The 57,350-nt window shown below is 63.9% G+C and carries 51 protein-coding genes, 3 tRNA genes and 2 rRNA genes (1 of these 56 running past the window's edge); 32 read left to right on the top strand and 24 right to left on the bottom strand.

Features of this window, described 5'->3' with window-relative positions; all coding sequences use genetic code 11:
- Positions 1-1,267, bottom strand: partial view of a M18 family aminopeptidase gene (locus tag H146_RS0110570; protein ID WP_019951844.1) — the 5' portion only. 38 nt of this gene lie to the left of the window's left edge; 1,267 of the gene's 1,305 nt are visible here — the first part of the coding sequence; it begins with the start codon at positions 1,265-1,267; its stop codon lies beyond the left edge, outside the window.
- Positions 1,268-1,404: 137 nt separating this feature from the next.
- Between H146_RS0110570 and H146_RS0110565 the strand changes: the two genes are divergently transcribed.
- On the top strand, positions 1,405-3,603 hold the full coding sequence (locus H146_RS0110565) for a carboxy terminal-processing peptidase (protein WP_033195646.1): 2,199 nt from the start codon (positions 1,405-1,407) through the stop codon (positions 3,601-3,603).
- Between the two features lie 82 nt (positions 3,604-3,685).
- Here H146_RS0110565 and H146_RS0110560 read toward each other — a convergent pair whose 3' ends face one another.
- From H146_RS0110560 to H146_RS0110545, 4 genes are all read right to left on the bottom strand, one after another.
- A complete protein-coding gene (locus H146_RS0110560; RefSeq protein ID WP_019951842.1) occupies positions 3,686-3,880 on the bottom strand; it encodes a hypothetical protein in 195 nt (64 codons plus the stop codon).
- Positions 3,881-4,299: 419 nt separating this feature from the next.
- Positions 4,300-4,375, bottom strand: a tRNA-Asn gene (locus tag H146_RS0110555).
- A gap of 32 nt (positions 4,376-4,407) precedes the next feature.
- Positions 4,408-4,483 (bottom strand) — tRNA-Asn (locus H146_RS0110550).
- Positions 4,484-4,563: 80 nt separating this feature from the next.
- Positions 4,564-4,640 (bottom strand) — tRNA-Met (locus H146_RS0110545).
- Between the two features lie 214 nt (positions 4,641-4,854).
- Between H146_RS0110545 and betI the strand changes: the two genes are divergently transcribed.
- The 7 genes from betI to H146_RS0110510 all read left to right on the top strand — a co-directional run bounded on the left by betI (position 4,855) and on the right by H146_RS0110510 (position 17,866).
- Positions 4,855-5,466 (top strand): transcriptional regulator BetI, encoded by a 612-nt coding sequence (gene betI / locus H146_RS0110540; protein ID WP_019951841.1) that lies wholly within the window; start codon positions 4,855-4,857, stop codon positions 5,464-5,466.
- Between the two features lie 26 nt (positions 5,467-5,492).
- Positions 5,493-6,962, top strand: a complete 1,470-nt coding sequence (gene betB / locus H146_RS0110535; protein ID WP_019951840.1) for a betaine-aldehyde dehydrogenase — start codon at positions 5,493-5,495, stop codon at positions 6,960-6,962.
- Positions 6,963-7,073: 111 nt separating this feature from the next.
- Positions 7,074-8,777, top strand: coding sequence for a choline dehydrogenase (gene betA / locus H146_RS0110530; protein WP_019951839.1), 1,704 nt, complete (start codon positions 7,074-7,076; stop codon positions 8,775-8,777).
- Positions 8,778-8,992: 215 nt separating this feature from the next.
- Positions 8,993-10,198, top strand: a complete 1,206-nt coding sequence (locus H146_RS19090) for an efflux RND transporter periplasmic adaptor subunit (protein ID WP_019951838.1) — start codon at positions 8,993-8,995, stop codon at positions 10,196-10,198.
- Positions 10,195-13,296 carry an efflux RND transporter permease subunit gene (locus H146_RS0110520; protein WP_019951837.1) on the top strand — a complete coding sequence of 1,034 codons (3,102 nt, stop codon included), beginning with the start codon at positions 10,195-10,197 and terminating at the stop codon, positions 13,294-13,296. The genes H146_RS19090 and H146_RS0110520 overlap by 4 nt, the downstream gene beginning before the upstream one ends.
- Positions 13,293-16,376, top strand: coding sequence for an efflux RND transporter permease subunit (locus tag H146_RS0110515; protein ID WP_019951836.1), 3,084 nt, complete (start codon positions 13,293-13,295; stop codon positions 16,374-16,376). Before H146_RS0110520 ends, H146_RS0110515 begins: the two co-directional genes overlap by 4 nt.
- Positions 16,377-16,561: 185 nt before the next feature.
- The gene (locus H146_RS0110510; RefSeq protein ID WP_019951835.1) at positions 16,562-17,866 is read left to right on the top strand and encodes a porin family protein; all 1,305 of its coding nucleotides are present in this window, start codon (positions 16,562-16,564) and stop codon (positions 17,864-17,866) included.
- Between the two features lie 136 nt (positions 17,867-18,002).
- Here the strand turns inward: H146_RS0110510 and H146_RS0110505 are convergent, their stop codons facing one another.
- Positions 18,003-18,575, bottom strand: a complete 573-nt coding sequence (locus tag H146_RS0110505) for a hypothetical protein (RefSeq protein WP_019951834.1) — start codon at positions 18,573-18,575, stop codon at positions 18,003-18,005.
- A 169-nt stretch (positions 18,576-18,744) separates the two neighbouring features.
- On the opposite strand from H146_RS0110505, the gene ugpB reads away from it, so the two are divergent.
- From ugpB to H146_RS0110480, 5 genes are all read left to right on the top strand, one after another.
- A complete protein-coding gene (gene ugpB, locus H146_RS0110500; RefSeq protein WP_019951833.1) occupies positions 18,745-20,076 on the top strand; it encodes a sn-glycerol-3-phosphate ABC transporter substrate-binding protein UgpB in 1,332 nt (443 codons plus the stop codon).
- Between the two features lie 76 nt (positions 20,077-20,152).
- Entirely contained in the window at positions 20,153-21,031 is an 879-nt protein-coding gene (gene ugpA / locus H146_RS0110495; protein WP_019951832.1) for a sn-glycerol-3-phosphate ABC transporter permease UgpA, read from the top strand.
- A gap of 19 nt (positions 21,032-21,050) precedes the next feature.
- The gene (gene ugpE / locus H146_RS0110490) at positions 21,051-21,896 is read left to right on the top strand and encodes a sn-glycerol-3-phosphate ABC transporter permease UgpE (RefSeq protein ID WP_019951831.1); all 846 of its coding nucleotides are present in this window, start codon (positions 21,051-21,053) and stop codon (positions 21,894-21,896) included.
- A gap of 2 nt (positions 21,897-21,898) precedes the next feature.
- A complete protein-coding gene (ugpC, locus tag H146_RS0110485) occupies positions 21,899-22,933 on the top strand; it encodes a sn-glycerol-3-phosphate ABC transporter ATP-binding protein UgpC (protein ID WP_019951830.1) in 1,035 nt (344 codons plus the stop codon).
- 39 nt (positions 22,934-22,972) lie between these two features.
- The gene (locus tag H146_RS0110480) at positions 22,973-23,695 is read left to right on the top strand and encodes a glycerophosphodiester phosphodiesterase family protein (protein WP_019951829.1); all 723 of its coding nucleotides are present in this window, start codon (positions 22,973-22,975) and stop codon (positions 23,693-23,695) included.
- Between the two features lie 7 nt (positions 23,696-23,702).
- On the opposite strand, the gene trpC is transcribed toward H146_RS0110480, so the two are convergent.
- From trpC to rpe, 7 genes are all read right to left on the bottom strand, one after another.
- On the bottom strand, positions 23,703-24,500 hold the full coding sequence (trpC, locus tag H146_RS0110475) for an indole-3-glycerol phosphate synthase TrpC (protein WP_019951828.1): 798 nt from the start codon (positions 24,498-24,500) through the stop codon (positions 23,703-23,705).
- Positions 24,501-24,705: 205 nt separating this feature from the next.
- Complete coding sequence (gene trpD, locus H146_RS0110470; RefSeq protein ID WP_019951827.1) at positions 24,706-25,734, bottom strand: anthranilate phosphoribosyltransferase; 1,029 nt, start codon at positions 25,732-25,734, stop codon at positions 24,706-24,708.
- Between the two features lie 71 nt (positions 25,735-25,805).
- On the bottom strand, positions 25,806-26,426 hold the full coding sequence (locus H146_RS19085; protein WP_019951826.1) for an anthranilate synthase component II: 621 nt from the start codon (positions 26,424-26,426) through the stop codon (positions 25,806-25,808).
- A gap of 94 nt (positions 26,427-26,520) precedes the next feature.
- Complete coding sequence (trpE, locus tag H146_RS0110460; RefSeq protein WP_026351913.1) at positions 26,521-28,008, bottom strand: anthranilate synthase component I; 1,488 nt, start codon at positions 28,006-28,008, stop codon at positions 26,521-26,523.
- 191 nt (positions 28,009-28,199) lie between these two features.
- On the bottom strand, positions 28,200-28,871 hold the full coding sequence (locus H146_RS0110455) for a phosphoglycolate phosphatase (RefSeq protein WP_019951824.1): 672 nt from the start codon (positions 28,869-28,871) through the stop codon (positions 28,200-28,202).
- A gap of 223 nt (positions 28,872-29,094) precedes the next feature.
- Positions 29,095-29,409 (bottom strand): GIY-YIG nuclease family protein, encoded by a 315-nt coding sequence (locus H146_RS19080; protein ID WP_019951822.1) that lies wholly within the window; start codon positions 29,407-29,409, stop codon positions 29,095-29,097.
- Entirely contained in the window at positions 29,406-30,101 is a 696-nt protein-coding gene (gene rpe / locus H146_RS0110440; protein ID WP_026351912.1) for a ribulose-phosphate 3-epimerase, read from the bottom strand. The genes H146_RS19080 and rpe overlap by 4 nt, the downstream gene beginning before the upstream one ends.
- Positions 30,102-30,264: 163 nt before the next feature.
- On the opposite strand from rpe, the gene H146_RS0110435 reads away from it, so the two are divergent.
- From H146_RS0110435 to H146_RS0110415, 5 genes are all read left to right on the top strand, one after another.
- Positions 30,265-30,495: a hypothetical protein gene (locus H146_RS0110435; protein ID WP_019951820.1), complete on the top strand. Its 231-nt coding sequence runs from the start codon at positions 30,265-30,267 to the stop codon at positions 30,493-30,495.
- A 104-nt stretch (positions 30,496-30,599) separates the two neighbouring features.
- Positions 30,600-31,616, top strand: a complete 1,017-nt coding sequence (gene cysP, locus H146_RS0110430) for a thiosulfate ABC transporter substrate-binding protein CysP (RefSeq protein WP_019951819.1) — start codon at positions 30,600-30,602, stop codon at positions 31,614-31,616.
- A 5-nt stretch (positions 31,617-31,621) separates the two neighbouring features.
- Positions 31,622-32,455 (top strand): sulfate ABC transporter permease subunit CysT, encoded by an 834-nt coding sequence (gene cysT, locus H146_RS0110425; protein ID WP_019951818.1) that lies wholly within the window; start codon positions 31,622-31,624, stop codon positions 32,453-32,455.
- Positions 32,452-33,282 carry a sulfate ABC transporter permease subunit CysW gene (gene cysW, locus H146_RS0110420; protein ID WP_019951817.1) on the top strand — a complete coding sequence of 277 codons (831 nt, stop codon included), beginning with the start codon at positions 32,452-32,454 and terminating at the stop codon, positions 33,280-33,282. Before cysT ends, cysW begins: the two co-directional genes overlap by 4 nt.
- Complete coding sequence (locus H146_RS0110415; protein WP_019951816.1) at positions 33,279-34,331, top strand: sulfate/molybdate ABC transporter ATP-binding protein; 1,053 nt, start codon at positions 33,279-33,281, stop codon at positions 34,329-34,331. Before cysW ends, H146_RS0110415 begins: the two co-directional genes overlap by 4 nt.
- Positions 34,332-34,333: 2 nt before the next feature.
- On the opposite strand, the gene H146_RS0110410 is transcribed toward H146_RS0110415, so the two are convergent.
- The 4 genes from H146_RS0110410 to H146_RS19075 form a co-directional block, all read right to left on the bottom strand.
- Positions 34,334-34,963: a thiopurine S-methyltransferase gene (locus H146_RS0110410; RefSeq protein ID WP_019951815.1), complete on the bottom strand. Its 630-nt coding sequence runs from the start codon at positions 34,961-34,963 to the stop codon at positions 34,334-34,336.
- Between the two features lie 33 nt (positions 34,964-34,996).
- Positions 34,997-35,608, bottom strand: a complete 612-nt coding sequence (locus H146_RS0110405) for a TIGR04211 family SH3 domain-containing protein (RefSeq protein ID WP_019951814.1) — start codon at positions 35,606-35,608, stop codon at positions 34,997-34,999.
- A gap of 11 nt (positions 35,609-35,619) precedes the next feature.
- Entirely contained in the window at positions 35,620-35,790 is a 171-nt protein-coding gene (locus tag H146_RS21370) for a hypothetical protein (protein WP_156826779.1), read from the bottom strand.
- 221 nt (positions 35,791-36,011) lie between these two features.
- Complete coding sequence (locus tag H146_RS19075) at positions 36,012-36,341, bottom strand: DUF1820 family protein (RefSeq protein WP_019951813.1); 330 nt, start codon at positions 36,339-36,341, stop codon at positions 36,012-36,014.
- 500 nt (positions 36,342-36,841) lie between these two features.
- Here H146_RS19075 and miaB point away from each other — a divergent pair, with 500 nt between their 5' ends.
- The 5 genes from miaB (at position 36,842) to lnt (ending at position 42,346) form a co-directional block, all read left to right on the top strand.
- Positions 36,842-38,188: a tRNA (N6-isopentenyl adenosine(37)-C2)-methylthiotransferase MiaB gene (miaB, locus tag H146_RS0110395; protein WP_026351909.1), complete on the top strand. Its 1,347-nt coding sequence runs from the start codon at positions 36,842-36,844 to the stop codon at positions 38,186-38,188.
- 101 nt (positions 38,189-38,289) lie between these two features.
- Positions 38,290-39,291, top strand: coding sequence for a PhoH family protein (locus H146_RS19070; RefSeq protein WP_019951810.1), 1,002 nt, complete (start codon positions 38,290-38,292; stop codon positions 39,289-39,291).
- Positions 39,288-39,824 (top strand): rRNA maturation RNase YbeY, encoded by a 537-nt coding sequence (gene ybeY / locus H146_RS0110385; protein WP_019951809.1) that lies wholly within the window; start codon positions 39,288-39,290, stop codon positions 39,822-39,824. Before H146_RS19070 ends, ybeY begins: the two co-directional genes overlap by 4 nt.
- Entirely contained in the window at positions 39,821-40,726 is a 906-nt protein-coding gene (locus H146_RS0110380; RefSeq protein ID WP_019951808.1) for a CorC family transporter, read from the top strand. Before ybeY ends, H146_RS0110380 begins: the two co-directional genes overlap by 4 nt.
- 81 nt (positions 40,727-40,807) lie before the next feature.
- Positions 40,808-42,346, top strand: coding sequence for an apolipoprotein N-acyltransferase (lnt, locus tag H146_RS0110375; protein ID WP_019951807.1), 1,539 nt, complete (start codon positions 40,808-40,810; stop codon positions 42,344-42,346).
- Here the strand turns inward: lnt and H146_RS0110370 are convergent.
- Positions 42,341-42,925, bottom strand: coding sequence for a zinc ribbon-containing protein (locus tag H146_RS0110370; protein ID WP_019951806.1), 585 nt, complete (start codon positions 42,923-42,925; stop codon positions 42,341-42,343). The genes lnt and H146_RS0110370 overlap by 6 nt on opposite strands.
- Before the next feature lie 257 nt (positions 42,926-43,182).
- Between H146_RS0110370 and leuS the strand changes: the two genes are divergently transcribed.
- From leuS to H146_RS0110340, 6 genes are all read left to right on the top strand, one after another.
- On the top strand, positions 43,183-45,774 hold the full coding sequence (gene leuS / locus H146_RS0110365) for a leucine--tRNA ligase (protein WP_019951805.1): 2,592 nt from the start codon (positions 43,183-43,185) through the stop codon (positions 45,772-45,774).
- A 49-nt stretch (positions 45,775-45,823) separates the two neighbouring features.
- Complete coding sequence (locus tag H146_RS0110360) at positions 45,824-46,336, top strand: LPS-assembly lipoprotein LptE (protein ID WP_019951804.1); 513 nt, start codon at positions 45,824-45,826, stop codon at positions 46,334-46,336.
- Positions 46,337-46,346: 10 nt separating this feature from the next.
- Complete coding sequence (holA, locus tag H146_RS0110355) at positions 46,347-47,417, top strand: DNA polymerase III subunit delta (RefSeq protein ID WP_019951803.1); 1,071 nt, start codon at positions 46,347-46,349, stop codon at positions 47,415-47,417.
- A 5-nt stretch (positions 47,418-47,422) separates the two neighbouring features.
- The gene (locus H146_RS0110350) at positions 47,423-48,538 is read left to right on the top strand and encodes a DUF5924 family protein (RefSeq protein ID WP_019951802.1); all 1,116 of its coding nucleotides are present in this window, start codon (positions 47,423-47,425) and stop codon (positions 48,536-48,538) included.
- 76 nt (positions 48,539-48,614) lie between these two features.
- Positions 48,615-49,052 carry a transcriptional regulator SlyA gene (gene slyA / locus H146_RS0110345; RefSeq protein ID WP_019951801.1) on the top strand — a complete coding sequence of 146 codons (438 nt, stop codon included), beginning with the start codon at positions 48,615-48,617 and terminating at the stop codon, positions 49,050-49,052.
- 131 nt (positions 49,053-49,183) lie between these two features.
- On the top strand, positions 49,184-49,645 hold the full coding sequence (locus H146_RS0110340) for a universal stress protein (protein ID WP_019951800.1): 462 nt from the start codon (positions 49,184-49,186) through the stop codon (positions 49,643-49,645).
- Positions 49,646-49,696: 51 nt separating this feature from the next.
- On the opposite strand, the gene H146_RS0110335 is transcribed toward H146_RS0110340, so the two are convergent.
- Positions 49,697-51,625: an ATP-binding cassette domain-containing protein gene (locus H146_RS0110335; protein ID WP_019951799.1), complete on the bottom strand. Its 1,929-nt coding sequence runs from the start codon at positions 51,623-51,625 to the stop codon at positions 49,697-49,699.
- A gap of 130 nt (positions 51,626-51,755) precedes the next feature.
- Here H146_RS0110335 and H146_RS0110330 point away from each other — a divergent pair, with 130 nt between their 5' ends.
- Positions 51,756-52,601, top strand: coding sequence for a TatD family hydrolase (locus tag H146_RS0110330; protein ID WP_019951798.1), 846 nt, complete (start codon positions 51,756-51,758; stop codon positions 52,599-52,601).
- A complete protein-coding gene (locus H146_RS0110325) occupies positions 52,594-53,088 on the top strand; it encodes a hypothetical protein (protein WP_019951797.1) in 495 nt (164 codons plus the stop codon). Before H146_RS0110330 ends, H146_RS0110325 begins: the two co-directional genes overlap by 8 nt.
- A 5-nt stretch (positions 53,089-53,093) precedes the next feature.
- Here the strand turns inward: H146_RS0110325 and H146_RS0110320 are convergent, their stop codons facing one another.
- The gene (locus H146_RS0110320; RefSeq protein WP_019951796.1) at positions 53,094-53,684 is read right to left on the bottom strand and encodes an elongation factor P hydroxylase; all 591 of its coding nucleotides are present in this window, start codon (positions 53,682-53,684) and stop codon (positions 53,094-53,096) included.
- A gap of 106 nt (positions 53,685-53,790) precedes the next feature.
- Between H146_RS0110320 and H146_RS0110315 the strand changes: the two genes are divergently transcribed.
- The gene (locus tag H146_RS0110315; protein ID WP_019951795.1) at positions 53,791-55,200 is read left to right on the top strand and encodes an MATE family efflux transporter; all 1,410 of its coding nucleotides are present in this window, start codon (positions 53,791-53,793) and stop codon (positions 55,198-55,200) included.
- Here H146_RS0110315 and tusA read toward each other — a convergent pair.
- The 4 genes from tusA to H146_RS0110295 form a co-directional block, all read right to left on the bottom strand.
- A complete protein-coding gene (gene tusA / locus H146_RS0110310) occupies positions 55,181-55,426 on the bottom strand; it encodes a sulfurtransferase TusA (protein ID WP_019951794.1) in 246 nt (81 codons plus the stop codon). The genes H146_RS0110315 and tusA overlap by 20 nt on opposite strands.
- A gap of 27 nt (positions 55,427-55,453) precedes the next feature.
- Positions 55,454-56,530, bottom strand: a complete 1,077-nt coding sequence (gene rlmM, locus H146_RS0110305; protein ID WP_019951793.1) for a 23S rRNA (cytidine(2498)-2'-O)-methyltransferase RlmM — start codon at positions 56,528-56,530, stop codon at positions 55,454-55,456.
- 368 nt (positions 56,531-56,898) lie between these two features.
- Positions 56,899-57,014: ribosomal RNA gene (gene rrf / locus H146_RS0110300) — 5S ribosomal RNA — on the bottom strand.
- Positions 57,015-57,129: 115 nt separating this feature from the next.
- Positions 57,130-57,350: ribosomal RNA gene (locus H146_RS0110295) — 23S ribosomal RNA — on the bottom strand; the annotation flags it as partial.

Raw genomic sequence — 57,350 nt, 5'->3', positions numbered from 1 at the left:
CACGCTTCAGGTAGTCGGGATCATGAGCGCCGGCAGTTTCGCGGATCGAGTGCATGGCCCACTGAGCGATACCGATATCCAGCGTCGGCACGCCGCTGCGCGTCGCGCTGAGCGGGCCGATGGTTGAGCCGCAGGGCATGTCGGCGCGACTGACGAAAGTCTGCACCGGCACGTCGGCGTGGCGGCAGATATCGCGAAACAGCGCGCCGGTGGCAGCACTGGTGGCGTAACGCTGGCTGGCATTGACCTTGATCACCGGCCCGCCGTTGAGACGTGGTCGGTGCTGAGCGTCGTGCTTGTCCGGCCAGCCAGGGTGAACGGCGTGGGCGTTGTCGCAGGAGACCAGTCGCGAACTCTGCAATAGTCGAATACGCCCCTCGGCAGCGCCGCCCTCGCCCCTCGACTCCGCCAGCCGCGCCACAACATCATTGAGCAGCGTGCCCTGAGCGCCGCCGGCAGTGCCGCTGCCGATCTCCTCGTGGTCGTTGGCGATCAACAGCGCACCCTGCTCGCCGTCGGCGGCAATCAGCGCCTCCATGCCACACCAGCAGGAGAGCAGGTTGTCGAGCCGCGCACTGCTGATCAACTCGCCGTCCAGGCCCGATCGCGTCGGCGGCTGGACATCGCAGAGGTTCAGCTCGAAATCGACGACGTCAGCCTCTTCGAGGCCGTGCTGCTCGGCGAGCCAGCGCTGTATCAGCGACTCGATCGACGGGGCATCGCCGTCGCCGAGCGCAAACACCGGCGCCATCTGCGTCTGAGCGTTGTAGCTGCGACTTGAGTTGGCCTCGCGATCGAGATGAATGGCAAGGCTCGGAATGACCGCCAGCGGCCGGTCGATATGCAGCAGCCGGCGCTCCAGCCGGCCGCCTTCAGTGCGCACATAGACGCGCCCGGCTATGCCGAGGTCGCGATCGAACCAGGGCGCCAGCAAAGCACCGCCGTATACTTCGACGCCCAATTGATGGCCGCCATGGCCGCCCTGCACGGGCTGCGGCTTGAGACGCAGGGCCGGGCTGTCGGTGTGAGCGCCAATCATGCGCAGCGACGTCAACTGGCCAGCCGGCAATCTGAAAGCCGCCAGCGCGCCATCATCGCGCACGCAGTAGTAACGCCCACCGGCTTCAAGCGACCACGCCCTTGACTCTTCAAGCCGTGTAAAGCCCGCTGCATCGAGACGCGCCGCCATGGCATCGACGCCATGCCAGGCGGTCGGCGAAGCGCTCAAGAAATCGAACAATTCCACCTGTGAGGAGGAAGAAAACATCGAAGACCCCTCGATTGTTATCGGTGACAATGGTTTGGCCTGCTACAATAAATAGCCTGCCTGTACCAGAGCATTGAATCCTGCTACTGCCTATTTTGTCACCATTGAAGTGTACACGACCCTGGAGCGCTTACCTGATGAGCCCCTCTTCACCAGCACGCCAATTGATGGCGTTCGCCCTGTGCCTTTTGACCGCCCTGCCGGCGCTTGCCGCCGAACAGAACGCGCTCGAACCCACGGACGAGGGACGCCAGGCCTCGCGTGAAACCGTTCAGTCGCTTCAGTATGGTCATTACGAACCCGTATCGATCGACGACGCCTGGTCCAACGAGGTCTTCGAAAGACTGCTGACGATGCTCGATTCGCAGCACGCCTATCTGACGCGACAGGACGTGGCGCGTTTCTCCGATCTGCGCAGCAGCCTCGACGAGATGCTGGCCGATGGCGATCTCGATCGACCCTACGAATTCTATAACTTCTACCAACAGCGCTTCGAAAGCCGCCTCGAGTGGCTGATCAGCTATCTCGAAAGCAAACCCGGCTTCGATTTCACCGGCAACGACCGGCTACCGACCAATCTCGATGACGCCGACTGGGCCGAAACCAGCGCCGAGCTGGATGAGCTTTGGCGCAAGCGACTCAAGAATGCGGCCCTGACACTCTCCCTGACCTCCGGCGAGAGTGATCCGCAACCGCAGCTGGACAGCGGCATCCTCTCGGAAATCGCCTCCATTCCCGCCACGCCCGACGTCACCGAAAAGCCGGCGCAGGGTGACAGCCTGAGCGACGACGAGATCAGTGAGCAGCTCATCGAGCGCTACCGCAACCAGCTCAACCGGGTGCGCCAGAGCAACCCCGAGGACGTGCTGAGCCTCATTCTCAACGCCGCTACCAGCGCAGTCGACCCGCACACCGAATATCTCTCCCCCAGCCGCGGAGAGTCCTTCGATATCCAGATGAGACTGTCTCTGGAAGGGATCGGCGCCCTGCTGCAACAGGATGGTGAATACGTGCGCGTGTCGAGCCTGGTCTCAGGCGGCCCGGCGGAGCGCAGCGGCCAGCTGCGGCCCGCCGACCGCATTGTGGCGGTGGGTAACGGCGAAAGCGGCGAGATGACCAGCGTCATCGGTATGCGCCTCGATGAGGTCGTCGAACGTATTCGCGGCCCCAAGGGCTCGAAGGTGCGCCTCGAGATCATTCCGGCCAATGCCGTGGATGTCACCCAGACCCGTACCATCGAGATCACCCGTGACACCGTCAGCCTCGAGGATCAGGCCGCCAGCAGCGAAGTGATCGAGCTACAGCGCGATGGCGAAACACAGCGCATCGGCGTAATTCGAGTGCCCGCCTTCTATGTCGACTTCGACGCCTGGCAGGCCGGCGAGGAGGACTATCGCAGCTCGACTCGCGACGTGCACCAGTTGATCGATAAACTCAAACAGCAGGACGTTGAGGGTATCGTGCTGGATATGCGCGGTAACGGCGGTGGCGCGCTGCAGGAAGCCAACTCGATGGTGGGGCTTTTCATCGACCGCGGCCCCACTGTACAGGTGCGTGACGCTCGCGGCCGCATCAATCTTTACGGTGACACCGACCGTGGCGTGGCCTGGGATGGCCCGATGGCCGTGCTGGTCGACCGGCTGTCGGCATCGGCTTCCGAGATTTTTGCCGGCGCTATTCAGGACTACGGCCGTGGCCTGATACTGGGCAATCAGACTTTCGGCAAGGGTACCGTGCAGACGCTCAGCGATCTCAGCCACGGTGAAATCAAGCTGACCCGCGCCAAGTTCTACCGTATCTCCGGCGAGAGTACCCAGTTACGCGGCGTCGAGCCCGATATCAGCTATCCGAGCCTGATCGACGACGAACAGATCGGCGAAAGCGCCCTGGTCAACGCCCTGCCCTGGGACACGGTACGCTCGGTCAACTACCGACAGTACGGTCATCCGCAGCGTTTCCTGGATCAGCTCAGAACGCAGCATAATCAGCGCGCCGAGCAAAATCCCAACTTCATCTACCTGACCCGCGAAGCGGAACTGGCCCAGCAGCTGCAGGCACAAAGTAATAGCGTCAGTCTCAACCTCGAACAGCGCAAGCGTGAAATGCAGGCGCGTGAGGCCGAGCAACTGGCACTGGAGAATCAGCGTCGCAGCGCCCTCGGCCTGCCGGAGATCAAAAGCTGGACTCAGGCTCGCGAAGAGGAAATGGAAGCGGGTCCGGGTGCCGACGAGGACTCTCCCATTCAGCAGGCTGCGCTCAATGAAAGCGCCGCCATTCTGCTGGATTACGCCCGTCTACAGTCACCTTCACAGCCGGATGCCGGCGACGGCAACTGATTCACTCCGTTGACACGTTATAGCCGTCAAACACGTCCGCGCCTATCGGCGCGGGCGAGCGTGGGATAGTGCCCATGGCGCTTCAGGAGAGTGTGTCGATCCACTGCACGATCTGCAGCGTGTCCTGACGGCTCATGCCGTAATCCTGCATCAGCTTCGTCAGCTGCTCGGCAAAATCAGGCGCCCTGTTTTTTTGATCCAACCCCCTGAGCATTTCACCCAGTTGACTGTCGAGCGACCACTTGTCCTTGATGGAAAGATTATCCTGACGGGGCATTCTGTTTTCCTGAAACGGGAATATCGGAATCGTTGCCATGGACGGTACGTATCATCACATGAGCAGTCGACAACCTTGAGCGCCTGCATTGATAGAGACACTTGACCGATTTGATAAAAAAACATTTTAGATCGGCAAATGACGCCTGCTCAGGCACTGATTTACGCAATCGAATGTAATACACAATCTATTGTGGCAGGCAGATCACGGTACGCACAAAACTGTATAGCACTGCTTTATATTGGGGTCAAAGCGCAGGATATCAATGCTGACAGAACATTACGCCGACGACCAGAAGTGGACAAAAGCGGACCTGCCGGAATGCAGAGAGACTCTGATACAGCAGTGGTGTCATGACACAGTAGTGACGGCCCAGAGAAGGCTGGAGCAGAACAAACAGGTGCAACCCGAGATAAATATGGCTCCCCGAACAGGACTCGAACCTGTGACCCAATGATTAACAGTCATTTGCTCTACCAACTGAGCTATCGGGGAATAACCGGATTGTGAGGTTCAGGCGAAAGAAATGGCTCCCCGAGCAGGACTCGAACCTGCGACCCAATGATTAACAGTCATTTGCTCTACCAACTGAGCTATCGGGGAACATGCCTGAACACGCGGCGTAGTATACGGACTTCAGCTTATGGGTCAAGGCCCCGTCGGAACATCCGTGCCGCGCTGACTGGTGGCTACGCCCTGATTCGAACAGGGGACCCCATCATTATGAGTGATGTGCTCTAACCAGCTGAGCTACGTAGCCGTCAGCGAGGGCGCAGTATACACAAGCCGGCGCTGCGACACCATATCCGCTTGTAGGCACCGGGGCGCAGAGACAACAATTAAGCCGTTTCACTGCCACCACGCAATCCACCGCGGCCGGACACGCTGCCACCGGTCTTTTTTGTTGAAGAGTCGTTCAAAAAAGGCCAGGCTTACTGGAGTGCCCGGCGCCGACCACGACAGGAGAATGCACTGTGCCCAAGATCGGCATGGAACCCATCCGGCGCAAACAGCTTATCGAAGCCACCATGGCATCGATCAACGAAGTGGGTCTGGCGGACAGCACCATCATCCAGATCTCGCGTCGGGCAGGCGTCTCGGCAGGCATTATCAGTCACTACTTCGGCGGCAAGGACGGACTACTGGAGGCCACCATGCGCCACATCCTCGAGGATCTTGGCATGTCGGTAGCGAATCGGCGCAGTGCCCTCAAAAAGCACGACGCCCGCTCGCATCTGTATGCCATCGTCGAGGGTAACTTCGATCGCAGCCAGGTCAGCGCCGAAGTCATGAAAACCTGGCTGGCCTTCTGGACCTCCAGCATGCATCGCGACGATCTGCACCGCCTGCAGCGGGTCAATGATCGACGTCTGTACTCCAACCTGTGCTTTCAGTTTCGCAAGCAACTACCGGTGGAGCGGGCACGCGACGCCGCCCGTGGACTGGCGGCATTGATCGACGGCCTGTGGCTGAGAGGCGCGTTGATGCCGCAAAGCTTTGATATTACACGCGCTGTGGCTCTCGCCCGGCGCTACGTGGACGAACAGCTCGACGGTCATGCCGGTCCGTCGACGTCAACCGGCTAGAACCGAGCCAATTCAAAGGAGCACCCATGGCCATTTTCGACACCCAGCAGCTCTTCATTGACGGCAAGCGCGTCGATGCCACCTCGGGCGAGACCTTTCAGTCCATCAATCCCTTCGATGGCAGCGTTCTGGCCGAGGTACAGCAGGCCTCCCGCGAGGACGTCGATCGCGCCGTCGCCTCTGCCCGTCGCGGCCAGAAGGTGTGGGCGGCGATGACCGGCGTCGAGCGCGGACGCATTCTCAACCGCGCCGTGGCACTGCTGCGCGAGCGTAACGATGAGATCGCCCGCATCGAGTCGATGGATACCGGCAAGCCGCTGAGCGAAACCACTGCCGTGGATGTCGTCACCGGCGCCGACCAGCTGGAGTACTACGCCGGCCTGGCCGCCGCCGTGGAGGGCGAGCAGATTCCGATTCGCGCCGACTCATTCGCCTATACCCGTCGCGAGCCGCTGGGCGTATGCGCCGGTATCGGCGCCTGGAACTACCCCATCCAGATCGCCTGCTGGAAGTCGGCGCCGGCGCTGGCCACCGGTAACGCCGTGGTTCTCAAACCCAGCGAAGTCACGCCGCTGACCACCCTGCTGCTGGCCGAGATTCTCACCGAAGCGGGCCTGCCGGACGGCGTTTTCAACGTCGTTCAGGGCGATGGCAGCGTCGGCGTGATGCTCACCGAACACCCCGATATCGACAAGCTCTCCTTCACCGGCGAGGTCGGTACCGGCAAAAAGGTCATGGCGTCTTCCGCCTCCTCGTCACTCAAGGAGGTGACCATGGAACTGGGCGGCAAGTCGCCGCTGATCGTCTTCGCCGACGCCGATCTCGACCGCGCCGCGGACGGCGCCATGATGGCCAACTTCTACTCCAGCGGCCAGGTCTGCACCAACGGCACCCGGGTATTCGTCGAGCGCAGCGTCAAGGCGGCTTTCGAGGCCAGACTGCTGGAACGCGTCGAGCGCATAAAAGCCGGCGACCCACTCGATCCGACGACCAACTTCGGCCCGCTGGTCAGCTTCGAACATATGGACAAGGTCACCGAGTACCTCGAAGCCGGCAAGCGGGATGGCGCCCGCCTGCTGGTGGGTGGTTCACGCATGAGTGAGGGCGCTCTGGCCGGCGGCGCCTTCGTTGCCCCCACTATCTTCACCGACTGCCGCGACGACATGCGCATCGTCCGTGAAGAGATCTTCGGCCCGGTGATGTCGTTGCTCGACTTTGACAGCGAAGAGGAGGTGATTCGCCGCGCCAACGACACCGATTACGGTCTTGCAGCAGGTGTTTTCACCGAAGGACTCAATCGCGCCCACCGGGTGATCCATCAGCTGGAAGCGGGCATCTGCTGGGTCAACACCTGGGGCGACAGCCCGGCACAAATGCCGGTGGGTGGCTACAAGCAGTCCGGCGTGGGGCGTGAAAACGGCCTGCTGACGCTGGCCCACTATACCCGCGTCAAGTCGGTGCAGATCGAGATGGGGCCCTTCGAGTCCGCCTTCTGATCGATGCGGGGCACCCGGGCGACGCGCCGGCTCGGCATGCGGCGCGCCGCCACAACGCCCCCCCTGCTCTGCTCATTTTTCCTCTTTCCCGTTGATCGCCAGGAGCCACGGATGTCACAGACAAGCGAATACGACTACATCATCATCGGCGCCGGCTCGGCCGGCAATGTGCTGGCCGCACGTCTGACCGAGGACGACGATGTGAGGGTACTGCTGCTGGAAGCCGGCGGTCCCGACTACCGTCTTGACTTCCGTACCCAGATGCCGGCAGCGCTGGCTTATCCGCTGCAGGGCAAGCGCTATAACTGGGCTTTCGAAACCGAGCCCGAACCGCATATGAACAACCGCCGCATGGAGTGCGGGCGCGGCAAGGGGCTGGGCGGCTCGTCACTGATCAACGGTATGGCCTACATCCGTGGCAATGCGCTGGATCTCGAGGGCTGGGCCGAGCATCCGGGTCTCGAGGACTGGGGCTATGCCAACTGCCTTCCCTACTACAAAAAGGCCGAAACACGCGATATCGGCGGTAACGACTACCACGGCGACCATGGCCCGGTGCAGGTTGCCACCCCGAAGCCGGGCAACAATCCGCTCTATCGCGCCTTTATAGCGGCGGGCCAGCAGGCCGGCTTCGATGAGACCGACGATCTCAACGGCTACAAACAGGAAGGTTTCGGCCCCATGGACCGTACTACCACGCCCAGGGGTCGACGCGCCTCGACGGCGCGCGGCTATCTCGACAGCGTCCGCCACCGCGACAACCTGACCATCGAAACTCATGCGATGACCGATCGCATTCTGTTCGAGGGCAAGCGCGCGGTGGGCGTGGCCTACGCCCGCAAGGGCGAGGCGAAAGAAGTGCGCGCGCGCCGCGAAGTGCTGCTGTGCGCCGGCGCCATCGCCTCCCCGGCGATTTTGCAGCGCTCCGGCGTCGGCGATCCCGAATGGCTCGCCGAGGTGGGTGTCGAGACGGTCCATGCGCTGCCCGGCGTGGGCAAAAACCTGCAGGACCACCTCGAGATGTACATCCAGTACGAGTGCAAGCAGCCGATCACCCTCTATTCGGCACTCAAGTGGTACAACCAGCCGAAGATCGGCGCCGAGTGGATGTTTCTCGGCAAGGGCATTGGCGCCAGCAACCAGTTCGAAGCGGGCGGTTTCATTCGCACCGGAGAAGGCGAGAGCTGGCCCAACCTGCAGTACCACTTCCTGCCCTGCGCGATCAGCTACAACGGCAAGAGCGCAGTCGAGGCCCACGGCTTTCAGGCCCACGTCGGCTCGATGCGCTCGAAAAGCCGCGGCCATGTGAAGATCAAATCCTCCGACCCCGAGCAGGCGCCCGCCATCCTGTTCAACTACATGAGCGAGGCGCGCGACTGGGAGGAGTTTCGCGACGCCATCCGCATCACCCGGCGAATCATCGAGCAGCCGGCCATGGACCCCTTCCGCGGCCGCGAGATTGCCCCCGGTGCCGACTGCCAGAGCGACGAACAGCTCGACGCCTTCGTGCGCGACGAGGCGGAAACCGCCTACCATCCCTGTGGTACCTGCCGCATGGGCGAAGGCGATGACGCCGTGGTCGACGGTCAGGGGCGCGTGCACGGCATGCAAGGACTGCGGGTGATCGACGCCTCACTGATGCCGGTCATCATTACCGGCAACCTCAACGCCACGACCATCATGATGGCCGAGAAGCTGGCCGACCGGGTGCGCGACCGCGAACCGTTGCGCCCGCTCACCGAAGTGGCCTTCCATACCGCCCACGGGGAAAACCAGAACGCCCGCGAAGCCGACACCGCCGCCACCCGCGAATAACTCGCCGGGTAGCACCACACAGGGCGCCGAGATTGCGGCGTCCTGCCCTTCCTGCCCCAACCCCGCCCGGGCACGCCTCTCAGAACCATCGACACCCTTCAGGATGGCACAGGCTGACGGTGGCGCTTATCATGCCTGCTGGATTTTCAAGTCGATGCCCTTAGGGATGCCGACAGCCGCGCGACGCAATCCATGACCTGACGACGGATGGAACCATGCCCGACTCGCAATCCGGCCGGCGCTCGAGCGCCGGCCGCGTACTGCTGGCGCTTGCTCTGCTGCTGACCGCCGGCGCTGCCGTGTGGTGGTTTGTACTGCGCGACAGCCCGGCTGCGCCCGCCGGGCCCGCAGCGCCACCCGGCAGCAGTGCCCGGGCAGTATCGGCCATCACGGTCGAGCGCGGCAGTTTCCCGGTTACGGTCACGGCGCTGGGCACCCTGCGCTCACTGGGCAGCGTCGAGATTCGCCCACAGATTCAGGGACGCCTGACCGCCATCAACTTCGAGGAGGGCCAGCGCGTCAGCGCCGGTGACGTGCTGGCCCGCCTCGATGACAATACGCAACAGGCGCAGCTGGCTCAGGCCAATGCCCAGCTGACCCAGAGCCAGGCACAGCTGACCAACGCCCGCTCGGACCTGCAGCGTTATGAAGATCTTGTGCGGGCCAGCAACATCTCGCGCCAGCAGCTGGAGAATCAGCGTCAGCTGGTGAGTCAGTACCAGGGTGCGGTGGAAGCCGCTCGCGCCGGCGTCGAAGAGGCTCGCGCGCGACTTGCCTATACCGTGCTGCGCGCGCCCACCGACGGCATCATCGGTCTGCGCAACGTCGACCCCGGCAATATCGTCTCCAGCGGCGACGACGCGCCCATCACCACTCTTGACGCGCTCGATCCCATCTCGGTGGTATTCGCCCTGCCCCAGCGCCATATCCGCGAACTGCGGCGGCTGATGCCGGATTCCCCGCCAACTGTCAGGGTGATCTCCGGCGACGGCGATGAGATGCTCGCCAGCGGCCGCCTTTCGGCACTCGACAGCGCCCTGGATACCGACACCGGGACGCTTTCGATGCGTGCCCGGCTGCCCAACGCCGCGGGCGCGCTCTATCCCAACACCTTCGTCAACGTCGAGGTGGTGCTGCGCACCCTCGACAACGTGGTGCTGGCGCCGCTGCCGGCCATCGTCCACGGTGACGAGGGCAACCACGTTTATGTGGTCAACGACGACGGCATCGTCAGCCGCCGCAGCGTCGAACTCGGACCCCGGGATGATCGCCGCGCAGTGGTCGACAGCGGGCTGGAGTCCGGCGAGCGGGTGGTAGTCGACGGCGTCGACCGGCTGCGCGACGGCACCGAGGTGCGGGTGGTGCGCAGCGCGCTACCGGGCGAGGCCGAGCAGCGAGTCGCCAACGACGGCGCATCATGAATCCTTCGCGGCCCTTTATTCTGCGCCCGGTCGCCACCTCGCTGGTGATGCTGGCCATCCTGCTGGCCGGCCTGCTGGCGCTGAGACTGCTGCCGGTCGCCTCACTGCCCGAAGTGGAGTACCCCACCATCCGGGTTACCACGCTCTATCCCGGCGCCGGCCCGGAGGTGATGCTCTCCCACGTCACCGCGCCGCTGGAGGAGCAGTTGGGCGAGATAGCCGGACTCGAGGAGATGCGCTCGACCAGCAGCGGTGGCGCTTCCCTGATCACCCTGCGCTTCGGTCTCGACAGCGATGCAGGCGTAGCCGAGCAGGAGGTGCAGGCGGCGCTTGACCAGGCGGCCAGCCTGCTGCCCGCCGAACTCCCCATGCCGCCACGCTATGATCGCGTCAACCCTGCCGATGCGCCGGTGCTGACGCTGGGCATCCGCTCCGCTTCGCTGCCTCTGACGCGCGTCTACGACCTGGTCGATACCCGCCTCGCCCAGAGCCTTTCACAGGTCAGCGGGGTGGGCCTGGTATCGATCTCCGGCGGCCACCAGCCGGCGGTGCGCATCGAACCCGACGCGCGCCGACTGGCCGCCCACGGCCTCGACCTCGAAGCGCTGCGCGGCGTCATCGACGCCGCCAACGTCAATATGCCCAGGGGAAGCCTGTCGGGGCCCTACCGGGCACTCTCCATCGACGCCAACGACCAGCTCACCTCGGCGGATCAGTACCGCGACCTGATCGTCGCCTACAGCAACGGCACACCGCTGCGGCTGGACGATGTGGCGCACGTCAGCGAAGGGGCGGAGAACGCCTGGCGCGGCGCCTGGGCCAACGGCGAGCCGGCGCTGATTGTCAATGTACAGCGCCAGCCCGGCGCCAACGTCACCCGGGTGGTCGACGCCATCCGCGCACGGCTACCGGCGCTGCGTGACAGCCTGCCGGAAAATATCGACATCGAGGTGCTGGGCGATCGTACCCGCACCATTCGCGCGGCGCTCGACCACACCCGCTTCGAGCTGATACTGGCGATGGCGCTGGTGGTGATGGTCACCTTCCTGTTCCTGCGTAACCTGCCCGCTACGCTCATTCCCGCTCTGGCGATCCCCATGTCGCTGATAGGCACCTTCGGCGTGATGTATCTGGCCGGCTTCAGCCTCAACAACCTGACGCTGATGGCACTGACCATCGCCACCGGCTTCGTGATCGACGATGCCATCGTGGTGCTGGAGAACATCATGCGCCATCGGGAGGCCGGCGAATCGCGCTTGCAGGCGGCACTGAGCGGCGCACGGGAGATCTTTTTCACCATCCTGTCGCTGACCGTATCGCTGATCGCGGTGCTGATTCCGCTGCTGTTCATGCAGGATGTGATCGGCCGGCTGTTTCGCGAATTCGCCATCACCCTGGCCATCGCCATCGCCATCTCGGCGTTCGTGTCGCTGACGCTGACGCCCATGCTGTGCGCGAAAATGCTGAAAGATCGCGACACAGCGCATGACGCGGCAACCGATCGCCACCGCGGCAGACTTTTCACGCACCTGGCAAGGGGCTATGAGCGCGCTCTCGACGTCGTGCTGCGCCATCAACGGCTGACGCTGACGGCGGCGGTGGCCACCTTTGGCATTACCGTGGTGCTCTATCTGCTGGTGCCGCAGGGGCTATTCCCGCAGCAGGACAGCGGCGCCATTCGCGGCATCAGCGAGGCCGATCAGTCCGTTTCGTATCAGGCCATGGCGCGCCATCAGCAGGCGCTGGCCGAGGCACTACGGGCCGACCCGGCGGTGGAGAGTCTCGCCGCCAGCGCCGGCGTAGGGGAGGACAACCCCACCCTCAACACGGGCCGCTTCGATATCCAGCTCAGGCCCCGTAGTGAGCGCGGCCCTATCGACAGCGTGATCGAACGCCTCGAGGCGCGCGCCGCCGAGGTGCCGGGCATAAAACTCTATCTGCAGCCGGTACAGGAGCTGACGCTGGATGACGAGGTGAGCCGCTACCCCTGGCTCGTGACGCTCACCAACCCCGACCGCGAGACGCTTGACGACGATGTCGAAGCGCTGCTGACACGGCTGCGCGAAGCGCCCGCGATCGCCGACGCCGCCAGCGACCTGAGCCGCGACGGCCTGGCACTGGCGCTGACCATCGATCGGCAGCGTGCCGGACGGCTGGGTATCAGCGTCAGCGACATCGACACCGCCCTCTACAACGCCTTCGGCCAGCGCCAGATCTCGACCATTTTCACCCAGTCCAACCAGTACCGGGTGGTGATGAACCTGGCCACAGCGGACCAGAGCGGCCCGTCGGCGCTGTCGCAACTCTATCTGCAAAGCGACAGCGGCGAGATGGTGCCGCTCGATGCGCTGGTCAGCGTCGCGGAGCGCCGCGCCGCGCTATCGCTGTCACGCCGCGATCGCCTGCCAGCAGCAGGCATCTCGCTGGCCGTGGCCGACGGCCATTCGCTCGAGCAGGCTTTCGCTGCCCTCGAGCAGGCCCGCCACGACACCAATCTCGACGCCGCGACCGAGCTTGACCGGCAGGGCGCGGCACAGTACTTCGCCGCTTCGAGCGCCAGCACCCTGTGGCTGATTCTCGCCTCGGTGGTGGTGATGTACATCGTACTGGGCATACTCTACGAGAGCGTCATTCATCCGCTGACGATTCTCTCCACCCTGCCCTCGGCCGCCATCGGCGCACTGCTGGCACTACTGCTGAGCGGCCAGAGCCTGGGCATGGTGGCCGTGATCGGCATTATTCTGCTGATCGGTATCGTCAAGAAAAACGCCATCATGATGATCGACTTTGCCCTGGCCGGGCAGCGCCAGCAGGGGCTTGCGCCCTTCGACGCGATTCGCCGCGCGGCGCTGTTGCGCTTTCGCCCCATCATGATGACCACCCTGGCGGCACTTTTCGGCGCCCTGCCACTGATGTTCGCCAACGGTTACGGCGCCGAGCTGCGCCAGCCGCTGGGGCTGGTGATGGTCGGTGGACTGCTGGTCAGCCAGCTGCTGACGCTTTTCACCACGCCGGTCATCTATCTCTTCTTCGAACGGCTGGCCACCCGCCGGGATAGCCATCGTGAGCACGGCGCGGCCACCGAGCGCGCGCCATGAATATCGCCGCGCCCTTTATCCATCGACCGATCGCCACCTCGCTGCTGACTCTGGCGGTGCTGCTGGGGGGCGTGCTGGCCTGGGCGCGGCTGCCGGTGGCACCGCTACCGGCGGTCTCCTTCCCGACGCTGATGGTCACCGCCAGCCTGCCCGGCGCCAACCCGGAAACCATGGCCTCGACGGTCGCCACGCCGCTGGAGCGCTCACTGGGGCAGATCGCCGGTATCAGCCAGCTCACCTCCTCCAGCAGCGAGGGCTCGACCCGTATCACCGTTCAGTTCGACCCCGGCAAGGACATCAACGAAGCGGCACGCCAGGTACAGGCGGCGATCAATCGCGCCGAGGCGCTGCTACCCAGCGCCATGACCGACTCGCCCACGCTGCGCCGGCTCAACCCTGCCGAGGCGCCGATCATGATATTGACGCTGACCAGCGCCGAGCTCGACAAGGGCAGTCTCTATCGCCTTGCCGACGAGCAGGTCGCGCCGCTGATCGCCCGCGCCCAGGGGGTATCGCGGGTCAGCGTGGGCGGCAGCGCCTCGCCGGCGGTGCGGGTATCGCTCAACCCGCGCCGGCTTGAGAGCGCCGGCATCGGTCTCGATCAGGTTCGCCGGGCGATCGTCGCGACCAACAGCAACACCCCCACCGGCTTTACCCAAAACGAGCACTACCGCTGGCGCATCGACAGCGCTTCGCAGCTTTTTGACGCCGCAGCTTACCGCCAGCTGGTGATCGCCCGCAGCGGCGAGCACGTGGTGCATCTAGGCGATGTCGCCGAAGTCGACGAAAGCGTCGAGGACCAGCACAACATCGGCTTTTACAATCGTCAGCCGGCGGTCGTGGTGGTCATCAGCCCCACCGTCGATGCCAACGTGATCGACACCATCGCGAGCATCCGCGAGCGCCTGCCGCAGATCCGCGACGCCCTGCCGGCCAGCGCCGAGCTGCGGGTGATGCTCGACCGCTCACCGGGCATTCGCGCCTCGCTGGCGGAGACCCAACTGACATTGCTGTTGGCGGTAGCGCTGGTGATCCTCGTCATTCTCGCCTTTCTGCGCAGCCCGCGTGCCACCCTGATCCCCGCCGCGGTGATCCCGGTATCACTGCTGGGCACCTTCATGGTGATGTTCGCGCTGGGCTTTTCCCTTAACACTCTGTCGCTGATGGCGCTGATCATCGCCATCGGCTTCGTGGTCGACGACGCCATCGTGGTGGTGGAGAACATCTCGCGCCATATCGAAGCGGGAATGAGCGTGCGCGAGGCCGCGCTGAGCGGCGCCCGCGAGGTAGGCTTCACGGTGCTGTCGATGAGCCTGTCGCTGGTGGCGGTGTTCATTCCCATGCTGCTGCTGGGCGGTTTCGCCGGCAGCATGTTTCGCGAATTTGCCGTGACGCTGTCGGCGGCGGTACTGATGTCGCTGCTGGTGTCGCTGAGCCTGACGCCGATGCTCTGCTCGCGCTGGCTGGGGCGGAAAAACGGCATACGCCGGCCGGGGCCCGTCGAACGCAGCCTGACCCGCTTCGGCGCTGTCGTGCTGCGCGGTTACGCCACCACGCTGGATATCGCCCTGCGCCACCGGCGCCTGACGCTGGTGTCGCTGCTGGCGGTCATCATGCTCAACGGCTGGCTCTATGTGCATATCGACAAGGGCTTCATCCCCTCCCAGGACACCGGCCGCCTGATCGGCGCGTTACAGGCCGATCGCAGTATCTCCTTCGACGCCATGGCCGCCAAACTGGAAGAAGTACGCGACCGTCTGCTGGCCGACGACGACGTGGAGAGCGTGCTGGGCTTTCTGGGCGGCAACGGTCCGGGCGGTGGCGGCATCAGCTCGGCGACGCTGTTCGTTACCCTCAGCGACGACCGCCAGCAGAGCACCAACGCCACCGCCAATCGGCTGATTGCGCAGCTGAGCGATATTCCCGGCGCGCAGGTGTTCATGCGCGGTCTGTCGGACGTGCAGATCGGCGGGCGCTCGTCGAGCAACAGCCAGTACGAGCTGACGCTCAAAAGCGACGACCTGGCGCTGCTGAATGAGTGGTCGTCGCGGGTTGCCGAGGCGCTGCGCGACATGCCGCAGATTACCGGTGTCGACAGTGACAACCTGAGCGGCGGCCAGGCGGTGCGGCTGGTGGTGGATCGCGACCGCGCCGCACAGCTGGGACTCGACATGCGCGAGATCGACCGGTTGCTGGGCAACGCCTTTGCCCAGAGCCGCGTCAGCCGTCTCTACGAGGGCACCAGTCAATACTTCGTGGTGATGGAAGTGGCCGAGCGCTGGCGGCGCTCGGCGCAGTCGCTGGAGATGCTGCATATCGTCAACGACGACGGCACCCCTGTACCGCTTGCCGCCTTCAGCCACTTCGCGCGCAGCACCAGCCCGATCAGCGTCAATCACCAGGATCAGTTCGCCGCCGCCACGCTCTCCTTCAACCTGATGGACGGCGTGGCACTCTCGGAGGCGACCGACGCGATCGAGCAGCGCCTTGATGAACTGTCGCTGCCTGTCGACGTGCAGGCGGATTTCGAGGGCAGCGCGGCCAGCTTCCAGAGCAGCGCGACGACCATGCCGCTACTGGTGCTGGCGGCGCTGATCACGGTCTATCTGGTGCTGGGCATCCTCTACGAGAGCACCGTTCATCCGCTGACGATTCTCTCCACCCTGCCCTCCGCCGGTATCGGTGCGCTGCTGGCGCTGATGCTGCTGGACATGCCGTTTTCGCTGATCGCCATGATCGGCATCATCATGCTGGTCGGGGTAGTGAAGAAAAACGCCATCATGCTGGTCGACTTCGCCCTCGACGCCGAACGCAGCCGCAATCTGGACGCCCTGACGGCGGTACGCGAGGCAGCGCTGGTGCGCTTTCGGCCCATCATGATGACCACCCTGTCGGCCATTCTGGGCGCCCTGCCGCTGGTGCTCGGCAGCGACGAGAACGCCGCCCTGCGCGCCCCGCTGGGCGTCACCATCATCGGCGGTCTGATCGTCAGCCAGCTTCTGACCCTCTATACCACCCCGGTGGTCTATCTCTATCTGGACCGCCTGCGCAGGCGCCGCCAGCCGAACGCCGGCGTCTGAGCGCAACAGGCGATCAGGCGCCCGTGATCAATGTTCTGCCGTTTTAATGAAAACGTCGTTCAATAAAACACTTTTATACGTTCTTCATCAAATGGTAACGTAACCCTGTCGATACGACAGCCGCGACAATAATGTCACAACAGCACCGGCATACAACACCAAACCCGGCAAGGAAAAAATTCATCATGTCTCAACTTCAGACCCCCCGACAGTGGAAGGCGCTGGCGCTTGCCCTGAGCGTTTCCGCCGCCATGGGCGCCACCGCCGCCCACGCCGATCCGGCCAGCGAGCAGACCATCGAAGCGCTGCGCGCCGAGCTGCAGCAGATGCAGCAGCGCCTCGAGCGGCTCGAAAGCGAACAGCAGCAGACCGTTTCGCAGTCCAGCAGCGACCAGACGCTGGCGCAGCAGAACCAGGCCGCCATCGAAGAGATGCAGCAGGTGCAGTTCAGCGGCCTGTTCGAGTTCGGCTACAACTACCAGGACTGGAGCGATTCCAGCAAGGACAAGGGCGGCGATCTCGGCTTCAACAAGCTGATTCTGGGCGTGGATGGCGACATCGATCAGTTCACCTACTCCATGCAGTACCGCTTCTACGACGGCTACAACTTCCTGAAAAAGGGCTGGCTGGGCTATAACATCGACGACGCCAACACCGTCAAGGCGGGTCTGATGCAGACGCCGTTCGGCAACCTGCCCTACGGCTACCTGGGCTGGTACGGCAACCTGCCCTATCTGGCCGGTTTCAACGACAACCAGAACGCCGGCCTGATGTGGGAGAACACCACCGGCGCCTGGGACACCTCGCTGGCCTTTTTCAAGGCCGACAACCTGGGCGGCAACGAGCACTACGGTGCCAATGCCAACGGTGATAGTGCTCAGGGCAACGAAGAGGTCAACCAGCTGGCCGCGCGGGTGGCCTACACCTTCGGTCAGGGCAGCGACTACACCACCGAGGTCAACTTCTCGGCCAAGGGCGGTCAGCTCTATAACAACAATACCAATGACAGCGGCAGCAACTGGTCGGCGGCGGCAGGCGTCAGCGGCAGCTACGGCAACTGGCTGGCGATGGCCCAGGCCACCACCTATAAGTACGACGCCGAGAACGCACCTGAAGACCAAACCGGTATCTCCGACAACGTCATTCAGGTCGGTGCCTTTGCCTTTGACTACCTGATCCCCGCCGAGGGCGAAATGTACTCGGCGAGCCTTGGCTACAGCATGCCGGTCAGCTGGGGCCCGGTAGAGAACGTCTACTTCTACAACGACTTCAGCTATATCGCTCCCAACGGCGACTACTCGCCCTACGGTGGCGGCTTCGGCAACGTCGACAATCCGATGTTCAACGACATCGGCGTGCAGTTCACCGCCGGCCCCTACTACCTGTGGATGGACTTCGCCTCGCAGAAGAACGCGCTGGGCTACTTCGGCGCGGGAGAAGCCAACAAGTGGGATACGCAGTTCATCACTACCTTCGGCGTCAACTTCTGATCGCCTCGGCCAGCACATAAAGTGCTGACAGGGCCCGGCTCAATGAGTCGGGCTTTTTTGCGCGTGCCTTCAACGCACGCCTTCGATAGCAAAAATCGCTGTCCACCCTTTTTTCGCCGCGCGATGAAGACAGGCGCTACACCAGACTTTCGAAGTTCTCCAGCCCCTCGGCGAAGCGCCGCTTGTACGTCTCGAACAGCGTGCCATCGCGTTTGAAGGCGCGCAGCACCGCCTCGCGGCTGAAATCGACCACCTCGGGCGCCTGCGCCAGCGTCTCGATATCCGCCAGGGCATTGAAACCAAGGCGCTCACCGCCCTGGCTGCGCCGATACCAGTGGGTAAAACCAAAGGTGGTGAAAAAGGCTTCCAGCCGCGGATCGTCGGTCGCCACCCGCATGGCGGTGGACTCCCCCAGCCGACTGACCAGCCGCCGCCCGTACCCTCGGCCGCGCCGTGCCTCGGGGGTGGCCAAAAGCCTCAGCTCGACGCCGCGCCCCTCCACCTCGAGGGTCAGCAGCGCCAGCGAAGCGATGCGCTCGTGGTCGTCGCAAAGCGACACCACCCGTGCCGACTCCTGCTCCAATAGCCGGCTGCTGCCGGCAAATTCGACAAGGGGTGCAAGTCCCGCCTCGCGACCGAAGACGCTCGCGCACAGCATGGCAAGGCAGGCATCGCGGCGCTCGGCGCCGCTAACGTAGGAAATCTTCAAGGCAACATCCGAAGCTGGTGAATGCCGCCATGATGCCACGTGCGCCGCTCGAGCGGCCATCCATGACGCTGCCCGAGAAGTCGTATCGGCATGGCGCGGTCATATCCCTGACACTTTTTCACACCAGGGTTGATGACGTTGCGGATCACAACACCTCAGGGAGCGATCGATGCATAACGTCACAAGAGTGCTCGCCTCCACGGCGATGGTTTCCGGCCTTGCCCTCTCCACCATGCCGGCAATGGCCGCCACCGAAGTGGTCTGGTGGCACGCCATGGAGGGCAGCCTGGGCGAAAAGGTCAACGAAATTGCCGACAACTTCAACGCCTCGCAGTCCGACTTCGTGGTCAAACCGGTCTACCAGGGCACCTACATCGAGAACATGACCGCCACCATCTCCGCCTTCCGCGCCGGCAACCCGCCGGCGATCAGCCAGATCTACGAGGTGGGCACGGCGACCATGATGAACGCCGAAGGCGCTATCTATCCGGTCTATCAACTGATGGCCGACAGCGACCAGCCCTTCGACCCCAATAACTACATTGCGGCAGTCACCGGCTACTACAGCACCCCCGACGGCGAGATGCTGTCGATGCCGTTCAACTCCTCAACGCCGGTGGTCTACTACAACCGCGACATCTTTCAGGAAGCCGGTCTCGACCCCGACAACCCGCCTACCAGCTGGCCGGAACTGGCCGCAGCGGGCCAGCAGATCGTCGACAGCGGCGCCGCCGCCTGCGGCTTTACCACCACCTGGCCGAGCTGGATTCAGCTGGAAAACCTGACCGCCCGCCACAACATTCCCTTCGCCAGCGACGCCAACGGGTTTGGCGGCCCCTCGGCACGGCTGGAGTTTCAGCAGAGCGACGCGGTAATCCAGCACATTCAGAATCTGGTCGACTGGCAGCAGAGCGGCGTTTTCAACTACGGCGGCCGCATGGACCAGGCCTCGCCGCAGTTTTTCACCCAGGACTGCGCCATGCTGATGGCCTCTTCGGCCAGCTACGCCGCGGTGCGGGATAACAGCGCAAACTTCGACTTCGGCGTCGCCCCACTGCCGTACTACCCGGAGGTCATCGATCCCCCCGCCAACTCGATCATCGGCGGCGCCTCGCTGTGGGTCATGCAGGGCCACTCCGACGCGGTCTACGACGGCGTGGCGGCCTTTTTCCACTATCTCTCCTCGCCGCAGGTGCAGGCCGACTGGCACCAGTTCACCGGCTACCTGCCGATCACCGAAGCGGCCTATGAGCTGACCCGCGAACAGGGCTTCTACGCCGACAACCCGGGTACCGATGTGGCTCTCGAGCAGTTGACCGGCGGCCAAACGGGTGAATATTCACGCGGTATCCGGTTGGGCAACATGCCGCAGATCCGCGAGGCGATCGAAGGCGAACTGGAAGCCGCGCTCAACGGTGACAAGAGCGCCGAGCAGGCCATGCAGGATGCCGCCGCACGCGGCAACCAGCTGCTCGAACGTTTCGAACAGAGCGTCAATTAACGTCGCTCTCGATCCCCCGTGAGGCGGCTCACGCCGCCTCACGGGGGTTGCTTTTGTCATACCGGAACCCTCTCCAATGGCTACGTTCCAGCGTCACCGCGCTTTTCCCTGGCTGTTGCTGCTACCGCAGCTGGCCATCGTGGCGATCTTCTTTTTCTGGCCCGCCTTCCAGGCGCTACGCCGCTCCTTCTACGTGCAGGACGCCTTCGGCCTCGGCGAGCGCTTCGTGGGGCTTTCCAACTACGTCGCCGTACTGACCTCCGCACTATGGCAGCAGGCACTCGTCAATACGCTGCTGTTCAGCGCCAGCGTGGCGCTGGGGGCGATGTCGATCGCGCTGCTGCTGGCCACCCTCGCCGACCGTGTGCTGCGCGGCGCGAAAGGCTATCGCACACTGCTGATCTGGCCCTACGCCGTGGCACCGGCCGCCGCCGGGGTGCTGTGGCTGTTTCTGTTCGACCCGAGTCTGGGAATCATCAGCAGGGCGCTGGGCAGCCTGGGTATCCACTGGAACCAGCGGCTCAACGGTGGTCAGGCCATGCTGTTGGTGATCATCGCCTCCGTGTGGCAACAGATGAGCTACAACTTCATCTTTTTTCTCGCCGGTCTGCAGAGTATCCCCGCCAGCCTGCTGGAGTCGGCGGCGATCGACGGCGCCGGCCCCTGGCGGCGTTTCTGGACCATCACCTTTCCGCTGCTGTCGCCCACCACCTTCTTTCTGCTGGTGATGAATACCATCTACGCCTTCTTCGAGACTTTCGGCACCATCGATACCACCACCGGCGGCGGCCCGAATAACGCCACGACCACCCTGGTTTACAAGATCTATCAGGACGGCATCGTGGGACTCGATCTGGGGGGCTCGTCGGCGCAGTCGGTAATTCTGATGGTGCTGGTGGGACTACTCACCCTGATTCAGTTCCGCTACGTCGAGCGGCGCGTTCAATACTACTGAGAGCCGGGAGAACACGACCATGCGCTACCGCCGTCCCGGGCTGGACGTTGCTACCCACGTCATACTGATCATCGGCGCGCTGATCTTCATGCTGCCGGTGCTGCTGGCGCTGATGGCCTCCACCCACACGCTGCCCTCGCTTTTATCGGGCGGCCTGGCCCTGCTGCCCGGCAGCGAGGGGCTTGACCACTATATCCAGCTACTGACGCAGCCCGCCGGCGGTGTGGCGGTGCCCACCTGGCGACTGATGCTCAATTCGCTGATCATGGCGCTGGGCATTGCGGTGGGCAAACTGACGATCTCGATCATCGCCGCCTATGCCATCGTCTTTTTCCGCTTTCGCTTTCGCATGCTCTGCTTCTGGCTGATCTTCGTCACCCTGATGCTGCCGGTAGAGGTGCGTATCGTGCCCACCTACGGGGTGGTCGCCGATCTGGGCCTGCTCAACAGCTACCCCGGGCTGATTCTGCCGCTGATCGCCAGTGCCACCGCCACCTTTCTGTTCCGCCAGTTCTTTCTCACCCTGCCGCCGGAACTTCTGGAAGCGGCGCGCCTCGATGGTGCCGGCCCCTGGCGCTTTTTCCGCGACATCCTGCTGCCGCTGTCGAAGACCAATATGGCGGCGCTTTTCGTGATCATGTTCATCTACGGCTGGAACCAGTACCTGTGGCCACTGCTGGCCGCCAGCGATGCCGACTACGCCACCCTGGTGATGAGCCTCAGGCGACTGACTATCGCCCAGGACGGTGTTCCCCCCTGGCAGTTGGCCACCACCATGACCGTGCTGGCACTGCTGCCACCGGTGGCGGTGATCGTCCTCATGCAGCGCTGGTTCGTCAAAGGCCTGGTCGATTCGGAGAAATAAGCATGTCCACCCTGACACTCGAACGCCTGAACAAGACCTATGGCGGCAATGTACAGGCCGTGCGGGGCGTTGATCTCGACATCGCCGATGGCGAACTGATCGTGGTGGTCGGCCCCTCCGGCTGCGGCAAGTCGACACTCTTGCGGCTGATTGCCGGTCTCGAGGAGATCAGCGACGGTGAGCTTTGCATCGACGGCCAGCGGGTCAACGATAGCGAACCGGCCGGCCGCGATATCGCCATGGTGTTCCAGAACTACGCGCTCTATCCGCATATGAGCGTTTACGACAACATGGCCTACAGCCTCAAAAACCGCCGCACGCCGAAAGAAGAGATACGCCGCCGGGTGACGGAGACCGCGCGCCTGCTGGCCATTGACGACCTTCTCGAACGTCGCCCGCGCCAGCTTTCCGGCGGCCAGCGTCAGCGCGTCGCCATGGGCCGCGCGGTGGTGCGCCAGCCGAAGGTGTTTCTATTCGATGAGCCACTCTCCAACCTTGATGCCAGCCTGCGGGTGCAGATGCGCCAGGAGATCCGCCGGCTGCAAAAGCGCCTCGGGGTGACCTCGGTCTACGTCACCCATGACCAGGTGGAGGCGATGACGCTGGCCGACCGACTGGTGGTAATGAACGGCGGCCGGATCGAGCAGATCGGCACCCCCATGACGCTCTTCAATCAGCCGGCGACACGTTTCGTGGCCGGTTTCATTGGCTCACCGGCGATGAACTTCATCGACCTGGCACATGCCGAGCAGACGCCCTGGCTGCCCGCCTCGACGCCGGGCGGTGCCCTGACGGCAGGCATCCGCCCCGAACACCTGCAGCTGGTGACGGCGGGCAGCGGCGATCTGCCGGGGCGTATCGAAATGGTCGAGCCGCTGGGGTCGGAGAGCCTGGTGCATGTACGCCTCGGCGAGCACGATCCCCTGCTGGTAGTGCGCCTGAGCGGCGATGAGCTGCCCGCAGCCGAACAGCCGACCGGGGTGGCGATCAACGGGCCGGTGCATCTTTTCGACAGTGATGGACGGCGGCTGCCATAAACGCCAGGCTGAAGTCAGTCTTCAATCGGGAGCACTGACATGCCACTACCTCGCCTGATCGCTCACCGCGGCCTGTCGGCGCACGCCCCGGAAAATACCCTGGCGGCAGTTCGCGCCGCCTCCGATGCCGGCTGCGACTGGGTGGAACTGGACGTGCAGCTGCTCGGCGACGGTACCCCGGTGATCTGGCACGACGACAACCTCGAGCGCTGCAGCAACAGCCGCGCGCGACTGGTCGAACTGGAACGCGACGAACTCGCCATGCTGGATGCCGGCAGCTGGTTCGGGGCACGCTTTGCCGGCGAGCCGATTGCGCTGCTCGACGACGCTCTGGCGCTTCTGGCCGAGCGCGGCATGGGGCTCAATCTGGAACTCAAGGTGGGCAGCGGGCGCGATCCGGTGGCGCTGGCGCAGGCAGTGGTGCCACGGCTGAAGAATTTTCTGGCGCCCCACGGGCTACTGGTATCGAGCTTCGACCGCCAGGCACTGGAGAGTGCCCGCGAACTCGACAGTGAGCTGCCGCTGGGCCTGCTCTACACCAGCATACCGCGCCGCTGGGCGGAGGATGCCCGGCGGCTGCGTCCGCTCAGTGTTCACGCCGACTGGCGCCGTTTCGATCAGGAGCGCCTGATCGAAATTCGCCGCGCCGATATCGCCGTGTACGCCTATACCGTCAACGACCCGGAGGCCTTCAAACCCTGGTGGGAGCACGGCGTGACCGGGGTGATCAGCGACGACCCGACGCTATTCAGGGACAGCTGACACAGGCTCAGAAGAACAGCTGGCGCAGCGCCTCGCCCGGATCGGGCTCACGCATGAAACGCTCGCCGACCAGGAAGGCGTTGACGCCGCCGCTGCGCATGCGCGCCACGTCGTCGCGGGTGGCGATGCCCGATTCGGTTATCACGCGCACGCCCTCCGGTACCCTCTCCAGCAGCTCGAAGGTGGTCTCCAGCCGCGTATCGAAGGTGTGCAGGTCACGGTTATTGATGCCGACCAGCGCCAGATCGAGACTGAGCGCGCGCTCCAGCTCCTCGGCGCTGTGTACCTCGACCAGCACATCCATGCCCAGCCTGATGGCCAGCTCGTTGAGCTCGCGCATCTGACGATCTTCCAGTGCCGCCACGATCAGCAGGATGGCATCGGCACCCATGGTGCGCGACTCATACACCTGCCACGGGTCAATGATAAAGTCCTTGCGCAGCACCGGCAGCTGGCAGGCGCCGCGCGCGGCGATCAAAAAGCGCTCGCAGCCCTGGAAGTAGTCGACATCGGTGAGCACCGACAGGCAGGCGGCGCCGCCCGCCTCGTAGCGCCGGGCGATCTCCACTGGGTCGAAGTCGGCGCGGATCACGCCCTTCGACGGCGAGGCCTTCTTGACCTCGGCGATGACCGCCGCATCCCCGGCGGTCATGCGCTGATTGAGTGCCGCCGCGAAACCGCGCGTGGCTGGCGCCTGCTCGGCGCGGGCGCGCAGGGTCGTCTCGCTCAGCGCGGCGGAGCGTTCGGCCACCTCTTCATGTTTACGCGCGATGATGCGCGACAGAATGCCGGGCAAAGTGCTCATTGCGGTGTAGTTCCCTGATAAGAAAGCGTTCCGGAACCGTTGTTGCACCTTGAGCAGGCTTCCGCAAGGGCGCTGTGACCCCGTCCATGGGCGCTACTTTCGCCACCCCTGGCGAAAGAGCCCCCTGCTTCAGTCTGCTCTCGGCTCCGTAACATCTGATGTTTTGAAATAGCCATCGACGTGACAAGCCGGCACCGGCAGCTCGTCATGCTCGTTCGCCACCCAGGCGGCTGGAAAACTCGGCCAGCGCGTCCATTTTGGCCAGCCCCTGGCCCTGCGACAGCGCCTCGCGCACGCTGGCGACTCCCTCGGCGATCGAGCCGGCGACATCGGCGACATAGAGTGCCGCGCCGGCGTTGAGCGCCACCATATCGGCGGCGGTCCCCTCGCCACGCAGCGCGGACTGCACCAGCGCCAGGCTCTCCTGGCTGGTGGCGGCGCGCAGACTCTCCAGCGACTGGCGCTCGAGCCCCACCTCTTCCGGCGTCAGGCTGTACTCACTGATATCGCCGTCACGCAGCTCGGCGACCCGGGTGGGGCCGGCGATCGACAGCTCGTCGAGGCCATCGTCGGCGTGCACCACCAGCACGTGGCGGCTGCCCAACCGACGCAGCACCTGCGCCATGGGCACCAGCAGATCGGGGCTATAGGCGCCGATCACCTGGCAGGTAGCGCCGGTAGGATTGGTCAGCGGACCGAGAATATTGAACATGGTGCGCACGCCCAGCGCGCGGCGCACCGCCACCGCGTGGCGCATCGCCGTATGGTGGTTGGGAGCGAACATGAAGCCCACCCCGACCTCCTCGATACAGCGCGCAATCTGCTCACTGTCGAGTTCCAGCGAGACGCCGGCAAGGGCCAGCAGATCGGCACTGCCCGACGAAGACGACACGCCGCGCCCGCCGTGTTTGGCCACCCGCGCGCCGCACGCCGCGGCGGCAAAGCTGGCCGCCGTGGAGACATTGAAAAGCCCGGCGCCATCACCGCCGGTGCCGACAATATCGACCACATGATCGGCGTCGATGGTGACCGGATGCATCAGCTCGCGCATTACCATCACGGCGGCGGTAATCTCGTCGAGCGCTTCGCCCTTCATCGCCAGGCCGATAAGAAAGCCGCTCATCTGCATGGGATCGGCCTCGCCGCCCATGATGATGTGCATCACACTGCGCATCTCGTCGAGGCTGAGGTCCTCACGCCGACAGAAGCGGGCGATCGCTTCCTTGAGTTCCATATTGTGGTCTCCACGCAGTCAGCCCGTGCGCGCGGCCACCCTCCCCGGGTGGCGTCACGGGCCGCGAGTGATCAGGCCTCGGCGTCCACCGGCTGTTGATCGCCGGTGACGCTCTCGCCGAGGAAATTCTGCAACAGCTCATGGCCCTGGCGCGACAGAATCGACTCGGGATGAAACAGCACTCCCTCGACCGCCAGCTCGCGGTGACGAATGCCCATGACCACCCCGGGGGTGACATCATCGGCTACCGTGGTGGCGGTGATTTCGAAGCATTCGGGCAGGCTTTCACGCTCGAGTATCAGCGAGTGGTAACGGGTCACTTCGAGCGGGTTATCGAGCCCGGCAAAGACGCCACGGCCGTCGTGTTCGATTATCGAGGTCTTGCCGTGCATCACCATCGGCGCGCGCACCACGCGCCCTTCCCAGACCTGGCCGATGGCCTGAAAGCCGAGGCAGACGCCCAGGATCGGCACCCGGCCGGCGAAGTGGCGGATCAGTTGCAGCGAAATACCGGCCTCGTCGGGGCTGCAGGGGCCGGGGGAGATCACCAGATGGGTGAAATCACGCTGCTCGATCTCCTCGAGGCTGAGGGTATCGTTACGGATGGTATCGACCTCGGCCCCCAGCTCGCCCAGATACTGGACGATATTGAAGGTGAAGCTATCGTAGTTATCGATCATCAAGACTTTCATGATCATATTCCTTTATCGACCGGAAGGCAGGGCGCAACGTCGGTTTTGACATCGATCACGCCACGCCTGCGGTAAAGCCGCCACGACGGCGACTCTATTCGAGATTATCCAGCCCGCGTTCGGCCATGGCGACGGCGCGGAACATGGCGCGACGCTTGTTGAGCGTCTCCTGCCATTCGCTGTCGGGGTCGGAGTCGGCCACGATACCACCACCCGCCTGGACGTGCAGTTCGCCGTCCTTGATTACGGCGGTGCGGATGGCGATGGCCATATCCATATTGCCCTGCCAGGAGAGATAGCCCACCGCGCCGGAGTAGATGCCGCGCTTGACCGGCTCCAGCTCGTCGATCACTTCCAGCGCGCGAATCTTGGGCGCCCCGGAGAGCGTACCAGCGGGAAAGGTGGCGCGCAGCACGTCGAGCGGCCCCAGTCCCGGTTTAAGCTGCCCGGTAACGTTGGAGACGATATGCATGACATGGGAGTAGCGCTCGATGGTCATGCGGTCGGTAAGCGTTACGCTACCGCTACGGCTGATGCGGCCGACGTCGTTGCGGCCCAGGTCGATCAGCATGACGTGCTCGGCGATCTCCTTGGGATCGCTCAGCAGCTCCTGCTCCAGCGCGCTGTCCTCCTCTTCGCTGGCACCGCGATGGCGGGTGCCGGCAATCGGCCGCAGGGTGACCTCCTCATCCTCGAGCCGCGCCAGAATCTCCGGCGAGGCGCCCACCACATGATGGTCGTCGAGGTTGAGAAAGAACATATAGGGCGAAGGATTGAGACTGCGCAGTGCGCGGTAGAGATCCAGCGGCGGCGCGCTGTAGCCGATGGTCATGCGCTGGGACGGCACGCACTGCATCAGATCGCCGGCGGCGACATATTCGCGAATACGCCTGACAGCATCCTTGTAGCCCTGCTCCGAGAAGCTGGCGAAGAAGTCGTCCTCCGCCACCCCGTTGCGGCCGGTGCCGGGGCTGGCACTATCGATCGTGGCGGTGCGCAGCTGCGTCTCCAGTGCCTGAAGCCGCTCACCGGCACGCTCAAGCGCCTGCTCCTCGGCGGGGTCGGCATGCACCACCAGCGTCAGGCGACCGGAGAGGTTGTCGAACACCACGACCTCTTCGGCAACCATCAGCAGAATATCGGGTACGTCGATGGGATCGGGCTTTTCGACGCCGCGCAGGCGCGGCTCGATCAGGCGGATCGTGTCATAGCCGAAATAGCCCACCAGGCCGCCGTCGAAACGCATCGACTCACCCAGCCGGGGGGCGCAAAAGCGGCTGCGGAACTGTTCGATCCAGGCCAGTGGGTCGTCGCTCTGGGTGGCCCCCTGGAGGTAACCGTCAACGTAGTGGCGCACGGTGAAACCGCGTATCTCGATGCGCTCGCGGCACGGCAGGCCGATAATCGAGTAGCGGCCCCACTTCTCGCCCCCCTGGACCGATTCGAGCAGAAAGCTCCAGGGCGCATCGGCCAGCTTGAGGTAGGTCGAAAGCGGCGTTTCGAAATCCGCCAGCACCTCGCGGGTCACGGGAATACGGTTATAGCCCTGAGCGGCCAGCTCGGCAAAGCGCTCGTCGTTCATCATGTTCGGCGATCCTGTAGCAGGAGAATTGGCGTGGCGGTGCGGAGGTCAGGATCACCAGCGCCAGCGCTTGATATCCCGCATCAGACCGGGAGAGAGCGCTTTCGGGAACATGGCAGCGATTCGCAAGCTGAAGGATTCCTTTGATGGCGAAATAAAGGGCACTGTCAGAGCATAAAGCAGGTTAAACCCTAAACGAGTTCCCCCAGCGAATCAACCACATGATCAGGGCCCAGAGCGGCGGCACCCTGACCGTGATTATAACCGTAACTCACTGCCAGAGAACGGAAACCGGCGTTTTTAGCGGCATCGATATCGCTTCCGGAGTCGCCCACCATCAGCGCCTGCACCGGCGCCACACCATAGTGCTGTGCCGCGTGCAAAAGCGGCGCCGGGTCGGGCTTTTGCGTAGCGAGGGTGTCACCCCCCAGGCGCAGTTCGAAAAACTCACCAATACCCAGATGCGTCAGCAGCGGATCGATAAAACGGCTCGTCTTGTTGGTGATCAGCACCTGAGGCAGACCGCGTTCGCGCATGGCCGTCAGGCAGTCACGCACCCCGGGATAGAGATGGGTATGCACGACCAGGTTGTCGGCATAGCAGCGCATGAAGGCCTCGAACGCCGCGTTGAGCAGCGCCTCGTCGGGGCCGTTTTTGAAAGCGCCGGCATGGCTCAGAGCCCTTTCGACCAGCTTGTGCGTGCCGTTGCCGATCCACTCCAGGGTATTGGCCACCCCTGCCGGCGCAAAACCCCGCTCGGTCAGGGTGTGGTCAAGTGCCAGCGCCAGATCGGGCGCCGAATCGATCAGGGTACCGTCGAGGTCGTAGGCAATCAGGCGGATGTTATCGAGGGCAGGATGCATGGTCGAAATTCCGTTGTGGGTATCGGATCATGACAGACTATATTAGCAGCTGTGTCCGGCCCGATGACGCCGCGGCGCAGCGATTTATTCCGGAGATGGCGCAACGGATGACAACGCCTCGTATCGTAGTGGTCGGCGGCGGCGGCGCCTCGGCGCGTGGCGTGCTGGTCGATCGCATCAATACCTTTATTCGGCCGCGGCTCAAACTGCACTGAGGCTCATCTCACCCTGAACCCGCAATAGCGTCGAGCGCCCCGGCGCCACCCTTTTCGATCAACGCCAGTCGCCGCGCACGCCCCATCGCCTTGACCCGCCGCTCGGCGCGCAGCGCCGAGCCATGCTCGCCTATCACGGTCTGAAAGCGCAGCCTGAGCGGCCCCTTGCCGCGCAGGGCACGAGCGCAGCGCGCGCCCCCGGCCTGATGCTCGGCGAAACGGCGTGCCACATCGGTGGTAATGCCGGTGTAGAGCTGACCGAAACGGTTTTCGACGATATACAGCCACCACTGCGCCGGTACCTCCTTTGCCGCTTCACTCATCTGCTGCGCTGCAAAAGCGGCTGGCGAAAGGCCTTGATGATGCTGTCGTAGCGGTTGGGGTCCTGGTCGCTGCGTTTGGAAAATATCGACGAACCGGAAACAAAGGTGTCGGCACCGGCGTCAAAAATTTCACCGATGTTGTCCGGATTGATGCCACCGTCGACCTCAAGGCGAATATCAAAGCCACCGGCATCGATCATCGCCCGCGCCATGCGCAGTTTGTCGAACATGGCGGGAATGAACGACTGACCGCCAAAGCCCGGGTTGACCGTCATCACCAGCAGCATGGACAGCTTGTCGAGCACATGATCGAGCGTCGACAGCGGCGTCGCCGGGTTGAGCGCAAGCCCCGCAGTAGCGCCGCCGTCGAGGATCAACTGCAGCGAACGGTCGATGTGCAGGGTCGCCTCGGGGTGGAAGGTGATATGGGTGGCACCGGCATCGAGGAAGGCGCGGATCAGATCATCGACCGGTGACACCATCAAATGCACATCGATATCGGCGGTCACGCCATACCGGCGCAGCGCCTCGCAGATCGGCGCGCCGAAGCTCAGGTTGGGCACGTAGTGGTTGTCCATCACGTCGAAATGGACCATGTCGGCGCCGCTGGCGAGCACGTCGTCGACCTCCTGCCCCAGCCGGGCGAAGTCGGCGGATAGAATGGAGGGCGCGATTCGAAACGGTTGCTGCACGGTGGATTACCCCCTGAAAGGATGGGAGGCACCGGACTCTACGTTCGGCGCCCGGTGCCGCACTGGGCGAGCTGCATGACAGGGCAATTTACTCCAGCCGCCGCCCGGATTTGAAGTGATCGTGGCATCATTGTCGTCACCACTCCCTGCCCCGGAGCCTTTCATGGCGACTCGCAACGCCTTTATTGTGACTGCCGCCCTGACGCTTGCCAGCCTGACATCAAGCGCCCTGGGCGCCGAAATGCCGATCATCGAAGGCGAACGCTTTCATCCGCTCACCGCCCGGCATGGCATGGTGGTCACCAGCCATGAGCTGGCGACCCGTGTGGGGCGCGACATGCTGCGCGGCGGCCGACATCACGCCGGGTTGGCTTCTCATGCTAAAAAGATATAAAAAGAATAATTGTAATATCCAGAGGTTTTTTATAGCCTTGCCCGAAATTCACTGCGCTGTGTCGCGCCCCGAGCAGCGCGGATCACTCATTTCGGGAATTCATCATGCTGACCACCTCGCCGCTGCGCCACGCCGCGCTGGCTGCCACACTTGGCCTTGCCTTCGCCGGCAGTGCCGCTCAGGCTGCCGATCGTACCCTGCTCAATGCCTCCTACGACGTCTCCCGCGAGCTGTTCGCCGACCTTAACCCGCAGTTTGTCGAGCAGTGGCAGAACGACCACGATGAGACGGTAGAGATTCAGATGAGCCATGCCGGCTCCTCGACCCAGGCGCGCGCCATTCTGCAGGGGCTGGATGCCGACGTAGTGACCTTCAATCAGGTCACCGATGTCAACGTGCTGGCCGAGCAGGGCGGCCTGATCCCCGAGGACTGGCAGTCGCGCCTGCCCAATCAGAGCTCGCCCTGGTACTCGACCATGGCGTTTCTGGTTCGCGAGGGCAATCCGCACAATATCCAGAGCTGGTCGGACCTGGTAGGCAGCGACGTGTCGCTGATCTTTCCCAACCCCAAAACCTCGGGTAACGGTCGCTACACCTATCTCGCCGCCTGGGCCGCCACCCAGCAGAACAACGACGGCGATGAACAGGCCACGCGCGACTATATGCGCCAGCTGCTGCGCAATGTCGAGGTGTTCGACACCGGTGGCCGCGGCGCCACCAACACCTTTGTCGAGCGCGGTATCGGCGATGTGCTGATCACCTTCGAATCCGAAGCCAACGGCATCGTGCAGCAGTACGGCGAAGACGACTATGACGTCATCGTGCCGCCGGTGGATATCATGGCCGAGTTCCCCGTCACCTGGGTCGATGAAAACCTCGACAGCGACGCCGACAGAGCGCTGGCGAAGGCCTATCTGGAATTTCTCTACTCCGAGCCGGCCCAGCGCACCCTGGCCGAGAACTACTACCGCGTGAATGACGAAAACGTCAGCGAGGAGTTCGCCGACCGCTTCCCGCAGACCGATATGTTGCGCGTCAACGATGTCTTCGGCAGCTGGGATAACGTGATGCAGACGCACTTCGCCAGCGGCGGCACGCTCGATCAGCTGCAGCGTCGCTGATCGCCATGCGCGCCAGGGTACTGCCGGGGTTCACCCTCTCGCTGGGGGTGACCCTGCTTTTTGTCTCGCTGATCCTGCTGTTGCCGATGACCAGTCTGGTGGGCCAGCTCGCCGGGCTGTCGTGGAGCCAGTACTGGGCGGCGATCACCGACCCGAGGCTGCTTGCCAGCTATCGCGTTACCCTGCTGGCAGCCGCCACGGCGTCGCTTTTCAACGCCCTGTTCGGCCTGCTGCTCGCCTGGGTGCTGGCACGCTATGCGTTTCCCGGCAAACGGGTGCTGGATGCGCTGATGGACCTGCCTTTCGCGCTGCCTACCGCGGTGGCCGGCATTACGCTGGCAACGCTCTATTCGCGCAACGGCGCGATAGGCGCGCTGCTGGCGCCCTACGGCATCGAGATCGCCTATAGCTGGCTGGGTATCGCGCTGGCGATGGCCTTTACCAGCGTGCCCTTTGTGGTGCGCACCGTGCAGCCGGTGCTGGAAGATCTACCGACCCGCACCGACGAGGCAGCGCTGACGCTGGGCGCAAGCAATTTCTACGCCTTTCGGCGGGTGATCTGGCCGCATATCCGCCCGGCGGTGATCACCGGCACCGGGCTGTCGTTCGCCCGCTCGCTGGGCGAGTTCGGCGCGGTAATCTTCATTGCCGGCAATATGCCCTATGAAACCGAAGTGGTGTCGCTGATGCTTGCCACCCGGCTGGAGGAGTACGACTATGCCGGCGCCGCGGCCATCGCCTCGGTGGTGATGCTGGTATCGCTGCTGCTGCTGCTGGCAATCAATCTGTGGCAGGGGCGCTTCTATCGCCGCCTGCACGGCGGGAGCTTTCCAGGATGAGACGTATTGGCGATGCGCCGGCCACCCGCGCCATTCTGATCACCCTGGCCACGCTGCTCACCACCCTCTTTCTGGTGGTACCGCTGGCCAGTATCTTCTATCAGGCGTTTGCCGAAGGGCTGGCTCCCTTCTGGCACAACCTTAGCGACCAGTACACTCGCCAGGCGATCATGCTGACACTGCTGATCGCACTCGTGACGGTGCCGGTCAACCTGGTCTTCGGCGTCTTTCTGGCCTGGCTGGTGACGCGCTTCAGCTTCCCCGGCCGGCGGCTTTTGCAGACCTTTATCGATATCCCCTTCGCTGTCTCACCAGTGGTGGCGGGGCTGCTCTATCTGCTGCTGTACGGCCGTACCGGCTGGTTGGGTAGCCTGCTCTCGGAGGCCGATGTACAGCTGATGTTCGCCTGGCCCGGCATGGTGCTGGTGACGATCTTCGTGACCTGCCCCTTCGTCGCCCGCGAACTGATTCCGCTGATGCAGGCCCAGGGCAGCGCCGATGAAGAGGCGGCGGTGACGCTGGGCGCCGGTGGCTGGACGCTGTTTCGCCGCGTCACGCTGCCGAAAATACGCTGGGCGCTGGTTTATGGCGTGATTTTGACCAATGCCCGCGCCATCGGCGAATACGGCGCGGTGGCCATGGTCTCCGGCACCATTCGCGGCGAAACCGTCACCCTGCCGCTACAGGTCGAACTGCTCTATCAGGATTACAACACGGTGGGCGCCTTTACCAGCGCCGCTCTACTGGCAGCGATCGCGGTGGTGACGCTGGTGGTCAAGGGGGTACTGGAGTGGCACACCCAACGGCGAGGAAAGCGTCACGCATGAGTATTCGCGTTCACAACGTCTCGCGGCGCTTCGGCGCCACCACGGCGCTCGAGCCGCTGTCACTGGATATCGCCGCGGGCGAGATGGTTGGCCTGCTGGGGCCTTCGGGGTCGGGCAAGACCACCCTGCTGCGCATCATCGCCGGGCTGGAAACGCCCGACAGCGGCACCATTCACTTCGGCGATCGCGACGTTACCCGGGTGCACGTGCGCAAGCGTCGGGTCGGCTTCGTGTTCCAGCACTACGCCCTTTTTCACCATATGAGCGTCTTCGAAAACGTCGCCTTCGGCCTGCGCGCCCGCCCTGCCGCCGAACGCCCGGACAACGACGAGATCAAGCGCCGCGTTCGGCATCTGCTCGAACGCGTCAAGCTGGACAGCATGGCCGAGCGGCTGCCCGCCCAGCTCTCCGGCGGCCAGCAGCAGCGCGTGGCGCTGGCGCGAGCACTGGCGGTAGAGCCCGAAGTGCTGCTGCTCGACGAGCCCTTCGGTGCGCTGGATACCCGCGTGCGCGTCGAACTACGCCGCTGGCTGCGCCATCTGCACGAGGAGTTCGGCTTCACCAGCGTGTTCGTTACCCACGACCAGGAAGAGGCGCTGGAGCTCTCCGACCGGGTGGTGGTAATGAGCGACGGCCGCATCGAGCAGGTGGAGGCGCCGGCAACCCTTTATCGCTCGCCGGCCAACCGCTTCGTGTTCTCCTTTCTGGGCGAAACCAACCGCTTCGAGGGCGAGTTTCACCACGGCCGACTGGTCAACGGCGAGGCCTGGATCAGCGTCGATGCACGCCCCGGCGCCGCCGATGAAGTGTTGATGCGCCCGCATGAACTGGTGGTCACCACCGAGCCCGACGAAATGGCCCACCTGCCGGCCCGGGTTGACGCCATCTCGCCGGTGGGCAGCGACGTACGCCTGGAGCTGAGTGCCGAGTGGATGCGACACCCCTGGCAGGTCAGCCTTGCGCATCACGAGCACGAACGGCTGGGACTCGAGCGCGGCAGCCACTGCTGGCTACGGCCCACCCGACTGCACCGCTTCGAGCGCAGCTGATCTCAGCAGCAGGGCGATTTGCGCCGCAATCGCCACACGCTCTCGATCAGGCCGTCATCGGCAGGCGCCGAATGACACAGGCGCACTTCGAAATTGGGCGCCAGCAGTTGCACTACCTCGTCGTGGTCGACACTGAAAGGCGGCCCGCCTTCGCCGTCGTGTGTCAGGGTAATCAGCAGGCCGCGGCTCGCCGGGAGCATCAGCTGGGCAAGATGGTGGGCATAGCGCTGGCGCGTTGCCGGCGGCAGGGCAATCAGCGCGGCGCGGTCGTAGAAGGCTGCTATATCGGCGCAGAGATCCGCCTCAAGGTAGAAAAAATCACCCTGCAGCAGCTCGATCATGCCCTGTCGGCTACGGGCAAAACCGCCCCGACGGTCGTGATCTACCGGCTCACTGCCGGCGGCGACGAACTGCTCGAGCGCCAGCGGCGACAGCTCCACACCCAGCACCGGGTGGCCGTGCGCGGCCAGCCAGCGCATATCGAGACTTTTGCCGCACAGCGGCACCAGCACCCGATCTCCCGCAGACAGCGCCAGCTCGTGCCAGTGTTCGGGCAGCGCCTCATGTACGGCACTGCGATGAAAGCCGATGCGCCCCTGCTGCCAGCGCGTCAGCCAGTCGGTTACAGACATCTCGCCCCCTCGAGAGACGCCATGGCGCCGGCCTCAGAACCAGCGATCGCGCTTTTTACGTCGGCGCGGCAGGTGCGGCACGATCAGCCCCAGTAGCAGTCCGGCCCCCGCCACACCACCACCGTAAAGGAAGTAGCGCATCAACAGGTCTTCGCGCTCGGTATCCAGCTGCGCCTGATACTCACGCAGCTGCGACTGTGCCTCACCGAGTTGCTGATTGAGCGCCTCGTTGTTGTCCTGCAGGGTCGAGACACGCTGACGGTTGCTCTCCAGCGTCTGGCGCATATCGGCGACACGCTGATTCCACTCCTCGTCGATATTCTCGAGACGACCGGTCAACTCCTCGACCCGGGTGCGCAGCGCCGGCATACGCGCCTGTACGCTGCGCTCGCTCTGCAGATCACCGTTGGGAATCCAGACCGTCTCACCATCCTCGGTACGGATGCGGCTGTAGTCATTCTGCGACTCCAGCAGCGTCACCGGATCGCCGGCGTTGACCGTACCGACGATACGGTAGCTATCGGTGGGGCCACTGCGCACCCAGGTGGAGAGATCGTCACTGATCCAGCGCGACTCCTCGGCACAGGCGGCGCTCACGCCGGCACCAAGAAGCAGACCGACGCCTATTTTTACAAGAATTTTCATGGCACAAGCCGTCATTGAACAATGGATAAAACGGTAAAGGCCTGAAAAGGCCGTACAATCATATTGATGAGACTCGCAGCCGGGCATCCTGCCCGGCTGATACCTTCATTACGCAACGCCTTCACTGCCGGCATCCACAGTTTTTGTGGATAACCATCGGGACAAACCATGGTGATTGCCATTTGAGCCCCGTCACGCCAACGCCCCGCCGAAATGGTCAAAAAATCGTCAGGAACGATTTTTGACGCCGCAGGCGGCCCACTGAGTGGGTGCCCGCCAGGGAAGGCGGGCACAAAAAATCGTCAGGAACGATTTTTGACGCCACGCAGTGGCGGCCCACTGGGTGCCCGCCAGGGAAGGCGGGCACAAAAAAATCCCCGGGAGCGATTTTTGACGCCGCTGATCAATCATCCTTCGGCGGTGGCCAGTGGCTGGTTCCCGGAAAAGCGGTCACGTTGCCCTCGGCCTTCACCGCCCTCGGGCTGCCCTCACGCTCGACCTCGTCGATACGCACAATGGCGTTAAGCGGCAGATAGCTGCGCGATACGCCATCGAAGGTGCGTTTGAGCTTCTCGGCACCCGGGTCGACCACCAGCCGCGACTCGTCGGGAAACACCATGCCTTCGATTTCGATGAATCCCCACAGCTCGCTCTGGTAGATCTCGCGCGCGTAGAGCTCCCATATCTCGCCCTGCTGTATAAAACTGACTCGGTATAGTGGCCTTGCCGCCATCGGCATTACATCCTTTTCGTTCCTGCTGCGCCCGCCCAACGGGCCGCGGCGCCTGTGTGCGGCAGTCTATCACAGCGCAACCGCGCTCAACGCCGGCAGGCGCCCCGGCTCACGCACTGAAACAAAAAATCGTCGGGAACGATTTTTGACGCCGCAGGCGGCCCGAAGGGTGCCCGCCAGGGATGGCAGGGCACAAAAAATCGTCAGGAACGATTTTTGACGCCGCAGGCGGCCCGAAGGGTGCCCGCCAGGGATGGCAGAGCACAAAAAATCGTCAGGAACGATTTTTGACGCCGCAGGCGGCCCGAAGGGTGCCCGCCAGGGATGGCAGGGCACAAAAAATCACCGGGAGCGATTTTTGACGCCACGCAGTGGCGCCCCGAGGGTGCTGGCCTGCCCCCGGTGGCGCGCGTATAATTACATCCATTCATATCATCTTCCCGGTCGAGTCAGCGCACTCGCCCGCCGCGAACTCCACTTTTCCAATGCACGCAAGGCCCATGACGAAGAAACTCTTCATCAAGACCCACGGCTGCCAGATGAACGAGTATGACTCGGCGCGCATGGCCGATCTGCTGGGCGAGTCCCATCAGCTCGAGCTGACCGACAACGAACAGGACGCCGACGTCATTCTGCTCAACACCTGCTCGATCCGCGAGAAAGCGCAGGAGAAGGTATTTCATCAGTTGGGGCGCTGGAAAAAGCTCAAGGAGCGCAACCCCAACCTGGTGATCGGCGTCGGCGGCTGCGTCGCCAGCCAGGAGGGGGAGAATATCCGCAAGCGCGCTTCCCACGTCGATATGGTGTTCGGCCCGCAGACCCTGCACCGCCTGCCGGACATGATGGACGCCCGCGACGGCGGTAACCGCATCGCCGCGGTGGATGTCACCTTCCCCGAAATCGAGAAGTTCGACCGCCTGCCGGCCCCCAGCTCCGACGGCGCCAGCGCTTTCGTGTCGGTCATGGAGGGCTGCTCCAAGTACTGCAGCTTCTGCGTGGTGCCCTACACTCGCGGCGAAGAGATATCACGCCCCTTCGAGCCCGTTCTCGACGAGGTAGTCCATCTCGCCGACCAGGGGGTGCGCGAGATCAACCTGCTGGGTCAGAACGTCAACGCCTATCGCGGCTTCGACGACAACGGCGAGGAGATCGATCTCGCCGAGCTGATCGCGGCGGTGGCGGCGGTCGAGGGCATCGACCGCATCCGTTTCACTACCTCGCACCCGGTCGAGTTCAGCGACAGCCTGATCGAGGCCTTTGGCGAAATTCCCGAACTGGTCAGTCACCTGCATCTGCCGGTGCAGTCCGGTTCGGATCGGATTCTGTCGGCCATGAAGCGCGGTCACACTCGCGACACCTACATCGACAAGATGCAACGCATCCGTGAGAAGCGCCCCGACATCAGCCTCTCATCGGACTTCATTATCGGCTTCCCGGGCGAAACCGAAGCCGATTTTCTCGATACCATGGACCTGATCGAGCGCATCGGCTTCGATCACTCCTTCTCTTTCGTCTATTCAAAACGGCCCGGCACGCCCGCCGCCGCCCTGCCCGACGATACTCCCGAAGCGGTCAAGAAAGAGCGGCTGAAGATTCTCCAGGAGCGCATCAATCACAACGCCATGCAGATCTCGCGGCGTATGGTGGGCACCACCCAGCGCATTCTGGTATCGGGATTTTCGCCGCGCGACCCGGGCGAGCTCTCCGGGCGCACCGAGAACAATCGAGTGGTCAACTTCCGCGCCGCCAATCCGATCGAGCTGATCGGCTATTTTGTCGATGTTGAAATCGTCGAGGCTTTCCCCAACTCTCTGCGGGGTGAGCTGGCATCGCCACAGAAGTATTGAGAGACCGCGGCGACAAGTGAACGACACACCCGTTCGATACCGTCCGTTGACCGTCAGCCTCCATTTCGTTCTGCCAATATCAGCGATAACCGGACACCATCTTGACCCAGAAAACCGCCAACGCGCACCGCATTCTTCAGCTCTCGCTGGAGCCCAACGATCCCATGCGACTGGCCAACCTGTGCGGCCAGCAGGATGAGCACCTGCACCTGATCGAGCAGCGTCTCGAGGTGACCGTGCGCAACCGTGGCAACGAGTTTCAGCTGGCCGGTCAGGGAGGCCGCGTCAAGGCGGCCGCCAACGTGCTCGAACACCTCTATCGCGAGGCGGAGAACGAGACCCTCTCCCCCGAGACCGTCCACCTCTTTCTGCAGGAGTCCGGCCTTCAGGCCGTGCAGGAGGAAGAGGACGACGGCGAACCGCGCGAGGGTGTAGTACTGCGCACGCCCAAAGCGATGATCAAGCCACGCGGCCAGAACCAGCAGCAGTACGTCGAGCGGGTGCGCAACCACGATATCAACTTCGGGATCGGCCCGGCGGGTACCGGCAAGACCTATCTGGCGGTGGCGGCCGCGGTCGAGGCGCTCAACCAGCAGGAGGTGCGCCGCATTCTGCTGGTGCGTCCGGCGGTGGAAGCGGGCGAGAAACTCGGCTTTCTGCCCGGCGACCTGGCGCAGAAGATCGACCCCTATCTACGCCCGCTCTACGACGCCCTCTACGAGATGCTGGGTTTCGAGCAGGTCAACAAGCTGATCGAGAAGCAGGTGATCGAAATCGCCCCGCTTGCCTATATGCGCGGGCGCACGCTCAACAACGCCTTCGTGATTCTCGACGAGAGCCAGAACACCACCCGTGAGCAGATGAAGATGTTTCTGACCCGTATCGGCTTCGGCTCCACGGCGGTGATCACCGGCGACATCACCCAGGTCGATCTGCCGCGGGGCACCCACTCCGGGCTGATTCACGTGCTCAACGTGCTTCAGGACGTTCAGGGCATCAGCGTGACGCGCTTTGCCTCGAAGGACGTAGTGCGCCATCCGCTGGTGGCACGTATCATCGACGCCTACGAAGCCCACGAGTCCGAGGAGGACCGCCACAAATGAGTCAGCCGATCGAAGTCGACCGTCAGCTGGCGGTCGACTTCGACGCCCTGCCCACCCGAGCCGATATCGAACGCTGGCTGGCAGCCGTGTTCAGCCGTTTCCAGGATGAAACGCGCCGCGAGCTAACGGTGCGTTTTGTCGAGGAGCGGGAAAGCCGCCAGCTCAACGCCACCTGGCGCGGCCGCGACTACGCCACCAATGTGCTCTCCTTTCCGTTCGAGGCGCCCCCGGGACTCGCGCTGGCGCTGCTCGGCGATCTGGTGATCAGCCCCCACGTGGTCGTTCGGGAAGCACGCGAACAGGGCAAGCGTAGCGCCGATCACTTCGTCCACATGATCGTGCATGGTACGCTGCATCTGCTGGGTTTCGATCACATCGAGGATGACGAAGCCGAGACCATGGAGCAGCTCGAGCGCGACATTCTTGCCGATCTTGGTATCGACGATCCCTATGCATGGGCGCCTGTCACCCCGCAAGCGCTTGAAAATAATGAAAATGAAGGGGCATTCGAGGACAAGAGAACCGACGCATGAGCGACGACCGATCTTCGAGTCAGCCATCACGTAGCTGGCTCGACCGTATCCTTGGCGCCTTTTCCGGCGACAGCGATGAACCCAGCAATCGTGATGAACTGATGGCCTCCTTCAAGGAGGCCTCCTCCCGGCTCAATCTCGACCAGGATGGCCTGACCATCATCGAGGGCGCCTTCGATATCAGCACCATGCAGGCGCGTGAAGCGATGGTGCCGCGCTCACGAATCGTCGCAATCCGCGCCGAACAGACTCCCGACGAGTGCCTGCCCATCATTCGCGAGACCGCCCATTCGCGCTATCCGGTCATCGACGACAACCTCGATGAGGTGCTGGGCATTCTGCTGGTCAAGGATATGCTGCCGCTGATTCTGCAGGACAGCGCCGAGCGCGCCGCCTTCGATCTCAGGAGCGTGCTGCGCACGCCGCTGTTCATTCCGGAATCCAAACGTCTCAACAACCTGCTGCGCGAGTTCCGCGACACCCGCAACCACATGGCCATCGTGGTCGATGAGTACGGCGGCACCGCCGGGATCATCACCATCGAGGACATCCTCGAGCAGATCGTCGGCGATATCGAGGACGAGCACGATATCGACGAGGAAGATGACATACGCGATCTCGGCAACGGCAGCTTTGCTGTCAAGGCGCTGACCCCCATCGAGGCGTTCAACGACCGCTTTGACACCGACTTCCCCGACGAGGAGTTCGACACCGTCGGCGGGCTGGTGATGCAGCGTTTCGGCCATCTGCCGGCACGTAACGAGTCCACCGAGCTGGAGCAGTGGCGCTTCACTGTCATGAACGCCGACAGCCGTCGTATTCGCTGGTTGCAGGCCACCCGTATCAAGGACCACACGAGCGGCGATCAGACTCCCGGGCAGACACCAACGGGTCGCTCCTGAAGCCGGGGACGTGGCCCCTGACACCAGCGCAGCATGGCAGTGCGCTTCACAGGCGAATAATCCAATAACAGGCAACCGGTGATGAGACGAATCTTCAGCACCAACGGGGGCGGCTTTTCGTCCCGCAGAAGCTCACGACAGCGCCACCCACTGCTGGGCCATCTGATGGCGCTGCTGGCCGGCGCCCTGACCACCCTCACTTTTGCTCCCTTCGATCTGTGGCTGCTGGGACCGCTGACGTTGGCGGCCTTTCTGGCCACGCTACAGGGTGCGGGCGCGGGGCGAACTGCGCTGCGCGGCTGGCTGTTCGGCGTCGGCCTGTTCGGCAGCGGCGCCTCCTGGGTGTACGTCTCCATTCACACCTATGGCAACGCCAGCGGCGTGCTGGCAGCAGCGCTGACACTGCTGTTCATCGCTACCATGGCGCTTTTCATGCTGGTGCCGGCACTGCTCTATCGCATCGCCACACCATCGCGCCTCGACCCGCTCGCCTTCGCCGCCGCCTGGACGCTGGGCGAGGCCTTCCGCAGCTGGGCCTTTACCGGCTTCCCCTGGCTGTTTCTGGGCAGCGCTCATGTCAGCTCACCGCTGGCACCACTGGCACCGCTGGGCGGGGTCTATCTGCTGTCATTCGCGGTCGCCCTCTCGGCCGGCCTGCTCTATCGGCTTATCGTCCACCACCGGCTGTGGCTGCTGGCGCCGCTGGCCGCCCTCTGGGCGCTGCCACCGCTGCTGCCCACCCTGTGGGCCACCCCTGGCGGCACACCGGTATCGGTGGCGCTGGTACAGGGCGATCTGCCTCAGGAGACCAAGTGGAGCGACGAAGGGCGGCGCAATGCGGTCAATACCTATTTTCGCCTGACCCGCGAGCGTGCCGCCGACAGCCAACTGGTGATCTGGCCGGAAACCGCTCTGCCGATGCTCGAGCAGCAGGCGCTGCCCTATCTGGCCCGGGTGCAATCGACGCTGCCTGCCGACACCACGCTGATTACCGGCATCATGCAGCGCGACGCCGATGGCACTTTCTACAACGCCGTCACGACGCTCGGCGATCAGCGGGACGAATACCGCAAGGAGCATCTGGTGCCGTTCGGCGAGTATCTACCGCTGGAGGGTCTGCTGGGGCCGCTGCTGGATATCTTCAACATTCCCATGGGGTCGGTGGGCGCCGGCCCGCCGGATCAGCCGCCGCTATACGCCAACGGTCTCGAGCTGGGCGTGGCGATCTGCTATGAGATCGTCTATCCCGATCTGGTGCGTCAACGCGCTCTGAATGCCAGCGTGCTGCTGACAGTCTCCAACGACACCTGGTTCGGCCGCTCGATCGGCCCGCTGCAGCACATGCAGATGGCCCAGCTACGTGCGCTTGAAAACAACCGCTACCTGCTGCGCGCCACCAATAACGGCGTGACCGCCATTGTCGCTCCTGATGGTCGCATCACCGGCAGCATCGAACGTTTCGAGCCCGGCGTGCTGACCGGCAACGTACAGGCAATGACGGGGCTGACGCCCTTTACCCGCACCGGCAGCGCGCCGACGCTGGGAGCGTCGGCACTGCTGCTGGCGGCGGCGGCAGTTGCCCGCTTGCGCCGTCGCCAGCGGTTCGGGAGCACGCTATGACGGCTGACCGGTAGCAGACGAGGCACGCTCGAAGTAGCGGTGACCGCAGTGGTGGCACGGCTCCAACAGCTGGCGGTAGCGTAGCGTGACCGTCTCGCCACAGTGCACGCAGCTCATCCGGCCCGGCGCTACCACCTCGCCTTCGGTGTAATCCGCTCGGGCCACTTCCAGCTCTTCCTCGAAGCGCATGCGGTCCACAGCGGTACGATCGGCGACGGACATCAGGCCGTTGCGCAGACGATCCGAGAGCCCTTCCAGATCAATACCCAGAAAGCCGGCAAGGCTCTCGCCGCCGCGTGCCAGATAGCCCCTGAACTCCTTGACGTCACGCTCCACCCAAGCGCGCAGGATGGCCAGCTCATCGCGGGTGAACTCTTCGACCTCGGACTCGAACCCGACCGCCTCGTCCAGCTCCCTTTCCACGGCTTCTCGGGAGAGATGGTCGCTGCGGTCATTGAAACGAGCGATCACGCGTTCGTAGGCATCCCCCAACCGCCCCTGGCTGTCGGTGGTACTGTGCTGCTCAGCGTCCGGGGTACCTTCAGGGCGCTGCTGTTCGGTTTTCTCATCGCGAGCCATCGCTATACTCCTTGCCTGCCATCCTTGCTCATTGCGCCGGCCGTAGTGTTGCGACCCTGTCGGTTATCGAGCGAGTCGGTTATCCTTGCAACCATCAGCGGCCGGCGATCTGCTCAAGCATCGCCGTATCCGGGCAGCCTGTCCAGATCGACCGCAAAGACCGCTTTCCGCCCCGCACGGGTGCACTGCCCCAAAGGGGCGAACGATTATTGTCAACCGGCGTCATGCCACGGCGCCAGGGCCTCAAGACGGACAAGATGGACGCACAATACAACCCTTTCGAGACGGAACGCGACGCCCAGCGGTTCTGGGAGCAGAACCACAGCTTCCGGGCGGTAGAGCGCGACGACCGCGAAAAATTCTACAGCCTGTGCATGTTTCCCTACCCCAGCGGCAAGCTGCACATGGGGCATGTGCGTAATTACACCATCGGTGACGTGGTATCGCGCTATCAGCGCATGAAGGGCCGCAACGTGCTGCAGCCGATGGGCTGGGACGCCTTCGGCATGCCGGCCGAAAACGCCGCCATCAATAACCGCGTGGCGCCGGCCGACTGGACCCACCAGAACATCGACTACATGCGCTCCCAGCTCAGGGCGCTGGGTTACGCCTACGACTGGGAGCGCGAGTTCGCGACCTGCGACGCCGACTACTACCGCTGGGAGCAGTGGTTCTTTGCACGGCTGGTAGAAAAGGGCCTGGTGTATAAAAAGAACGCAACGGTCAACTGGGACCCGGTCGACAACACCGTGCTGGCCAACGAGCAGGTGATCGACGGGCGCGGCTGGCGCTCCGGTGCACGGGTCGAGCGCCGCGAGATTCCGCTCTGGTTTCTGCGCATCACCGACTATGCCGAGGAACTGCTGGCCGATCTCGATCATGTCGATTGGCCCGAGCAGGTCAAGACCATGCAGCGCAACTGGATCGGCAAGTCGCGCGGCGTAGAGCTCGACTTCGAGGTAGCCGCCGACGGCGCCGCGCTGCCCGAGGGCGGCGAGCAGCTGACGGTATTCACCACCCGTCCGGACACCCTGATGGGCGTGACCTACCTCGCCGTGGCCGCCGACCATCCGTTGGCCGCCGCCGCCGAGACCCACGTCGAGGGGATGGCCGAATTTCGCCGCGAGTGCCGTCAGGGCGGCACCTCCGAGGCCGATCTTGCCGTAATGGAGAAGCGCGGGCTGGCGACCGGTTTCTCTGCTCTACACCCCATCAGCGGCGAGCGGCTGCCGATCTTTGTCGCCAACTTCGTACTCATGGAGTACGGCACCGGTGCGGTGATGGCGGTACCCGGCCACGACCAGCGCGACTGGGAGTTCGCTACCCGCTATCAGTTGCCGATCGTGGCAGTGATCGCCAACCTCGAGGGTGACGCGCCGGATCTCTCCGCCGGCGCCTTCACCGAACACGGCACCCTGATCAACTCCGCTACCTTCGACGGACTGGACTTCGATGCCGCCTTCGCCGCCATCTCGTCAAGACTGGAAAACGAGGGGCGCGGCCGCGTCAAAACCAACTTCCGCCTGCGCGACTGGGGCGTGGCGCGTCAGCGCTACTGGGGCGCGCCGATTCCGGTCAAATACGGCCCGACGGGCGAGACCGTAGCGCTCAGCGACGACGAGCTGCCGGTCGAGCTGCCCCGCGAGGTCGAGTTCGACGCGACCGGCTCGCCGCTCAGGAAAATGCCCGCCTTTTATGACCTCGGCGAGGGCTGGACCCGTGAGACCGACACCTTCGACACCTTCATGGAGTCCTCCTGGTACTACGCCCGCTTCTGCTGCGCCGACAACCACCAGGCGATGCTGGATGCGCGCGCCGACTATTGGCTGCCGGTGGACATCTATATCGGCGGTATCGAACATGCCATTCTGCACCTGCTCTACGCGCGCTTTTTTCACAAGCTGATGCGCGATTTCGGTCTGGTGAAAAGCGACGAGCCCTTTCAGCGCCTGCTCACTCAGGGCATGGTGGTGGCCGAGACCTACTACCGTGAGCGCTCGGGTGGCGGCCGCGACTGGTTCAATCCGCAGGAAGTAAGCGTCGAGCGTGACGAACGCGGGCGGCCACAGACCGCGCGACTCGACCGCGACGGCGAACCGGTCACGCCCGGCGGCATCGAGAAGATGTCGAAGTCGAAGAACAACGGCGTCGATCCGCAGTCGATGATCGATCGCTTCGGTGCCGACAGCGTGCGCCTTTTCACCATGTTCGCCGCACCGCCGGAGCAGTCGCTGGAGTGGTCCGACGCCGGTCTCGAGGGCTCGTATCGCTTTCTGCGCCGCCTGTGGCGTCAGGTCGCCGAACATCTGCAGGCCGGCACGCCGCCGGCGCTCGATCCCGGGGCGCTTGACGACGAACTGCGTACGCTGCGCCGCAAGACGCACGAGACCATTGCCAAGGCCGACGACGACTTCGGCCGACGGTTGACTTTCAATACCGCCATCGCCGCAGTAATGGAGCTCTCCAACGCCCTTGGCAAGCTCGAAAGCAGCGCGCCCCAGGCGCTGGCCGTGGCCCGCGAAGGCTTCGAGACCTGCGTGTTGCTGCTGGCCCCCATCGCCCCCCACGCCATGCACGCCCTGTGGCACGCGCTGGGCCATGAGACGCCGGTGATCGACGCCGACTGGCCACGTCTCGACGACTCGGCACTGGCTCGCGACAGCATCGAACTGGCGGTACAGGTCAACGGCAAGCTGCGCGCTCGCATCGAGGTGCCGTCGGCAGCCGACCGTGACGATATCGAGCGCCACGCCCGCGACGACGCCAACGTGCAGCGCCACATCGAGGGTAAAACGGTGCGCAAGGTGATCGTGGTGCCGGGCAAGCTGGTCAATATCGTGGTCGGCTGATATACCGATGCCCAAAGGCCTCACCTTGTCACAACTTCAGGAGTCGAAGGTGGAGAGACGCACATTTCTGTTTGGCCTCGCCGGCAGCGCCGGCGCGCTGCTGCTCAGCGGCTGCGGTTTTCATCTGCGCGGCACCGGCGGCGGTCACCAACTGCCCTTCTCCCGGCTGGCGCTGAACGCCGCCGACGGCCCTACCAACCCACTCACCCGTCAGGTCCAGCAGGCACTCAACAGCGCTGGCGTGGTCGTCGAGGACAGCGCCCCCTGGCGTCTCAACATGGGCCCGGAGTCGTTTGACGAGCGCGAACTGACCTATGGCGATGCGGGCATCCAGGAGCGTCAGATGACGCTGACGCTGCCCTGGTCGCTGCAGCGCCGCGACGATAACGCCTACCTCGTCAGTCAGGAGTCACTGAGCCTGTCGGGGACCTTTTACACCAGCAGCGACCAGTTGCTGACCCGCGACGACGCGCGCAATCAACTACGCCGCGAACTGCGCCAGCAGGCGGCGCGGCGGTTGATCGACCGGCTGCAGAATCTCGACCCCGGCGACGCCAGCTGAGGCGCGCGCCGTGAGAGTCTATCCCGACAAGCTCGATGAACAGCTAAACAAAAAGCTCGCCGCTATTTATGTCGTGGCCGGCGACGAGCCCCTGCTGCACATGGAAGCCTGCGATGCCATTCGCGCCCGCGCCCGCGAGCGCGGTATCGAGGAGCGCGAGATTCTGCAGGTCGAGCCCAACTTCGAATGGCAGCGGCTTGCCGAGAGCGCCAACGCCCTGTCGCTGTTCGCCAGCACGCGGCTGATCGAGCTGCGTCTTGGCGATCAGTCACCCGGCCAGGAGGGTGGCAGGGCGCTGGAAGCTTACGCCGAGTCGGCAGGCGACAGTGACAACCTGCTGCTGATCAGCGCCGCGCGATTCGACCGCAAAACTCAACAGAGTCGCTGGTTCAAGGCGCTGGAAAGCCGGGGGGTGTTCGTACCGGTCTGGCCCATCGATCACCAGCGGCTGCACTTCTGGGTACGTGACCGCGCCCGCCTGCACGGCCTGGAAATGGATCAGGAGGCGGCGCGACTGCTCGCCGAGCGCACCGAAGGCAACCTGCTGGCCGCCGACCAGGCGTTGATTCGTCTTGCCCTGGTGCATAATCCGGGCAGCCGCCTGAATGCCGAGCGGATCGCCGCCGATACCGAACAGAGCGCGCGCTATGATGTCTTTACCCTGACCGACGCCTGCCTGCGCGGCGAGCGCGAGCGCGTCGTGCGCATCGTGGCCGGGCTGCGCGGTGAAGGGGTCGAGGCGCCGGTCATTCTCTGGGCGCTGAGCCGCGAGCTGCGCACGCTGCTGTCAGTGCGCCAGCACCTCGACCAGGGTCAGAGTATCGAACAGGCGTGCAAGGCGCAGCGGCCGATGATTCCCGAAAAAAGACGCCCGTTTTATCAACAGTCGCTCAATCGACTGCCACTCAAGCGTTTGCACAAACTGCTGCTGCTGTCGCAGCGCATCGATCTGGCCATCAAGGGATCAGTGAGGCTGCCGGTGTGGGAAGCCCTGTCGGACCTTGCGTTCACTCTGGCAGGCGCACGCGGCCCACTTGCCGAAATGGCGGAGAGCTACCGCATCACGGCAGCGCGAGCCTGAACAGCATGAAGACGGCCTATCAGCGCCTGCTCGCCTCCCCCCGACTACAGCGCCTTGCCGCCCTGCTGTATCGCTTTCGCTGGCTGTGGCCGCTGGTCAGCTTCGGCGGCGGCGTTATCAGTTTCTTTCTGGTCAACCGCCAACAGAGCCTCGGCGCATGGCTGGCGCTGGCACTCGTCGCCAGCTGGCTGCTGGTGGTGCTGGAGGCGGGGTGGCGCTGGTGGTACCGCCACCAGGGTCGCTCCGAAATGCCGCGCCTGCTGGCCAATTTCTGCGCCCAGCTGGCCCATCAGGAGACCCTCTTTTTCTGTTTACCCTTCTTTCTGATTACCACCGTATGGTTCAGCGGCCAGGCGCTTTTTACCGGATTGCTGGTGCTCTGCGCGGTGGTATCGATTGTCGACCCGCTCTACTTCAACCTCGCGGCACGCCGGCGCTGGCTCTATTACGCCTACCATGCCATATGCATATTTGTGGTTGTGCTGGTGATCGGCCCACTGCTGCTGGGGCTGACCACCGGCCAGAGTCTGGTCGCCGGTGCGGTGGCACTGGCACTGGCGGCGCTGCCGACGCTTTTCCTCCTTGCACGGCGGCTGGGGCCGGCGCGCTGGCTGCTGGTGCCACTCGCCGCCGCAGCGCTGGGAGCGGGCAGCTGGGGGCTGCGCGGCTGGATACCACCGGCCACGCTGTGGATCGATGCCAGCGCCCTGTCACCCGGTTTTGACAGCGCCGCCCGGGCACCCCGCGGCAGTATGCCGCTCAGCGTCGAAACGCTACAGCAGCGTGGGCTCTATGCCTTCACCGCCATTCACGCGCCGCTGGGACTCAACGAGCGTATTTTTCATGTCTGGCGTCACAACGGTCAGGAGGTCGATCGAATCGGCCTCAGTATTCACGGCGGCCGCGGCCAGGGCTATCGCGCCTGGTCGCGCAAGCAGCAGTTTGGTGATAACGCCGCCGGGCGCTGGCAGATCGATGTCATTACCGACAGCGGGCAGCGGCTGGGCGTCCTGCGCTTTCGGGTGGCCGCATCCGGTGAGCCGACACAGCGGGCCGATGGTAGCCGCCATACCACGCCGGGTGTCGGCTGGTTGCGCGGCAATGAGGACATTCAGGAATGAATATCGTCGGCAAACTTGCATTACAGGGGCAAAATTCGCAAAAATTGCTCCTTATCCACCTATTAGAACGGATTAGATGCACGAATCTCTCTGCCTCAAGGTTTCGCGGGTACCGCGCCTGTGGCGAGCCGTGATCGATCAGCGGCTTGCGCCGCTGGGGATGACACACACTCGCTGGGTCACCCTTTGTCACCTCTGGCGCTATGGCGATGGCCAGGCGCAGTGCGACCTTGCGCGCACCATCGGCGTCGAGGCTCCCTCGTTGGTACGAACGCTGGATCAGCTCAGTCAGCAGGGTCTGATCGAAAGACGCGCCAGCAAGGAGGATCGTCGTACCAAGCTCATCTTCCTCACTGATAACGCCACACCACTGCTGGAACAGATCGAAAAGGCGGTCAACGCTGCCCGCAGCGATATGCTGAACGGCGTCAGTGAAGAAGAGCTCGACCGGCTCGAGCAAACGCTCGGACTTATCGAGAGCAATGGTACGCGAGAACTGTCGCTGCGTGAGTGATGGTCGCGACATTCTGTCTATTTTCTCTTTCACCATGAGCGGATAAATTATGCTCGTGACAGGACGGAGCCGGCGCTGCCGGGTTTCTCTATACGAGACGACTATCGACCGATAGCGGAAGGAGCAGCGATATGCAGGAACAGCACTATAACCACGTTCTGGTGGCCGTGGATCTCACCCGCGACTCCGGTCTGGTCCTGCAGCGCGCCATCAATATTGCGCGCCGCAATCAGGATGCCAGGGTCTCGATTATTCACACCCTCGAACCCCTGGGCTTCGCCTACGGCGGCGATATTCCCATGGACCTGACCAGCATTCAGGATCAGCTCGACAGCCACGCCCGCGAGCGGCTGGCCGAGGTCGCCGACCCCTACGGTATTCCGCGCGAGGATCAACACGTGGTGGTGGGCATGCCGGATGCCGAAATTCACCGCTTTGCCGGCGAGCACGGCGTCGATCTGATCGTGGTGGGCTCCCACGGCCGCACCGGTTTCGCCCTGCTGTTGGGTTCGACCTCGACCGGTGTGCTGCACGGTGCCAAATGCGACGTGCTGGCCGTGCGTGTGGGCGCCGACGGCGAAGCGACCGAGTAAGCCACTGTCATTCTCCGATGGCAGGCCTGTGGCCTGCCGTCCAGGGCGGGATCAGCGCTCGCCCTCCTCGCGCTCGCTTTCCAGTTCCATCCAGCGCTCCATGGCCTCCTCCAGCGCCTGCTGGGCCCGTTCGTTCTCGGCCAGCGTTGCCTTCACCTGTTCGCTCTCCTGCTGATAGAACGCCGGTGCGCTCATGCGGGCGGCCAGCTCGGCGATCTGCGCCTCCAACGCCTCGATGCGCGTCGGCAGCTCATCAAGTTCGCGCTGCTGTTTATAGCTCAACCGCCGTTGGCGAGGTCGGTTGCCGCGTTTCTCGTCACGCGGTGCCTGCTGCTCATGAGACGATGCGGCTTCTGCGTCGCCGCCGCGCTCGCGCCTCTCCCCGGGGGCAGGCGGCAGCGTGCCACCCTGGCGCACCCAGTCGCTGTAACCGCCGACGTAGTCACGCACCACGCCGTCGCCCTCGAAGGCAAGTACGCCGGTGACCACGTTATCCATGAAGGTACGGTCGTGGCTGACCAGCAGCAGGGTGCCATCGAAGTCGATCAACAGCTCCTCGAGCAGCTCCAGTGTCTCGACATCGAGATCGTTGGTCGGCTCGTCGAGTACCAGGACGTTGGCCGACTGGGTGAAGAGTTTGGCCAGCAGCAGCCGGTTGGATTCACCGCCGGAGAGCGCCCTTACCGGCTGACGCGCCCGTTCGGGAGAGAACAGAAAGTCCTGCAGGTAGCTCATTACGTGGCGCTCGCGGCCGCCCACGGTGACCTTGTCGCGACCGCCGGCCACGTTGTCGAGCACGTTGGCCTCCATGTCGAGACCGACACGCAGTTGATCGAAGTAGGCCACGCTGAGGTTGGTGCCTTCGCGCACTCGCCCCTGCTGGGGTTCCAGTTCGCCCAGTAGAATCTTCAAAAGGGTGGTCTTGCCGGCGCCGTTGCGGCCGATCAGCCCCACTCGATCACCGCGCTGAATCTCGATGGAGAGGTTGCGTATCACCCACTCCTGACCGAAGCGGTGGCTGACGTTCTCCAGCTCGACCACCCGCTTGCCGCTGCGCTCGCCGCTGTCGACGCTGAGGTTGGCGCTACCCTGACGCTCTCGCCGCTGGGCGCGTTCGGCACGCATCTGCTGCAGCGCGCGTACGCGCCCTTCATTACGGGTGCGGCGCGCCTTGATACCCTGGCGAATCCAGCGCTCCTCGGCGGCCAGTTTCTTGTCGAACTCTTCGCGTTCGCGCGCCTCGACCTCCAGCTCGTGCTGTTTCTGCTCCTGATATTTGGCGTAGTCGCCGGGATAGCGCCCCAGCCGGCCGCGATCGAGCTCCAGAATGCCGGTGGCGAGATGCTGCAGGAAGGCGCGGTCGTGGGTGATGAACAGTACCGCGCCGTTGAACTGTTTGAGCTGCTCCTCGAGCCAGCCGATGGTATCCAGATCGAGGTGGTTGGTAGGCTCGTCGAGCAGCAGCACGTCGGGGTCGGCAACCAGCGCCCGGGCCAGGGCCACGCGCCGCCGCCAGCCGCCGGAAAGGCCGGACATGGCGGTATCGGCGGGCAGTCCGAGGCGGGTCAGCACGGTGTCGATGCGCTGATGAAAAGACCAGCCGTCGAGCGCCTCGATGCGCGACTGCAGCGTCGCGAGGCGGTCCATGTCGGGGTCGCCGGACTCGATCTGGTGCTGATATTCGCTCAGCAGCGCGCCGGCCTCCGGCAGTCCTTCGGCTACCACGTCAAAAATGGTGCGCCCCTCGGCCTCGGGCAGGTGCTGCAGGAGCGTACCGATGCGCAGCCCCGGCATACGCCAGACGGTGCCGTCGTCGGGCAGTGCACTGCCCGCGATCAGCGACATCAGCGTGGATTTACCGGTACCGTTACGCCCCACCAGCGCCAGACGCTCCCCCTTCTCGAGGGTCAGATCGGCGCCGTCGAGCAGTACCTGGGTGCCGTAGGCGAGGTGAAGCTGTTCCAGTCTTAGAAGCGTCATGAGGTTCCGCGCGTCGAAAAATTGACAGGGCATTATTGTAACGCAGCTGCGCCGCAGGGGCGCGGGTCAGCGCAGGACAGCCGCGGCGCGGCTGTCCTACAATACGCCCCTGTTATCGCAAGGAGATACCATGCTGCCCGATGCACTGCGCTTTCGCAGCCCCGAGCCGCTGGTCGATATCGGCGCCAATCTGAGCCACGAAAGCTTTCGTGACGATCTCGACGACGTACTGACACGCGCTGCCGATGCCAATCTGGCAGCGCTGGTGCTGACCGGTACCGACCGCACCAGTATCGAGTCGGGGCTCGCCCTTTGCGAACGCGACTCGCCCCTGCCGCTCTATCTGACTGCCGGTCTACACCCCCATCACGCCGCCGACTTCGACACCGACTTTGCCGCCCTGATGAAGGAGGCACTGGCCCGCCCCGAGGTGGTGGCGGTGGGCGAATGCGGTCTCGATTATCACCGCAATTTTTCAGACCCCGCCGATCAGCGCCGCGCCTTCGAAGCCCAGCTGGAGATCGCCGCACGCAGCGGGGCGCCGCTCTTTCTCCACGAGCGCGAGGCGGGCCGCGACATGCTGGAGATGCTGCGCCACTGGCGCGACGATATCTCCCGTGCGGTGGTGCACTGCTTTACCGGCGAGCGTGACATCCTCTACGGCTATCTCGACCTCAACCTTTACATCGGCCAGACCGGCTGGCTGTGCGATGAGCGCCGCGGCCGCCATCTGCGCGAGCTGGTGGGTGACATTCCCCTTGATCGCCTGATGGTGGAGACCGACTGCCCCTATCTGCTGCCGCGCAACCTGCCGGCAAAGCTCAAGGGGCGGCGCCACGAGCCTGCCCTGCTGCCCTGGATCGTGCGCGAGATCGCCGCCTGCCGCGATAGCGACGAGGCCGAACTGGCCGCCGCGACTACCGCCACGGCACAGCGTTTTTTCGCCCTTGAATCACTGGAGAGCCGTAATGAATGACAGCTTCGATGATGAGAGCGGTATTGAACTGCCCGGTTTTATTGCCCTGGAGAGCGGCGAGGGATCAGTGCCGGTGGCGATCGGCTGGTCGCTGCCGGACGGGCGCATCAAGCACACCCTGATCCAGCCCGACGAGAGCTGGCTGCACGATGCGTCGCTGAGCTTCGGCGATTACGCCATCGACGAGCTCTCAAGCCTGGGGGCCAGCGTCAGCGATGTGCTGCGCGAGCTGGAGACGGACTACTACGGCAGCACGCTCTACAGCAGCCATCCCGATGACGACGCCGTGGCGCTGGAACGGCTCTTCGAGGTAGTGCGCGGCAACCCCTTCATCGAACTGAGCGGTGCCGCTTCCCTTTACGCCGAGCGTGAAGAGTGGCACCTGCAGTACGGTGAGCTGTTCAGTGAGCTGGGGCTGGAACCGGGCCGCGCCGAGCATGAGCTACAGGTAATGCTGACGCTGCACGTCCGCTGGCTCGACGAGTAGCCGGCTCAGCGAGCAACACTGGCGGTACGCTCGTCGAGCAGCGCTCGCGCCCGGCAGGCGGCGCGCTCAACGCTTCCAGCCTCGACGAAAACCGCCTTCAACGCCGGCAGCAGCGCCGCTGCACGCGGCGGAAAACCCGCCTCGATGTAGCCCTGGCGGCGCGCCTCGACCCTTGCAGCAAAGGCGTGGCGGTCAACCTCGGCGCTACCATCGAGATTATCGATGCTGACATTAAAAGTGCGCCCGCAGGCCTGCGTCAGCGCCTTCTCGATCGCCTGAGGGGCGATCTCGGCGGTTTCAAAGGCCAGCTGCGCCGCCTCGTCGCGGCCGTCGGGCCTGTACCAGTAGCCATAGTCTTCAAGCCGGCGCCGCTCGACACCGGCGATACACCAGTGACTGATCTCGTGTAGTGCACTGGCGAAAAAACCGTGGGCGAAGATCACCTGATGGCAGGGGCGATCCTCGCCGGCGGGCAGATAGAGCGGCTCGTCAGCGCCCCGTACCAGGCGGGTATTGAAGCTGTCGGCGAAGATCATATCGAAAAGTACGATCAGGCACTCGACCCGCCGATCCTCCTCCTGCAGCGGCTCACTCATCTCTCCTCCATTTGCGGGTATGAATGACGGATCATGATACCCTTGCCGACGCCGTGGCCGTACCCTCGGTGCGACGCCCATCCATTTTCCTGCCGGAACCTCCGCCTTGCCACTCGCCATTCGTGCCCGCCTGCCTGAAACCACCGACCTGCTGCGGCTGGCGCTACCGATTCTGGGCGCTCAGCTGGCTCAGGCCGGCATGGGGACAGTGGATGTCATGATGGCGGGCAACCACGGCGCCACGACGTTGGCGGCCGTGTCGGTGGGCAGCAGCCTGTGGATGCCGCTGATGCTCTTCATGACCGGCACCCTGATGGGCGTTACCCCCATCGTGGCGCAGCATCTGGGCGCCGAGCGACGCAGCGAGATTCGCCCCTCGGTCTATCAGGCACTGTGGCTGGCGCTGGTGCTGGGCATTGCCGCACTACTGGCGCTGCGCTGGCTGGCCGCGCCGATCTTCACGGTAATGTCGGTACCCACGGAGGTGGCACGCGCCTCGAGTGGTTATCTGCAGGCGGTGGCACTGGGGATGCCGGCGGTAGCGCTCTACCAGGCGCTGCGCGCCTTTTCCGACGGCATCAACCATACCCGTCCGGCACTGTGGATCAGTCTGATCGGGCTGGGTGTCAATATCCCCTGCAACTATGTGCTGATCTTCGGCGGCAACGCCATCGGCGTATCGCTACCGCTGATTAACCGTATTCCGCCGCTGGGCGCCGTTGGTTGCGGTCTCGCCACGGCGATCGCCATGTGGGTGATGTGTCTGGTCATGGCGCTCTACATCCGACAAAGTCGGGCCTATGCCGGTATCGACCCGTGGCGGCGCATCGAGCGGCCACAGGTGAAGCGGACCGGTGAGCTGCTCAGGATAGGTCTGCCGATCGGCGTGGCGATCTTTACCGAGGTGACGCTCTTCGCGGTGATCGCGCTGTTCGTTGCAAGCCTTGGGGAAACCGTGGTGGCGGCGCATCAGGTGGCGCTCAACTTCACCTCACTGCTGTTCATGCTGCCACTGTCGCTGGGCATGGCGCTCACCGTGCGGGTCGGTAATACGCTGGGACAGGGCGACGGCGTTCGCGCTCGCTTCGTGGCCTGGAACGGCGTGGCGGTAGCGCTGATCGCCGCCCTGCTGATCGATATCGTGCTGATCGCGGGTGCCCACCCCATCGTGGCGCTCTATTCGGACAGCCCAGCGGTACGGACGCTGGCCGCCAATCTGGTACTGATGGCGGCCATCTATCAGATTTCGGACGCGCTGCAGGTCAGCATGGCGGGGGCACTGCGCGGCTACAAGGATACCCGCATCATCATGCTGATCACTCTCGCTTCCTACTGGATCGTGGGCCTGGGCGGCGGCCATCTGCTGGGCGGCAGCGGGCTGGGCGTATATGGCTACTGGATCGGTTTGATCGCGGGTCTGAGCTGCGCCGCAGCGCTGCTGGGGTGGCGGCTGCAACGCACCGCCAGTCGCCAGCTTCAGGCCCCGGCGGAGACACTCAGTGCGCAGCAATCCTGATCCGGTAGCGCCAGACGCCCTCCTCCTCACACTGCTCGATCAATTCGTGGCCGAGAAAGGTGCAGAATTTGGGCACGTCGCGGGTAGTGGCGGGGTCGGTGGCAACGATCTCCAGCACCTCGCCCGGCGCCATTTCGCGTACCCGGTTATGCATCATCATGACCGGCTCGGGGCAGTAGAGTCCGCTGGTATCCAGTAGCTGATCGCTGTTGGGTCGGTCGTTCATGTCCTTTGTACCTGCTCCGTTTGAGGTTCAATCCACCGATGCCACATAGACCGTCACCTCCTCCCTGTCGTGATAAAGGTGACGACAGCGTATGTGGGTCTGCCTACCCGCTGCGCCAAGGCGCGTCTCGAGCAGTGCAAGACAGTTTGAAACTTCCTGCCAGCGCTGCTTCATCGGCAGTTTGAGATTGAAAATTGCCCGCTGACTCCAGCCTCGCACCAGCCAGTGAGCCATCAGCTCGGTGACGCGCGATGGGCGATCCACCATGTCACACACCAGCCAGTCGAGCGGATGCGGCGGCGACCAGTCGTAGGCGTCCTCACGCAGGTGCTCTACCAGACCGCTGGCCATCAGCGCCTCCTGCATGGGACCGTTGTCGATGGCGTAGACACTCAGGCCGCGCCGTACCAGCTGCCATGTCCAGCCCCCCGGGGCGGCCCCCAGATCAGCGGCCCATAGATTGTCAGCCAGCAACTCATCCCATTGCTGGCGCGGAATAAAAGTATGCCAGGCCTCTTCGAGCTTGAGCGTCGAACGGCTGGGCGCTTCACGCGGCGCGCGCAGATGATGAATACCGCCGGGATGGTCGCTGCGATTGCCGGGAAAACTGATCGCGAGCTGCACCCGGTCGCCGGCGCTCCAGAACAGATGCAGCCAGCGCTTGCCCGCCTTGCGTCGTAGCGCTCCTCGCTTGCGGCAGGCACTCTCCAGCGGCACGTTCAGGGAGCGACCCAGAGCAGAAAGCGACTTTCCCTCATTGGTGTCCGGCACCTCATGCAGGGTCTGCTCGAAGCTCCAGCCGCTCTTTTCTACCTGCGACACGATCGCCGAAATGCGATCACTGCGATCCAGCGCCTCGAGCGGCGCGAAAGCGACCAGTGACTGACGCGCAAATACCAGGCTCTCAAAGGGGAGTGCACGATGCAGCGTATTGGCCGGCGAACCGTCAGTCAGTATAAACCGGACAAATCCCGTATTGGCCACGGCCAATGGGTAGCCGACGTGGCCGGCGAGCGCCGCTTTTTCGCCCACTTCGGCGGCCATATCGGCCTCGAAACCGGCGCGACAGTAGAGCAGTAATTCGTTGGGCGTGGCCTGTGACATAAAAGGGGCTCTAACGGCATGGCGGCTGTTATTTTACACGCTTTGCCAATAACAGACCGGTGACAATGCGCCGCCCGACGACGCGAGTGCCCGATATAAAGGGACCCCGACCATGCTGCGGTCGGGGTCCTGAAAAAGCAAAACCCCGACCATATCGTGATCGGGGTTTCAAAAAGGGTGCCTGACGATGACCCGGGCGGCGCTCCGCTACTGTTACTCGTCCCGTCCCGGGACTCGCCCTGCGGGCCCGCTGAAGCGGTTCCCGTCTGTTCCCGACAGACGGGTCATGGGGAGACCCCTGAAAAGCCCATGGGGAGGACCGGAAAAGCAAAACCCCGACCATGTTGTAATCGGGGTTTCAAAAGGGTGCCTGACGATGACCTACTCTCGCATGGGGAGACCCCACACTACCATCGGCGCTGAGCGGTTTCACTGCCGAGTTCGGGATGGGATCGGGTGGGACCCGCTCGCTCTGGTCGTCAGGCAATTCGGCTGGCGGCACTGTCGCGAAGACAGCGCCGCCGTGGACGGGATCATGCTGCAGCTGTGATACGCCTCGCGTATCCGGCGTCGTGCGACGCGAACCACTTGGGTGTTATATGGTCAAGCCTCACGGGCAATTAGTACGCGTCAGCTCAATGCGTTACCGCACTTGCACACCGCGCCTATCGACCTCGTCGTCTTCGAGGGCCCTTCAGGGGGCTCAAGGCCCCGGGGAAGTCTCATCTTGAAGGGGGCTTCCCGCTTAGATGCCTTCAGCGGTTATCCCGTCCGCACTTGGCTACCCGGCGATGCCATGGGCATGACAACCGGTACACCA

It is taken from the genome of Kushneria aurantia DSM 21353, from assembly GCF_000382245.1.
In the GTDB taxonomy this organism is placed as follows: domain Bacteria; phylum Pseudomonadota; class Gammaproteobacteria; order Pseudomonadales; family Halomonadaceae; genus Kushneria; species Kushneria aurantia.
Note: the sequence above shows the minus strand (reverse complement) of the source record. Positions and strands in the feature narration are given on the sequence as shown.

Coding starts and splice junctions, on each gene's coding strand:
- miaB (WP_026351909.1), top strand. CDS start 36,842: ATGACGAAGAAACTCTTCATCAAGACCCACGGCTGCCAGATGAACGAG.
- H146_RS0110435 (WP_019951820.1), top strand. CDS start 30,265: ATGGCGACTCGCAACGCCTTTATTGTGACTGCCGCCCTGACGCTTGCC.
- ugpB (WP_019951833.1), top strand. CDS start 18,745: ATGCATAACGTCACAAGAGTGCTCGCCTCCACGGCGATGGTTTCCGGC.
- ugpE (WP_019951831.1), top strand. CDS start 21,051: ATGCGCTACCGCCGTCCCGGGCTGGACGTTGCTACCCACGTCATACTG.
- ugpA (WP_019951832.1), top strand. CDS start 20,153: ATGGCTACGTTCCAGCGTCACCGCGCTTTTCCCTGGCTGTTGCTGCTA.
- H146_RS19075 (WP_019951813.1), bottom strand. CDS start 36,341: ATGGCGGCAAGGCCACTATACCGAGTCAGTTTTATACAGCAGGGCGAG.
- H146_RS0110335 (WP_019951799.1), bottom strand. CDS start 51,625: ATGACGCTTCTAAGACTGGAACAGCTTCACCTCGCCTACGGCACCCAG.
- betB (WP_019951840.1), top strand. CDS start 5,493: ATGGCCATTTTCGACACCCAGCAGCTCTTCATTGACGGCAAGCGCGTC.
- leuS (WP_019951805.1), top strand. CDS start 43,183: ATGGACGCACAATACAACCCTTTCGAGACGGAACGCGACGCCCAGCGG.
- H146_RS0110520 (WP_019951837.1), top strand. CDS start 10,195: ATGAATCCTTCGCGGCCCTTTATTCTGCGCCCGGTCGCCACCTCGCTG.
- lnt (WP_019951807.1), top strand. CDS start 40,808: ATGAGACGAATCTTCAGCACCAACGGGGGCGGCTTTTCGTCCCGCAGA.
- slyA (WP_019951801.1), top strand. CDS start 48,615: ATGCACGAATCTCTCTGCCTCAAGGTTTCGCGGGTACCGCGCCTGTGG.
- H146_RS0110325 (WP_019951797.1), top strand. CDS start 52,594: ATGAATGACAGCTTCGATGATGAGAGCGGTATTGAACTGCCCGGTTTT.
- H146_RS0110370 (WP_019951806.1), bottom strand. CDS start 42,925: ATGGCTCGCGATGAGAAAACCGAACAGCAGCGCCCTGAAGGTACCCCG.
- rlmM (WP_019951793.1), bottom strand. CDS start 56,530: ATGTCACAGGCCACGCCCAACGAATTACTGCTCTACTGTCGCGCCGGT.
- H146_RS0110455 (WP_019951824.1), bottom strand. CDS start 28,871: ATGCATCCTGCCCTCGATAACATCCGCCTGATTGCCTACGACCTCGAC.
- H146_RS0110480 (WP_019951829.1), top strand. CDS start 22,973: ATGCCACTACCTCGCCTGATCGCTCACCGCGGCCTGTCGGCGCACGCC.
- H146_RS0110565 (WP_033195646.1), top strand. CDS start 1,405: ATGAGCCCCTCTTCACCAGCACGCCAATTGATGGCGTTCGCCCTGTGC.
- H146_RS0110410 (WP_019951815.1), bottom strand. CDS start 34,963: ATGTCTGTAACCGACTGGCTGACGCGCTGGCAGCAGGGGCGCATCGGC.
- ybeY (WP_019951809.1), top strand. CDS start 39,288: ATGAGTCAGCCGATCGAAGTCGACCGTCAGCTGGCGGTCGACTTCGAC.
- betA (WP_019951839.1), top strand. CDS start 7,074: ATGTCACAGACAAGCGAATACGACTACATCATCATCGGCGCCGGCTCG.
- H146_RS0110340 (WP_019951800.1), top strand. CDS start 49,184: ATGCAGGAACAGCACTATAACCACGTTCTGGTGGCCGTGGATCTCACC.
- H146_RS0110350 (WP_019951802.1), top strand. CDS start 47,423: ATGAAGACGGCCTATCAGCGCCTGCTCGCCTCCCCCCGACTACAGCGC.
- trpC (WP_019951828.1), bottom strand. CDS start 24,500: ATGAGCACTTTGCCCGGCATTCTGTCGCGCATCATCGCGCGTAAACAT.
- H146_RS0110560 (WP_019951842.1), bottom strand. CDS start 3,880: ATGCCCCGTCAGGATAATCTTTCCATCAAGGACAAGTGGTCGCTCGAC.
- trpE (WP_026351913.1), bottom strand. CDS start 28,008: ATGAACGACGAGCGCTTTGCCGAGCTGGCCGCTCAGGGCTATAACCGT.
- tusA (WP_019951794.1), bottom strand. CDS start 55,426: ATGAACGACCGACCCAACAGCGATCAGCTACTGGATACCAGCGGACTC.
- H146_RS0110405 (WP_019951814.1), bottom strand. CDS start 35,608: ATGAAAATTCTTGTAAAAATAGGCGTCGGTCTGCTTCTTGGTGCCGGC.
- H146_RS0110515 (WP_019951836.1), top strand. CDS start 13,293: ATGAATATCGCCGCGCCCTTTATCCATCGACCGATCGCCACCTCGCTG.
- H146_RS0110320 (WP_019951796.1), bottom strand. CDS start 53,684: ATGAGTGAGCCGCTGCAGGAGGAGGATCGGCGGGTCGAGTGCCTGATC.
- cysW (WP_019951817.1), top strand. CDS start 32,452: ATGAGACGTATTGGCGATGCGCCGGCCACCCGCGCCATTCTGATCACC.
- H146_RS19080 (WP_019951822.1), bottom strand. CDS start 29,409: ATGAGTGAAGCGGCAAAGGAGGTACCGGCGCAGTGGTGGCTGTATATC.
- H146_RS0110415 (WP_019951816.1), top strand. CDS start 33,279: ATGAGTATTCGCGTTCACAACGTCTCGCGGCGCTTCGGCGCCACCACG.
- H146_RS0110330 (WP_019951798.1), top strand. CDS start 51,756: ATGCTGCCCGATGCACTGCGCTTTCGCAGCCCCGAGCCGCTGGTCGAT.
- H146_RS19085 (WP_019951826.1), bottom strand. CDS start 26,426: ATGAAAGTCTTGATGATCGATAACTACGATAGCTTCACCTTCAATATC.
- H146_RS0110380 (WP_019951808.1), top strand. CDS start 39,821: ATGAGCGACGACCGATCTTCGAGTCAGCCATCACGTAGCTGGCTCGAC.
- H146_RS19090 (WP_019951838.1), top strand. CDS start 8,993: ATGCCCGACTCGCAATCCGGCCGGCGCTCGAGCGCCGGCCGCGTACTG.
- H146_RS21370 (WP_156826779.1), bottom strand. CDS start 35,790: ATGGCAATCACCATGGTTTGTCCCGATGGTTATCCACAAAAACTGTGG.
- cysT (WP_019951818.1), top strand. CDS start 31,622: ATGCGCGCCAGGGTACTGCCGGGGTTCACCCTCTCGCTGGGGGTGACC.
- H146_RS0110510 (WP_019951835.1), top strand. CDS start 16,562: ATGTCTCAACTTCAGACCCCCCGACAGTGGAAGGCGCTGGCGCTTGCC.
- ugpC (WP_019951830.1), top strand. CDS start 21,899: ATGTCCACCCTGACACTCGAACGCCTGAACAAGACCTATGGCGGCAAT.
- cysP (WP_019951819.1), top strand. CDS start 30,600: ATGCTGACCACCTCGCCGCTGCGCCACGCCGCGCTGGCTGCCACACTT.
- trpD (WP_019951827.1), bottom strand. CDS start 25,734: ATGGAACTCAAGGAAGCGATCGCCCGCTTCTGTCGGCGTGAGGACCTC.